The organism is Pantoea sp. SGAir0418, from assembly GCF_043529865.1.
Window position 1 is genome coordinate 1,320,442 of the sequence record NZ_CP027911.1, and the last position, 55,865, is coordinate 1,376,306.

The window sequence follows — 55,865 nt, forward strand, 5'->3', positions numbered from 1 at the left end:
GGGGGCAGTATTTACCTTTATCGCACTGGTGACCGGCTCGGCGTGGGGCAAGCCGATGTGGGGCACCTGGTGGATTTGGGATGCGCGTCTGACTTCTGAACTGGTGCTGCTGTTCCTCTATATGGGCGTGATTGCGCTCTATCACTCTTTCGATGATCGCCGCACCGCCGGACGCGCGGCCGGCATCCTGATTCTGGTCGGCGTGGTTAACCTGCCGATTATTCACTTCTCCGTGCAGTGGTGGAACACGCTGCATCAGGGCTCGTCGGGCATTCTGCAACAGGCGATCGATCCCAGCATGCGCACGCCGCTGCGCTGGTCGATTCTCGGCTATCTGCTGGTGTTTGGTGCGCTCACCCTGATGCGTCTGCGCAACCTGATTCTGTTTACCGAGCGTCACCGCCCGTGGGCGATTGACGTGGCGCAGGGAGGACGCAAAGCATGACGCCTGCCTTCTCATCGTGGAGCGAGTTTTTCGCCATGGGCGGCTATGCCTTTTACGTCTGGCTGGCCGTGTGTTTTACGCTGATTCCGCTGATCGGTCTGGTGCTGCACACCGTGTTGTTCCGTCGCCGCCTGCTGGCAGAGATTCGCCAGCGTCAGTCCCGCGAGCGCCGCATCCGCGCGGCAAAAGCTAAACAAGCTGCCAGTGAAGCAGCAGGAGAATCCGTGTGAATATCCGTCGTCGTAACCGCCTGTATGTGGTGGTGGCGGTGCTGGTGGGCTTAGGCCTTGCCACGTCGCTGGTGATGTACGCGCTGCGTTCCAACATCGACCTGTTCTACACCCCGAGTGAAATTCTGTACGGCAAAGGTGAGGATCACCAGAAGCCGGAGGCCGGTCAGCGCCTGCGCGTCGGCGGCATGGTGATGCCCGGTAGCGTCAAACGCGATCCGAAAACGCTGGCGGTGTCGTTCAAACTGTATGATGCCAACGGCGTGGTCAGCGTCAGCTACGAAGGTATTCTGCCGGATCTGTTCCGCGAAGGGCAGGGCGTGGTGGCGCAGGGCGTGCTGGAGGACGGCAATCTGGTCAACGCCAAAGAGGTGCTGGCGAAGCACGATGAGAAGTACACGCCGCCGGAAATTCAGGACGCAATGAAGAAGAATCATAACGGACCGGCAGCGGCCTATCAGCAGGCGGGTACGCAATCATGATGCCGGAAATTGGCAGCTTTCTGCTGTGTCTGGCGCTGGGCTTAGCGCTGTTATTAAGTATTTATCCGCTGTGGGGCGCAGCGCGTCAGGATGGCCGGCTGATGGCGCTGGCGCGTCCGCTCACCTGGGGCATGTTCCTGTGCATCGCTGCCGCGTTCCTCGTGCTGGTGCACGCGTTTGTGGTCAACGATTTTACCGTCGGCTACGTTGCCACCAACTCCAATTCGCTGCTGCCGGTGTATTACCGCATCGCCGCCACCTGGGGCGCGCATGAAGGATCGCTGCTGCTGTGGGTGCTGCTGCTCAGCACCTGGACATTAGCGGTGGCGATTTTCAGCCGCGGCATGCCGCAGGATGCGCTGGCGCGCGTGCTGGCGGTGATGGGAATGATCAACCTCGGCTTCCTGTTGTTCATCATCCTCACCTCGAATCCGTTTACCCGCACGCTGCCGAACTTCCCGATTGATGGGCGCGACCTCAACCCGATGCTGCAGGATATCGGGCTGATCTTCCATCCGCCGCTGCTCTATATGGGCTATGTTGGCTTCTCGGTGGCGTTTGCCTTTGCCATTGCGTCGCTGATGGCAGGCCGGCTCGATACCGCCTGGGCGCGCTGGTCACGTCCGTGGACCACCGCGGCATGGGTATTTCTGACTATTGGTATCGTGCTCGGTTCCGCGTGGGCGTATTACGAACTCGGCTGGGGCGGCTGGTGGTTCTGGGATCCGGTCGAAAACGCGTCCTTTATGCCGTGGCTGGCCGGTACTGCGCTGATGCACTCATTGGCGGTGACAGAAAAACGCGGCAGCTTTAAGTCATGGACGGTGCTGCTGGCGATTACCGCGTTCTCATTAAGCCTGCTGGGTACCTTCCTGGTGCGTTCGGGTGTGCTGGTGTCGGTGCACTCGTTCGCCTCGGATCCGGCGCGCGGTATGTTTATCCTCGCCTTCCTGGTGATTGTCATCGGCAGTTCGCTGCTGCTGTACGCCCTGAAAGGGGGCCAGGTGCGCAGCCGCGTGCAGAGCGAAGCCTGGTCGCGCGAATCCTTCCTGCTCGGCAACAACGTGCTGCTGATTGCCGCAATGCTGGTGGTACTGCTCGGTACGCTGCTGCCGCTGGTGCATAAACAGCTCGGGCTGGGCAGCATTTCGGTTGGCGAGCCGTTCTTCAATACCATGTTCACCTGGCTGATGGCGCCGTTCGCGCTGATGCTCGGCATCGGGCCGCTGGTGCGCTGGCGCCGCGATGAGCCGCAAAAGCTGTGGAAGCGGCTCGGCGTGGGTCTGCTGGTGACGCTGATCCTGTCGATCGTGCTGCCGTGGCTGTTGCAGGATCGCATCGAAGCGATGACGGTGATTGGCCTGCTGATGGCCATCTGGGTGATCCTGCTGACGCTGATGGAGCTGCACGAACGCGCTACCCACCGGCACCGTTTCCTGGCGGGATTGCGCCATCTGTCGCGCAGCCACTGGGGCATGGTGCTGGGCCATCTTGGCGTGGCGGTGACGGTGGTGGGCATTGCCTTCAGCACCCAATACAGCGTTGAGCGTGACGTGCGCATGAAGGCCGGCGACAGCGTGGATATCCACAACTATCACTTTATTTTCCGCGACGTGCACAATCTGCAGGGCCCCAACTACAGCGGTGGCGTGGCGATTATCGATGTCACACGCAACGGTAAGCCAGAAGCGGTGCTGCATGCAGAGAAGCGCTTCTATACCGCAGCGCGCACCATGATGACGGAAGCGGCGATCAGCGGCGGCTTCACGCGCGATCTCTACGCGGCGCTGGGCGAAGAGCTGGATGACGGTTCCTGGGCGGTGCGTATTTATTACAAACCCTTTGTACGCTGGATCTGGTTCGGCGGCGTGTTTATGGCGGTGGGCGGCCTGCTGTGCTTGCTCGATCCGCGCTACCGCTCGCGCAAAAAAGCGCAGCGCGAGGAACTGGCATGAATAAAAAGATCCTGTTTATTCCTTTAGTCCTGTTTCTGCTGCTGGCGGCGGCGCTGCTGTGGCAGCTGACGCGCAACGCCAGCGGTGACGATCCTACGCGCCTCGAATCGGCGCTGATCGGTAAACCAGTGCCGGTGTTTAAACTCGAAGCGCTGGATCAGCCGGGCAAAATCTATAACCAGCAGGTGCTGACCGATGGCAAACCGCTGCTGCTGAATGTCTGGGCCACCTGGTGCCCGACCTGCCGCGCCGAGCATCAATATCTCAACACGCTGGCGGAGCAGGGCATCCGCGTGGTTGGCCTCAATTACAAAGACGACCGCAGCAAAGCCGTCACCTGGCTTAACACGCTCGGCAATCCGTATGCGCTGAGCCTGTATGACGGCGACGGCATGCTCGGTCTGGATCTCGGCGTCTACGGCGCGCCGGAGACCTTCCTGATTGATGGCCACGGCATTATCCGCTACCGCCACGCCGGCGACATGAACGACCGGGTGTGGAATGAAGAGGTGAAGCCGCTGTGGCAGAAATACAGCAGGGAGGCAGGCGTATGAAACAGCTGCTTATGCTGCTCGCGGGTCTGCTGCTGAGCACCAGCCTGTGGGCCGCGATCGATACTTATCAGTTCGATTCGGTCCAGCAGGAGGAGCAGTATCGCGAGCTCACCGCATCGCTGCGCTGCCCGAAGTGCCAGAACAACAGTATTGCCGACTCCAACGCGATGATTGCCGCCGACATGCGGCTGAAAGTGTATGAGCTGATGAAGCAGGGCCAGAGCCGCCAGCAGATCATTGGTTACATGGTGGCGCGTTATGGCAACTTCGTCACTTATGAACCGCCGGTGACGCCGTCGACGCTGATTCTGTGGGTCGGACCGGCGCTGTTTGTGGTGCTCGGCGGGCTGATTATTATTCTGCGCAGCCGACGCGGCAACGCGAGCAGCGAGCTGGATGACGATGAACAACAGCGCCTTGCGGCGATTCTGAAGCGTGACGGGAAGCCGTAATGACTGGATTCTGGATTACCCTGATTATTTTACTGGCGGCGGCGACGGCGCTGTTTGTCGGTGCCGGCTGGCGGCAGCGTCAGGCCAGCAGCGGCGATCGCGATCGTCTCAATACCGATTTTTATCAGCAGCGTCTGCGCGAGCTGGATCATGACGAAGCCGAGGGCGTGGTCAGTGAACGTCCGGAGATGGTGCGTGAACTGCAGCAAACGCTGCTGACCGACGTGCCGGGCGACGCGGCGGCACGCGCGCATCACAGCAGCCGCTGGGTACTGCTGCCGGGCGTGATCGTCCTGGTGCTGGTGTCGGTGGGCGTTTATCTGAAAACCGGTGGCCTTGCCCAGCTGGCGGGCTGGCAGAGCGTGCAGCAGGAGTACCCGGCGCTGCGCGCGCGGGTGATGGATCCCAACGCGCAGCCGCTGACCATGGAAGAGCTGGCGCGTCTGCAGCTCGGCCTGCGCACCTCGCTGCAAAACGATCCGCAAAACCTCAATGACTGGGCGATGCTGGGCCGCCTCGGCATGGTGCTGAACAACGCCACCGATGCCAGCCAGGCCTTTGAGCACGCTTTGCAGCTGGCGCCGGATAACCTTGAACTGCAGCAGGATTATGCCGAAGTGCTGACGCGCTCCAGCGATCCGCAGGATAACCGCCAGGCCAATATGCTGCTGAAAGACCTGCTGAAGCGCGACCACAGCAATGTGCGCACCCTCAGTCTGCTGGCGTTCAATGCCTTTGAACAGCAGCAGTATGGCGAAGCGATTGGCGCGTGGCAGGTGATGCTGAAGCTGCTGCCGGCCGGCGATCGACGCATTACCATGATAGAGCGCAGCATTGAACAAGCGAAAACCGACGCGGGACAGCAAAATAGCCAGCTGGCATTGACGGTGAGCTTAACGCCAGAGGCAGAAAAAATGTTACCGCCGGGCGGAGTGTTGTATATTTCTGTGTCTGACGGTGTTTCACCGGTGCCTGTGGCTGTAAAGCGTTTACCGCTCAGCCACTTCCCGCTATCGCTTACGCTGGATGACAGCAACGCCATGATGCCGGATCGCCTGCTTTCGGCGCAGCATCAGGTGCAGGTCAGGGTGCGCATTTCGCGCGATGGTAGTGCTAATCCGCAGTCCGGCGACTGGTTTGGTTTAAGCGCGGTCACCCCCTGGGATGGTCACCAGCCGATGGCTGTTGAGGTCAATCAGCAGCAGCCCTGAAGCGATACACCTTTTATCTGCACAGGGAGAGAAGAATGAATAATCGCCTGACCGGCCTGGCGCTGGCCAGTTTACTGCTGGTGGGATGTGCCAGTTCCAAACCGGCCGACGAGACGACGCCTGCGCAGCGCAGCGATCCGCTCGAAGGGTTCAACCGCACGATGTTTAACTTCAACTACAACGTGCTGGATCCCTATGTGGTGCGCCCGGTGGCGGTTGCCTGGCGTGATTACGTGCCGGTGCCGGCCCGTACCGGGCTGAGCAACTTCCTCGGTAACCTTGATGAACCGGCCAGCATGGTAAACTCGATTCTGGTCGGCGAGCCGCGTCAGGCGGGCATTCACTTTACCCGTTTCTTCCTGAATACCGTGCTCGGCCTCGGTGGTTTCATCGACGTCGCCGGCAAAGCCAATCCCCAGCTGGCGCGTGAAGTGCCGCACCACTTTGGCAGCACGCTGGGCCGTTATGGCGTTGGCTACGGTCCGTACGTGGTGCTGCCAGGTTACGGCAGCTTTACTGTGCGTCAGGATGGCGGCGACTACGTCGATACGCTTTATCCGGTACTGAGCTGGCTTACCTGGCCGATGTCGATCGGTAAATGGACGCTGGAAGGGGTGGAAACGCGCGCGCAGCTGCTTGATTCCGACGGCCTGCTCAGACAGCAGCAGGATCCGTACGCCTTTATCCGCAACGCCTATTTCCAGCGTAACGATTTCCTCGCCAGCGGCGGCAAGCTGAAGCCGGAGGAGAATCCGAACGCCAGCGCGATTCAGGACGATTTAAAAGATATCGACTCCCAGTAAACAACAACGGCGACCAACTGGTCGCCGTTTTTCTCTCTGCAGGCGACCCACGTGGGCCGCTGCACTGATTATCAGAACTTGTAGTTAAAGTTAGCGCCGTACAGCCAGGCCTTACCTTCGGAATTAAAGGTATAAGGACCTTCTTTCACCGTCACGTGCTGACCGTGCATATAGGAAACACCGACATCAACCGACGCGTCCGGCGTGAAGGCGTAAGACGCACCGGCGCTCAGCCACAGGCGATCCTGATCCGGAATCGAGATAGAGCGTTTATCCGCCGGCACCGGGCTGTCATCAAACGCGATACCGGTACGGAACGTCCAGTTATCGTCGTAGTTGTAGGTGGTACCTAACGCGATGCGATATGCATCACGGTAGCCTTCATCTTTATAGAACAGCGTCTGGCCGTTGCTGCCGGTGGCTTTCAGCTCCTGGAACTGGCTCCAGCTGGTATAGGCGAGGCTGTAGTGAACCGCCCACTGTGGCGCCACTTTATGCCAGCCGGACACTTCCCACATTTCCGGGAGGTTCAGCGTCAGCGAACCCGGAATGGTGGCGCCGCTGGTGCCATACGGCAGACCCAGCGCAATCGCCTGCGGCGTGCCGTTGAAGGCGCGCGGGATATTGCTCTTATAGTCGCCGTCGAAATCGATCTTCACTTTGGAACGATAGGTGAAGCCGAAGCGGTTGTTTTTATCCACTTCATACAGGATACCGGCGTTCCAGCCGTAGCCCCATTCGTCACCTTTCAGGTGCGCGACCTGGGTATCGGCCGGCAGACCGGCGCGGGCACCGGCTTCACCGGCGTAGCGCTCAATTTTCGCTTTGGCGTACACCGCGTCAAAGCCGACGCCGAAGCTGAAGTTATCATTTAACCGATAAGCGGTGCTGAGGTTGAAGTTGCCGGTCATCAGATCGGTTTTGCCACCGAAGCCGCCCGCGGTGTAGCCGTTATTAAATTCGGTGGCCAGACCGTAGTTTGAGGTGGCCGAGGCGCCAATCCACCACTGATCGTTAATCGGATGCACATAATGGATGTTCGGGATCCACTGGTTTGGCGCAATATTGCTGGCGTTGAGGCTGTTGCCGGTCGGGCTGTTACCGCTGATATCCACTTCCGGGTCGATATAGACGGCACCGATGGAGAAAGAAGGGCGGTCCATCAGGGCCATGGTGGCTGGGTTACGGCTGGCAGAGGCGGCGGTATCACCCATGGCGCCCTCACCGGAATAGGCGCGGCCCAGGCCGATTGCTGAGAATTCGTTAAGTTGAAAGCCTGCGGCGTAGACGTGAGAAGAGACGAGCGCCACTGCAGCTGCCACAGCTGACTTTGCAAACAGGTTCTTATGGTTCATGACCACAACCTCATCTGAATTATTATTAAACGTAGTTACGTCGCGTAACAAAGGACGGCGGATTGTAGGGACTGACGATACAGACACATATCAGACCAGTGCGACGAGTATAGGTCCGACCTGTGTATTTGTTGCAATATTGTTTTTAAAATATTTCTGCTTTGATCGATAAAATCAGATCTGCTTAACAAAATCCTTGCGGTTCTGCTCCAGCATAGCGAGTCAAATTTGTTTTGGATCAAATTTTAGTATGATATTCGTCACTTAGCGGGCGGAAGATAGCCGCGACGTGGCATCCGGCGTACACTTTGCAGCAGAAAATGATCCGATAGTGTTGATTTATCGTCAGGAGAAAAACATGACTGATGCCATTAGAAACTGTAGTGCGAACGAAACGGCAGCCTGCTGCTGCGTTGACGTGGGCACCGTGATGGACAATACCGATTGCAGCGCCAGCTGGTCAGGCGTGTTCGCTGACCGTCAGGCGGCAGAAGCAATGCTGGCCGAGCTGAGCGCCAAAGCGCGCCAGGTCGAGTCCGATCCGTGCGAGATTCATTCGCGCTTTACCGACGAAGCAGACGGCGTGCGCCTGGACGTCGATTTCACCTTTGCTTGCCAGGCCGAAACCCTGATTTTCCAGCTCGGCTTACGCTAATCCCGCCGCTGCCGACCCGCTTTTTCGGCAGCGTTGCCTCTTTTTCGTGTTACTCCTCGCACTTTTTTTCTTCTGTTATTGGCGACTTAGCAACACCTGGTTAACACTGATGATCAGGTCAGACCTGTTGGGCAATGATGCTCAGGTCGTAAATTACAGGTGAGTGCAATGAGCAAAGCGCAGCCGCTGCTGACGCGTCAGGGCGAACGTATCGCCATTACCCACGGATTACGCACCCCGTTTGCCCGCCAGGCAAGCGACTTTCACGGCATTCCGGCGCTGGAGCTGGGGCGCATGGTGGTCAGCGAATTAATGGCGCGCAGCGAATTGCCGGTGGAGGTGATCGATCAGCTGGTGTTCGGCCAGGTGGTGCAGATGCCGGAAGCCCCCAACATCGCGCGTGAAATCGTGCTAAGCAGCGGACTGAACGTGCACACCGATGCCTACAGCGTGAGCCGCGCCTGCGCCACCAGCTTTCAGGCGGTGGCCAACGTGGCGGAAAGCCTGATGGCCGGGACCATTGATGCAGGTATTGCCGGTGGCGCTGACTCCTCCTCGGTGCTGCCGATTGGCGTCAGCAAAACGCTGGCGCGCGCGCTGGTTGATCTCAACAAAGCCCGCACCCTGAGCAAAAAATTACACATCTTACGCCGCCTGCGCCCACGCGATCTGTTGCCGGTGCCGCCGGCAGTGGCGGAATACTCCACCGGTTTACGCATGGGCGACACCGCCGAGCAGATGGCCAAAACGCACGGTATTACGCGTGAGCAGCAGGACGCGCTGGCGCTGCGCTCGCACCAGCGTGCAGCGCAGGCCTGGCAATCCGGCGTGCTGGCACAGGAAGTGATGCCGGCATTTGTGCCGCCGTGGAAAGCACCGATAGAGCAGGACAACAACATTCGCTTTAACGCCAGTGCGGCGGATTATGCAAAGCTGCGTCCGGCGTTTGACCGTCGCCACGGCTCGGTCACCGCGGCCAACAGCACGCCGCTGACCGATGGCGCGGCGGCGCTGATTCTGATGCGCGAAGGGCGCGCGCGTGAGCTGGGCATTACACCGCTCGGTTACCTGCGCAGCTATGCGTTTGCCGCGATTGATGTCTGGCAGGACATGTTGCTCGGACCGGCTTACGCATCACCGCTGGCGCTTGATCGCGCCGGCATTACCCTCGGCGATCTGACGCTGATCGACATGCATGAAGCCTTTGCCGCGCAGACGCTGGCCAACCTCAGGCTGTTTAACGATGAACGCTTTGCGCGCGAGGTGCTGAAGCGCGATCGCGCGCTGGGCGAAGTCGACGAGACGCGTTTCAACGTGCTGGGCGGTTCCATCGCCTACGGTCATCCGTTCGCCGCCACCGGCGCGCGCATGATCACGCAAACGCTGCATGAGCTGCGGCGGCGCGGCGGCGGCTTAGGGCTGGTGACCGCCTGTGCCGCTGGCGGATTAGGCAGCGCGATGGTTCTGGAGGCCGAATAATGAGCGAATCTGCATTCCATTTACAGATGCGTCCGGATCACGTTGCGGTGATCACCATTGATGTTCCGGGCGAAAAGATGAACACCCTGAAAGCGGAGTTTGTGCCGCAAATCCGCGCGGTGCTGGCAGAGGCGCGCAGCAATGCGCAGCTGGCGGGCATCGTGCTGATTTCGGGCAAACGCGACAACTTCGTCGCCGGTGCGGACATCAGCATGATCGCCAGTTGTGAAACGGCGCAGCAGGCTGAAGCGCTGGCGCGGCAGGGACAGGAAGTGATGGCGGAGATCGCCGCGCTGCCGTTCCCGGTGGTCGCCGCCATTCATGGAGCCTGTCTTGGCGGCGGGCTGGAGCTGGCGCTGGCCTGCGATGCGCGCATCTGCTCGCTGGATGAGAAAACCCGTCTTGGCCTGCCGGAGGTGCAGCTCGGCCTGTTGCCCGGTTCCGGCGGCACCCAGCGGTTGCCGCGTCTGATTGGTGTGCAGCAGGCGCTGCCGCTGATCCTCAGCGGCAAACAGCTGCGCGCTAAGCAGGCGCTAAAGCTTGGCCTGGTGGATGATGCGGTGCCGCAGGCGATACTGCTGGCAACCGCCGTGGCACGTGTACATAAAGGAAAGCACGCCGCACGCAGCCTGTCGCGCCGCGATCGCCTGCTGCAGGGGCCGCTGGCGCGTCCGCTGCTGTTTGCGCTGGCCAAACGCCAGACCGACAGTAAAACCCACGGTAACTATCCGGCCACCGACCGTATTTTGCAGGTGGTGCGCATCGGGCTGGAGCAGGGCAGCGCCGCCGGTCACGCTGCCGAAGCGCGCGCGTTTGGCGAACTGGCGATGACGCCGCAGTCGGCCGCACTGCGCAGCCTGTTTTTTACGTCCACCGCTCTGAAGAAAGAGCCGATGGCAGATGCGCCGCCGCGCCCGCTGCAGCAGATTGGCGTGCTGGGCGGCGGGCTGATGGGCGGTGGGATTGCCAGCGTCACCGCGCTGAAAGCCGGTCTGCCGGCGCGAATTCGCGATATCAACCTTAACGGCGTTAACCACGCGCTGCAGTACAGCTGGGATTTGCTGAGCAAAAAGGTGAAACGGCGCCAGCTCAAGCCGGCGGAACGCCAGCAGCAGATGGCGCGCATCAGCGGCGGCACCGATTATCAGGGCTTCCGCCAGCGCGATCTGGTGATCGAAGCGGTGTTTGAGGATCTGGCGCTGAAGCAGCAAATGGTGGCCGAGATTGAAGAACACTGTCAACCGCACACCATCTTTGCGTCTAACACTTCGTCGCTGCCGATTGCGCAGATCGCCGCCGGCGCGCAGCGCCCGGAGAATGTTATCGGCCTGCACTTCTTCAGTCCGGTAGACAAGATGCCGCTGGTCGAGGTGATTCCGCATAGCGGCACTTCAGCACAGACGCTGGCCACCACGGTGGATCTGGCGCGTCGTCAGGGCAAAACCGCCGTGGTGGTGGCTGACCGTCCCGGCTTTTATGTTAACCGCATTCTCGCGCCCTATATAAATGAAGCCATGCGCTGTCTGCTGGAGGGCGAGCCCATTGAACACATTGATAGCGCACTGGTGAAATTTGGTTTCCCGGTCGGCCCGCTGCAGCTGCTGGATGAAGTCGGTATTGATGTCGGCAGCAAAATCAGCCCGATTCTTGAACAGGCCTACGGTTCACGCTTCAGCGCGCCGCAGGCGGTGAGCGCTATCCTGGCCGACGATCGCAAAGGGCGCAAAAACCAGAAAGGTTTTTATGATTATCAGCGCACGCGCTGGCCGCGCAAACGTCAGGCCGATGCCAGTCTGTACCGCCTGCTGCAGTTAAAACCCCAGGCGAAACAGAGCGAGCAGCAGATCGCCACGCGCTGTGTGATGCTGATGCTCAACGAGGCGGTACGTTGTCTCGACGAAGCGGTGATCCGCAGCGCCCGAGATGGCGACATCGCGGCAGTGTTTGGCATCGGGTTTCCGCCGTTTCTAGGCGGGCCGTTCCGCTATATTGACCAGCGTGATGCGGGCGAGATCGTCAATACATTACGCACATTAATGCAGCAATACGGTGAGCGTTTCGCGCCGTGTGAGGCGCTGGTGGCTATGTCAGAAGGGCAAACGAATTTTTACACTTCTGCACAATCGTGAATAGCCGCACGGATTCAGCGGGTTAGAATCGGGGCCGCGCAGTGCCTGGCGCGGCACCATTCTGAGATGTGCTTATTTAATAAACAACCGGTTGACTATACTCAAGCCATTGGGGTAAAACACAGCGTTCATTCGCAGAATGAAGCGTCTGGTGCTGTGGTACCCGGCGATATCGACAAACAACAGCGGTGCTTTATGCAAGTTTTTATCATGCGTCACGGCGACGCAGCTCTGGAAGCAGCGAGTGATGCGGTTCGTCCTCTTACCCTGTGTGGCTGCGACGAATCACGTCAGATGGCGAGCTGGCTGAATGTTCAGACGCCGGGAATCGATAAGGTGCTGGTCAGCCCTTATCTGCGCGCCGGGCAAACGCTCGCCACGGTACGTGAAGCGCTGAAACTGCCGGAAGGGCAGGAAGTGCTGCCAGAACTGACGCCAGGCGGCGATCCGGGCATGGTCGCCTGTCATTTACAGGCGCTGGCAGTGCAGGGTGCGCACGCGGTGCTGGTGATTTCGCATCTGCCGCTGGTCGGCTATCTGGTTTCCGAACTCTGCCCGCAGGAAGCGCCACCGATGTTCGCCACCTCCGCCATTGCCTGCGTGGAGTTTGATGCCGACGCCTGTGAAGGCAAGCTGGCGTGGCAGGTGAGTCCGGCCAAATTAGCCAAAGCCATGTAATTCCCCGTCATACTTCAGGCCGCAGCTGCGTTAGCTGCGTCAATTCACCCCAGTCACTTACTGATGTAAGCTCCTGGGGATTCATTTCCTTGCCGCCTTGCTGCAACCTGAATTATTTTGGGGAATGATGTGCGCTCAAACCGCAACTGCGTTGGCTGAGTCATTTCATCCCAGGCACTTCTTCGCATAAGCTCCCGGGGATTCATTCCCTTGCCGCCTTGCTGCAACCTGAATTATTTTGGGGAATAATAGAGATCACTTTATTTCCCACTCGCAGTCCCTTTGCCGGTCAGGGTAATTCCGGCGGTTGCCACTCTTCGACTTCAATCAATACCAGCAGCGCGGCGTCGCCGCCAAACAGTTTGGGTGCCTGGTGAAACGCCATCACGTGCGGATGCTGTGCCAGCCACAGCGGGGTTTGCTGCTTGAGAATGTGCTTGCCGTGGCCGGTCATCACGCTGGCACAGAAAATATGCTCGCGGCGGCAGGCGGCAATCAGCGCGCCGAGTTCCTGTTTCGCCTGAAGCTGGGTTAACCCGTGCAGATCGAGAAAAATCTCTGGCGTGTAATCGCCACGCCGTAATTTTTTCAGCTCGTAATGGCTGACGTCGGCGCGCACGTAGCGCGTCGGCCCGTCGCTGGAGAGCAGGGGCTGAAACTCATCGGAGAAATAATGGCTGTTATCGGCCTGCTCAGACAGCAGCCGCTTCAGCGGCACTTCACGGCTTTTCACTGCCGGTTTGTGCACGATCGTATCCTGTTTCAGCTGGCGCGTACCGCTCATTAGCTGGCGGAACAGCGCCTGGTCGTCCTGGCTTAGCGGCGTCTTTTTACTCATGTCTCAGTGAATCATCAGAAATGGCGGGTGTCTGGCCGTTACCTTACCGCTAAGCGTCAACAAATGTCAGCTTTTTCACCTCGCTGCGCTGAATTCTGCCCGGCTTCATGGCACACTATCGGCCGATTGATTTTATGGCCTGCGGAGGGCTACGTGGACAAGATTTTCGTCGATGAGGCAGTGAACGAACTGCACACCATTCAGGATATGCTGCGCTGGGCAGTAAGCCGCTTTTCGGCGGCGGGCATCTGGTACGGCCACGGCACGGACAATCCCTGGGACGAAGCGGTTCAACTGGTGCTGCCGACGCTGTGGCTGCCGCTGGATATTCCGGAAGACATGCGCCACGCGCGTCTGACCGCCAGCGAACGTCACCGCATCGTGGAACGCGTAATCCGTCGCGTTAACGAGCGCATTCCGGTGGCCTACCTCACCAACAAAGCCTGGTTCTGCGGCCATGAATTCTACGTCGATGAGCGTGTGCTGGTGCCGCGTTCACCGATTGGCGAGCTGATCGAAAACCGCTTTGCCGGCCTGATCGACGGTGCGCCACGCCACATTCTCGACATGTGCACCGGCAGCGGCTGTATCGCCATCGCCTGTGCGTACGCCTTCCCGGAAGCGGAAGTGGATGCCGTGGATATCTCCACCGACGCGCTGGCCGTGGCTGAACAGAATATTGAAGAGCACGGCCTGCTGCATCACGTCACGCCGATTCGCGCCGATCTGTTCCGCAATCTGCCGCAGGTTAAATATGATCTGATCGTCACCAATCCGCCGTACGTCGATGCCGAAGACATGGACGACCTGCCGAACGAATATCGCCACGAGCCGGAGCTCGGCCTGGCCGCGGGCAGTGACGGCCTGAAGCTGGTGCGCCGCATCCTGGCCTGCGCGCCGGACTACCTCAGCGAGCAGGGCGTGCTGATTTGCGAAGTCGGTAACAGCATGGTGCACATGATGGAGCAGTATCCGGACGTGCCTTTTACCTGGCTGGAGTTTGATAACGGCGGTGACGGCGTGTTCATGCTGACGCGCGACCAAATCGTCGCGGCGCAGTCGCACTTCTCATTCTATAAAGACTAAAAATCGGGGCGAGCGCTCGCCCGCAACATCGCAACAAGGAACCCCCATGGCCGGAAACAGCATCGGACAACTTTTTCGCGTTACCACCTTTGGCGAGTCGCACGGTATTGCGCTTGGCTGCATTGTTGATGGCGTGCCGCCCGGCATCCCGCTGACCGAAGCCGATATTCAGCACGATCTCGATCGTCGTCGTCCCGGCACTTCGCGCTATACCACCCAGCGCCGCGAGCCGGATCAGGTGAAGATTTTGTCCGGCGTGTTTGAAGGCGTCACCACCGGCACCTCCATCGGTCTGCTGATTGAAAACACCGACCAGCGTTCGCAGGATTACAGCGCGATTAAAGATCTGTTCCGTCCCGGCCATGCGGATTATACCTACGAACAAAAATATGGCCTGCGCGACTATCGCGGCGGCGGCCGCTCCTCGGCCCGCGAAACCGCCATGCGCGTGGCGGCCGGTGCCATTGCTAAAAAGTATCTGCAGATGAAGCACGGCATCGTGGTGCGCGGCTATCTGGCGCAGATTGGCGACATCGCTTGCGAACTGAAAGACTGGAGTATCGTGGAAGATAACCCGTTTTTCTGCCCCGATGCCGACCAACTCGATGCGCTGGACGAACTGATGCGCGCGCTGAAAAAAGAGGGCGACTCCATCGGTGCCAAAGTCACGGTGATGGCCGAAAACGTGCCGCCGGGCCTCGGTGAGCCGGTGTTCGATCGCCTTGACGCCGACCTGGCCCACGCGCTGATGAGCATCAACGCGGTGAAAGGGGTGGAGATCGGTGATGGTTTCGCGGTAATCAACCAGCGCGGCAGTCAGCACCGTGATGAAATCCGCAGCAACGGTTTTCAAAGCAACCATGCCGGCGGCATTCTCGGCGGGATCAGCAGCGGCCAGACCATCAGCGCCAACCTGGCGATGAAGCCCACTTCCAGCATCACCGTGCCGGGCAACACCATCACCCGCGACGGCGCGGAAGTGGAGATGATCACCAAAGGCCGTCACGATCCCTGTGTCGGCATCCGCGCGGTACCGATCGCGGAAGCGATGATGGCGATTGTGCTGATGGATCACCTGCTGCGCCAGCGTGGGCAGAACGCTGACGTCAACAGCAGCGTCCCGCGCTGGTAAGCCGCATGATACGTCGCCTGCTTCTCTCCCTTGCCGCGCTGCTGTGCAGTGCGGCCAGCCTGGCTGCCACGCCGTGGCAGCAAATCCATCAACCGATTGCCGGCAGCCCGCAGTCCATCGGCAGCTTTGCCAACGGCTGTATCGTCGGGGCGCAGCAGCTGCCGCTCAACTCGCCCAACTATCAGGTGATGCGTCAGGATCAGCGCCGCTATTACGGCCACCCGGACCTGATCGCCTTTATCCAGCGCCTCAGCACCCAGGCGCATCAGCTGCAGCTGGGCCAGGTGCTGATTGGTGATATGGGCATGGCCGCCGGCGGACGCTTTAGCAGCGGCCACGCCAGCCATCAGACCGGTCTCGACGTGGATATCTGGCTGCAGCTGCCGCAGAGCCGCTGGACGGCACAGCAGCTGCTCAAGCCGCAGCCGCTCGATCTGGTTGGGCCGGACGACCGCCAGGTGATTGCGCGTCACTGGCAGCCGGAGATCGACAGCCTGATCAAGCTGGCGGCGAAAGATGACGACGTCACGCGTATCTTCGTCAATCCGGCGATTAAAAAGCAGCTTTGTGCCGATGCCGGTAGCGATCGTGCGTGGCTCCACAAAGTGCGACCGTGGTTCGCCCACCGGGCACACATGCACGTGCGCCTGCGCTGTCCGCCGGGCAGCCTGGAGTGTGAAGATCAGGTGCCACCGCCGCCGGGCGATGGCTGCGGCGCAGAGCTGGAAAGCTGGTTCCTGCCGAAGAAGCCGGGCACTACGCCGCCGGTGAAGAAGTCGCCGCCGCCGTTGCCGCCTTCCTGCCAGGCGTTACTTGATAAGCATCTACTGTAGGAACCTGAGATGGATCTGTTTGTTGTCAGCCCGATGGTACTTGGCGTGCTGTTTCTGGTCGCGGTGCTGGCGGCCTTTATTGATTCCATCGCCGGCGGTGGCGGTCTGCTGACCGTGCCGTCGCTGCTGGCGGCCGGTCTTTCGCCGGCGCAGGCGCTGGCGACCAACAAGCTGCAATCGGTCGGCGGCTCCTTCTCGGCCAGCCTCTATTTTGTGCGGCGCGGCGCGGTGAAACTGCGCGAGCAGCGGCTGAATATCGCCATGACCTTTCTCGGCGCGATTGGTGGAACGCTGCTGATTCAGCATATTCAGGCTGAGATACTGCGCCAGATTCTGCCGCTGCTGCTGATCAGCATCGGGCTGTGGTTCCTGCTGATGCCGCGTCTTGGCGAGGCCGATCGCGAGCAGCGCCTGCACGGCCTGGCGTTTGCGCTGGTGGGCGGCGGCTGCGTCGGCTTTTACGATGGCTTCTTCGGCCCGGGTGCCGGCTCGTTCTATGCGCTGGCCTTCGTCACGCTTTGCGGCTTCAATCTGGCCAAAGCCACCGCCCACGCCAAAATCCTAAATTTCACCTCCAACTTCGCCAGTCTGCTGTTCTTTATGTTCGGCGGCAAGGTGGTGTGGGGCACCGGCGTGATTATGCTGCTGGGGGCGTTTATTGGCGCACGCCTCGGCGCCAGGCTGGTGCTGAGCCGCGGTCAGAAGCTGATTCGCCCGATGGTGGTGACGGTGTCTGCCGTGATGAGCGCTAAGCTGTTGTGGGACAGCCACGGCAGTGTCATTCTCGCCTGGTTTGCCGCACTGTAATCCGCACTCGTCAAAACCGGCCGCCAGTGCGACAATGGCGGCGGTTTGTTTAAAGATTAAAATATTATGAGTAAAGAGCACCATTATCAGCAGCTGGTGGAGATTTTTGACGGCTGCTTTGCTGAGGATTTTCAGACGCGTCTAATTAAAGGCGATGATGAACCTATTTATCTTCCAGCGGATGACACCTCACCGTGGCACCGCGTGGTGTTTGCCCATGGCTTTTACGCCAGCGCGCTGCACGAAATTTCGCACTGGTGCATTGCCGGTGAAGCGCGGCGCAAGCTGGTGGATTTTGGTTACTGGTACTGCCCGGACGGGCGCGATGCGCAAACGCAGGGCCAGTTTGAAGCGGTGGAGATTAAGCCGCAGGCGCTGGAGTGGCTGTTCTGTGTGGCAGCCGGCTTTCCCTTCAACGTCAGCTGTGACAATCTCGACGGCGATTGTGAACCGGATCGCATCGCGTTTCAGCGCAAGGTGCATGCGCAGGTGATGCATTATCTGCAGCACGGCATTCCGGCGCGTCCGGCGCGCTTTATTGATGCGTTAGCCAGCTATTATGGTACGCCTGCACTGACGGCGGCACAGTTTCCGTGGCCGGAAGATCTGTGAGCCGCACTCCGATAAATGAAGGATGATGAGAAGATGATCGTAGAATTCGAGTCCCGCATTCTGGCGCTGATTGACGATATGGTCGAACACGCCAGCGACGACGAACTGTTTGCCAGCGGTTATCTGCGTGGCCATCTGACGCTGGCAGTAGCGGAAATTGAGCAGAGCGGCGAACACACGCCGGAAGCCTTGCAGATTCAGGTTACCAACAGCCTGCAAAACGCCATCGCCGCCGGTGAGCTGTCACCGCGCGACCAGGCGCTGGTGGTGGGCATGTGGGATAACCTGTTTACCCAGGCGCGCCTCACTGCCTGACTGGCCGGGGCGATCGCTCGCCCCGCGCTTTAGCGTCCTGCCTTTTTCCCTTTCAGCAATTTGCGCACCCAGTAACGGTTGGGATGCAGCGCCGCCAGCGTGCTGCTGTCCAGCGGCTGCGGCTCGCCGCTCATTTGCGCCGCCAGCACTTCTGCCGCCAGCGGTGCGCTGCACAGTCCGCGCGACCCCAGTGCGCCAAGCACGAACAGGCTGGGATGCACCGGCGCTTCCGCAATCTGCTCGCCGCGCGCGCGCTGCGCCGGTAAATCCGCATACTCACTGAGCGTCGCCGCGTAATCCGGCACGCTGCCGCTCATCGGCAGGTGATCGCGCGTGGCGCAGCGCACGCCGCTGCGCGCTTCATCAGCGCTGACGTCAACCTGCGTCGGCCAGCTGACCTGCGGCAGACAGTTAATCAGCCGCTGGCGATTCTCCTGCTGATCGTCGGCGCGGAAAGCGGTTGTCGTTTCACCGCGATGGTAGCTGGCACCGATGCAGTGCGTGGCAAAGTTCGGGCTGACCGGGGTGAGATAGCCGTCGTAACACAGCACGGTGCGCAGCGGGTTCAGCGCCGCGTTGGTCGGCACATGGCTGACCTGACCGGCCACCGCATACACCGGCAAATCGCGGCTTTGCCCGATCGCCTGCAGCGCATGGCCGTTGGCCAGCACCACCTGCTGATGGCTTACCGCAGGCTGTTGGGCGAACTGCAGCGTCCAGCCTGCCTGCTGGCGGACCAGTTGCGTCACGCGATGCAGCCAGTGCATGCGCAGCCCCTGAGTCTGGGCATACTCCAGCAGATTGCTGGTGAGCTGTGACGGCGACAGCCAGCCGCCCTGTGGATAGAAAATGCCGCCGCAGTCGAGATCGACGCCGGCCAGCTGCTGCGCCTGCTGCGGGCTGACGCCGTGCGCCAGCTCGTGCGGCAGATCCATGCTCAGCATCTGCGCAATCTTCTCCGCGCTTTTGGCATCCCAGCCGAGCTGCAGCACGCCGCTCCACTGATGTTCGAACATCACCGGCAGCGCATCGTACAGGCGGCGGGCAAAGCTGAATGCCGCCGGGAAAAACGTGGCGAGCGCCGGATCGTGCTGGTTAAGCAGCGGATAAAGCGCGCCCTGACGGTTACCCGATGCGCCGAGCGCCGGGGCGGCATCGGCGCAGTACAGCGTAACCTGCCAGCCACGGCGCAGCAGCGCCAGTGCCAGCACCGCGCTGGCCACGCCGCCGCCAATCAGTGCCACCTCGCGGCTGGCGGCCTGCGGACGCGCATACCACGGCTGAGCCGGTAGCTGCCCGGGGGCGCTGTCCAGCACGCCGGTCAGCATTTCACGCTTGTGGCCGAAGCCTTTACGCTTCGCCACGCTGAACCCGGCCTGCTGTAAGCCCCGCCGCACAAAGCCCGCCGAGGTAAAGGTGGCGAAGGTGCCGCCGGGACGCGCCAGCCGCGCCATGGCGGCGAACAGCGAAGGCGTCCACATCTCCGGGTTTTTCGCCGGCGCGAAGCCATCTAAAAACCACGCGTCAACCTGGCCGTTGAGGCTGTCATCAAAAGTATCAATCAGCGCGTTAATATCACCCAGCCACAGATCCAGCGTCACCTCGCCGCCATTGAACAGCAGGCGCTGACAGCCGGGCAGGGCCAGCGGCCACTGCTGCTGTAGCTGTCCGGCCCACGGGGCCAGTTCCGGCCAGTGCGCGTGCGCGCTCACCAGATCGGCGTGGGTCAGCGGGTATTTTTCGCAGCTGATGAAGTGCAGGCGGCGCAAGCCGGCTTGCGGATGGGCGGCGCGGAAGCGATCGAACGCCTGCCACAGGGTAAGAAAGTTAAGTCCGGTGCCAAAACCGCTCTCGGCAACGATGAACAGATCGCGCGGATGTGCGGCAAATCGCTGCGGAAGATGGTTACCGTCGAGGAACACATAGCGCGTCTCCTCCAGTCCGTTGTCGTTGGAGAAATAGACGTCGTCGAACGCTCGGGAAACAGGTGTACCCTGATCGTTCCAGTTTAATTGCGCGTGTTCAACCGGGGATAACTTCACGGGAAAGGCTCATTTTTCAGGCAGTGGCGCGATTTTAGCGAGTGGCGTCACATGACGCAAATTTACAAAAGGAAATGGCTGATCGGACTTGTTCGGCGTACAACTGTAAGCTAGAGTGCACGTCAATCCAAAAGAAGTGGAATGAGGACTATTGAATGAAACGTGCAGTGATTACTGGCCTGGGTATCGTTTCCAGTATTGGTAATAACCAGCAGGAAGTGCTGGCTTCCCTGCGTGAAGGCCGTTCCGGAATCACTTTCTCCGAAGAGATGAAAGATGCCGGCATGCGCAGCCATGTATGGGGTAACGTCAAACTGGACACTAACGGGCTCATCGATCGCAAAATCGTGCGTTTCATGAGTGATGCCTCAATCTATGCCTATCTGTCGATGGCAGAAGCAATCAAAGATTCCGGCCTGACGGATGAGCAGTACCAGAACAACCCGCGTGTTGGTCTGATTGCTGGTTCCGGTGGCGGTTCCCCGCGTTATCAGGTGTTCGGTGCCGACGCAATGCGTGGCCCGCGCGGCCTGAAAGGCGTTGGCCCGTACGTGGTGACCAAAGCGATGGCGTCCGGCGTCTCTGCCTGCCTGGCCACGCCGTTCAAAATCCACGGCGTTAACTACTCCATCAGCTCGGCGTGCGCGACGTCAGCACACTGCATCGGTAACGCGGTGGAGCAGATTCAGCTGGGCAAACAGGATGTGGTATTTGCTGGCGGCGGCGAAGAGCTGAGCTGGGAAATGGCCTGTGAGTTCGACGCCATGGGCGCGCTCTCGACGAAGTACAACGAAACCCCGGAAAAAGCGTCGCGTACTTACGATGCCAGCCGTGACGGTTTCGTGATCGCCGGCGGCGGCGGTATGGTGGTAGTGGAAGAGCTGGAGCATGCGCTGGCGCGTGGTGCCCACATCTACGCTGAGATCGTCGGCTACGGCGCAACCTCTGACGGCGCTGACATGGTGGCACCGTCAGGCGAAGGCGCGGTGCGTTGCATGAAGATGGCGATGCAGGGTCTGGATACGCCAATCGACTACCTCAACACTCACGGCACGTCAACGCCAGTCGGCGACGTGAAAGAGCTGGGCGCGATTCGCGAAGTGTTTGGCGACAACACGCCATACATCTCTGCGACCAAAGCCATGACCGGTCACTCGCTGGGTGCGGCAGGTGTGCAGGAAGCGATTTACACCCTGCTGATGCTGGAGCACAGCTTCATCGCGCCAAGCATCAACGTGGAACAGCTGGATGACGCAGCGAAAGGCATGAACATCGTGACGCAGCCAACCGAAAAAGCGCTGACCACGGTGATGTCTAACAGCTTCGGCTTCGGTGGCACCAACGCCACGCTGACCCTGCGTAAATATCAGGCGTAACGCTGACGCTGATGCTCAAAGGCCGGTTAATCCGGCCTTTGTTGTTTTTGTCGCTGACGGATTTACCTTGCCAGCAGCGCGACCAGCTTCGCGCAGGCGCGGTCAATTTCGCCGGGCGTCAACGCCGCAAAGCCGAGTATCCAGCCCTGCTGACGCGATGCGCCGGCGTAGAGTGGCGAAAGCGGCGGCAGCAGCAGACCGTCTGCCTGCGCCTGTTGCGTAAGTCGCGCCTCATCTCCCTGTAATAACTCAACCGTCAATTGCAACCCGCCTGTCGCCGGCAGCGGCCGCAGCCACGGCTGCAGGTGCTGTTCGATTCGTGTCAGCAGCCGATCGCGCCGGCTATGATAGAGCTGACGCATCAGCCGCAGGTGGCTGGCGAAATAGCCTTGCTGGATAAATTCGGCGGTGATCGCCTGCGGCAGCAGGGCGCTGTGGCCGTCCAGTACGCTGCGCGCGCGACCCAGCGCCTTCACCAGCGCTGCGGGCACCACCATCCACGCCAGCCGCAGCGATGGAAACAGCGTTTTGGAAAAAGTCCCCAGGCTGATGACCCGACTATCGGCTTCCATCCCCTGCAACGCCGGCGCCGGACGACCGTCATAGTGAAATTCACTGTCGTAGTCATCCTCGATCAGCCAGCTGTCGTGCTGACGCGCCCACGCCAGCCACTGCAGCCGCCGCGCGAGGCTCATCGGGGTGCCGGTCGGATACTGGTGGCCGGGCGTCAGATACACCAGCTGTGCCCGACCGCTGAGCGGCAGCGCGCCCTGATCGTCCAGCGGCATGGCGCGGCAGCGGGCACCGGCAGCGAGAAAGGCGTTGCGCGCACCACGGTAACCCGGCTCTTCCAGCCACACTTCATCCTCCGCATCCAGAAACATCAGCGCCAGCAGCTGCAGCGCCTGCTGTGAACTGGTGAGCATGATGACCTGCTCAGCCGTACAGCGCACGCCGCGCGACAGCGCCAGATAATCCGCCACCGCCTGGCGCAGCGGCGCATAACCGAGCGGATCGCCATAGCCCATCACCTGACTGCCCAGCGCGCGCTGTACGCTGTGACTCAGCCGCTGCCACTGACGGTGCGGAAATGCGCGCAGTTCCGGTGATCCGGCGGCAAAGGCAAAGGGAAAAGGGGGATCCTGGCAGCCACCGGTCGCCAGCACCTGCGTGCCGCGCTGCGAAAAGCGCGGTGCGCGCTGCGCTGTCGCCTTTTCCGCCGGTGGCGGCAGGGCGATGGCGACGAAGGTGCCGCGTCCGCTGTGCCGCTGCACGTAGCCTTCGCTCTCCAGCTGGCTGTAAGCGGCCTCGACCGTTACGCGTGACAGCGCCAGATCGGCAGCCAGCTGGCGGCTGGAGGGCAGCTTCTGCCCGAAGCGCAAATGGCCGCTGACAATGGCCTGGCGCAGCGTAGCGCACAGCCGCTGACGTAAGCCGCCCTGCGTCTGATGACGAAACAGCGGCAAAAAGGCGTGGTGCATAATGGTCTTATTGTTCCGGTCAATGTGGTATCAGGATGCAGACCACTTTGCCGTACACTGCAGGGACATCACAACAGGAGAATGCCATGTCAGCCGTTTTGTTTTATCCGCCCGCCAGCCCGCAGCACAGCGTGGCTTATTTGCAGCACAAACTCAGCTATTACACCGATGCCTGGGATCTGGCGGCGGATTTGGCGCAGGGCGTCACGCAGATTGTGGTGATTGATGCCCGCAGCCGCGACGCGTATCAGGCCGGACATATCTGCGGCGCGCTGTCGTTGCCGCATCGTGAGATGGATGCGGCCAGCACCGCGCGGCTCGATCGTCACCGCGTCTACGTGACGTACTGCGACGGCATCGGCTGCAACGGTTCGACCAAAGCGGCGCTAAAGCTGGCTGAGCTGGGGTTTCAGGTTAAAGAGCTGATTGGCGGACTGGATTTCTGGAAGCGCGACGGCCACCCGATGGCGTGGGGCGCGGCGGCAGGCGAGTGGCCCGCCGCGGCACCCGCGGCGGAGTGCGGCTGCTGAGTGCGATGGCTTAACTACAGCAGCAGCCAGAGCAAAAAGAAGAACAGCGCCAGGCCGAGCACCAGCGTCAGCGCCGGGCGCTGTGCCAGTGGACGCGGCAGAATTTCAACAAACGGTGCCCAGATCGGCTGCGGACGCAACTCGCTGTCGGCCAGCGGCGTTTCGCTGTTGCGCTCGGCGCGGCGGCTGAACAGCAGCATCAGCAGATCCTGACTCTGCGCCGGCGTCAGCAACGTCTGCGGCGTGGCCTGGAAGCGCTGCAGGCTGTAATCCTCGAGCATACGCTGCTCGTCGTGGCTTAGCGGCTGTTTGAGCGAGCTTTCCAGCAGCTGCAGCGTCGGCGCGCTGTGCTGGCTCAGCGTCTGGCGCACCTGTAAAAACTGCGTCAGCAGCGGGAAGTGGCGCGACGGAACCGGGTCGCCGCTCTTCAGATTGACCAGTTTCAGCGTGTCGGCCAGCACTTTTACCGGCGATTCCCCGGTCGCGGCGGCAAGACGCGTGACCTGCTGGTTAAGCGCCTGCTGTTCGGCCGGTAACAGGGTGCGATCGGTGGTGCGCGTCTGCTGCGGCTGCGGGATGGCCATCTGGCCGTTCTGCAGCATGGTCAGCACCTGACGCAGCTGATCCTGGCTCAGCGCGCTTAACACCGTCTGGTTAAATTGCTGGCGGATAAAGTCGCTCACCGCCTGGCGATTGTTGCCCTGCGGCAGTTTTTCCAGCAGCTGCTGCAACAGCTGACGCGTGGCGTGGCTGTTCTGCACCTGGGTCAGACGGCTGTTGAGATGCTGCTCCGCCGCCGGGAAGTGGCGCGACTGCAGCTCGGCGTCATTTTTTACGCCCACTTCATGACGGATGCCAGCCCACAGTTCGGGCGCTTTCAGCGTGCTGAGTGACATGATACGGACGATCAGGCGTTCCAGCGTGGTGCGCTGGGCCGGGGAGAGCGGCTGTTCACCTGCCGCAGCGCCGGGGCGGCCTGCGCCGTTAGCCGGGTTAACAGATGAACGATCGCCCGCGGGCACACCGGGACCGCTGAGAGGTTGCATGGCGGAATCCTTGAAAAACGAGTCAGATCCGGGTGCGCCGGAAAAACGATGGCACATGATAGCAAAAGCCCCCGGGAAATCCACGGGGGCGGCAGGGAGAAAAACAATAAGACACGGATTTATTCTGCGGCGGCCAGCTTCATGCGCTTGCGACGCCAGCGCTTCCACAGCGGCGGCACCACCAGCACGGCGACAGCCAGCACCAGCAGCACTTTACAGATCAGGCTTTCCCACAGAATTGGCAGGTTGCCGTTGCTGATTGACAGCGCGCGGCGCAGGTTCTGCTCCAGCATTTCGCCCAGCACAAAGCCGAGAATCAGCGGCGACATCGGGAAATCCATCTTGCGCAGGATGTAGCCGAAAATGCCCAGCCCGACCATCAGCAGCAGGTCAAAGGTGGTGCTGTGCACCGCATACACGCCCACCGCCGAAATCGCGGCAATTGCCGGTACCAGGAACCACAGCGGAATGGTCAGCATGCGCGCAAAGATGTTGATCATCGGGATGTTCATGATCAGCAGCATCACGTTACCGATCAGCAGCGCGGCGATCAGGCCCCATACGATGTCCGGCTGTTCGGTAAACATCGCCGGACCGGGCGTGATGTTATACAGCGTCAGCGCGCCGACCATCACCGCCGTGGTGCCGGAGCCGGGAATACCCAGCGTCAGCATCGGGATAAACGATCCGCAGGCTGAGGCGTTGTTCGCCGCTTCCGGCGCTGCCACGCCGCGAATGTCGCCCTTGCCAAACTGATCGCTGCCGCTGATTTTCTTCTCACTCATATAGGCAATGGCGCTGGCGATGGTGGCACCGGCACCTGGCAGCACGCCGACAAAGAAGCCAATGAACGAGGAGCGCAGCGTTGCGCCGGTAGCCTGCGCCGCCTCTTTCATGTTGAACAGCATGCGGCCGCTGGCGCGCACCATTTTCTGGCCGCTGCTGGTGGATTCCAGCATCAGCAGAATTTCGCTCACCGAGAACAGGCCGATGACCACCACCACAAACTGAATGCCGTCCGAGAGATGCACGCTGTCGAAGGTAAAGCGATAGACGCCGGTGTTGGCATCAACGCCCACCGTCGCCATGCCGAGGCCGATCAGCGCAGCAAGAAACGACTTCAGCGGGTTGTGGCTCATCATGCTGCCGAGACAGGCAATCGCGAACACCATCAGCGCGAAGTACTCTGCCGGACCAAACGCCAGCGACCAGTTGGCGAGGATTGGCGCAAACAGAATGATGCCGATGATGGCGATGGTTGAGCCGATGAATGAGCTGACCGCCGAGATCGACAGCGCCACGCCGGCTTTGCCCTGCTGCGCCATCGGATAGCCATCCAGCGCGGTCATGATCGCGCCGGCATCCCCCGGCACGTTGAGCAGAATCGACGAGATGCGCCCGCCATATTCGCAGCCGATGTACACCGTTGCCAGCAGGATCAGCGCGGATTCCGCCGGTAAGTGCAGCGCAAACGCCAGCGGCATCAGGATCGCGACGCCGTTAATCGGGCCAAGCCCCGGTAGCAGGCCGACGATGGTGCCGATAAAGCAGCCAATCAGGGCGATCATCAGGTTTTCCGGCGTCATGGCGACGGCGAAACCCTGCATCAGAAAAGACCAGGTATCCATAATTGACTCCTGTTAACTGAACCAGCTGCCGACCGGCAGCGTAACGTCCAGCAGACGATCGAAGGCGTAAAACAGCGCCACACCCATTACCACACCGGAGAGGACGGCTGCCCACCAGCGTGCGCCAAACAGCATGCCGATGCCGAAGGTCAGCAGCGTGGTACACAGGGCAAAACCCAGCTTCTCAAACAGCCAGCCGTACACCATCAGCATCACGCACAGCGCCAGCAGCTTTTTCAGCGTTGCCGCCACCGGCCACTGTACGGCGTCCGGCTTGCGCAGCAGCATCATCACCGCGCAGATCGCCATCAGACCGAGCAGCAGCAGCGGGAAAGGGCGCGGGCCAACCGGCTCGTAGCTGTACTCGCTTTGAATCTGCCAGGCGATAACCATCCCGACGATGCAGAGCACCAGCCACACCGCCGCAAAGATACGATCGCTCATCTGTGCCTCCGTTATTTCGCCAGGCCGAACGATTTCGCCTGTTCACGGTAATCTGCCACCTGTTTCTTGACGTAGGCGTCCAGCTCGCTACCAAACAGGTTGAACTCAAACAGGCCGCGCAGATCGCGCTGCTGCTGAAACTCTTTGGTGGTCACCAGTTTTTTAAACGTCTGTTCCCACCACTGATAATCGGCATCGCTGACTTTGGGGCCGAGGTAATAGCCGCGAATAATCGGCCACTCAACGTTAAAGCCTTGCTCTTTGGCGGTCGGGATGTCAGCCAGTTCGCCCGGCAGGCGTTTGTCGCTCATTACCGCCAGTACGCGCATCTTGCCGCCCTGCAGGTGCGGCACCATTTCACTCATGTCGCCTGATACCACCTGGATGTGGTTGCCGAGCAGCGCGGTAACCGGCTCGCCGCCGCCTTCAAACGCCACATAGCGCATTTTGCGCGGATCGATACCGGCTTCCCGTGCCAGCAGCGCGGTTTTCATCCAGTCCTGGCTGCCGATGGAGGCACCAGCGCCGACCACCACTTTAGTCGGATCCTGTTTCATCGCCTCCAGCAGTTCGCCCAGCGTTTTCCACGGCGCGTCAGCGCGCACGGCGACCATGCCGTAGTCCGTACCAATGGCCGCCAGCCACTTCACGTCATCCACTGAGTAACGACCAAACTTGCCCTGTGACAGGTTCAGCAGCGACCCGCCGGAGAAGGCCACCAGCGTGCCTGCTTCGGCGGGCCGCTGCGCAATGATGGCGTTATATGCCACGGCACCGACGCCGCCCGGCATGTAGGTGACGCGCATCGGCGTGGTGATCTGCCCGGTTTCCTGCAGGGAAACCTGGATCAGTTTACAGGTCAGATCAAAACCGCCGCCGGGTTTGGCCGGGGCGATACATTCGGTCCGCTCGGGTGCCGCAGCCTGTGCCGCAGAAAGAGAGAAAGCCAGCAGGGTCGTGGCGAAGGCGGTGCGCATTGTTTTTTTCATCTGTCGCTCCATTGTTTCTTCCAGAGTGTGATTGCCACCGAACATTCGGGGTTGCTGAATTGTTAAAACAGCAACCTTTCATTTACCTTTCAGCCATCGGCAAAACTAACAGGATGTGATATGCGTCTCTTACTGGTGGAAGATACCGTCGAGCTGGCCAACTGGCTGCAGAAAGCGCTGACGCAAAAAGGCTTCGCCGTGGACTGGGTGGCCGACGGCGTGGCGGCGGATCATGTGCTGCAAAGCGAAGATTATGCGCTGGTGGTGCTGGATGTGTCGCTGCCGCGGCTCGATGGCCTGGCGGTGCTGGCGCGCCTGCGCAAGCGCGGGCAACGCGTGCCGGTGCTGCTGCTCACCGCACAGAGCGCGCTGCAACAGCGCGTGCAGGGGCTGAATGCGGGCGCCGATGATTACCTCACCAAGCCGTTTGAGCTGGACGAGCTGGACGCGCGGCTGCGCGCGCTGCTGCGCCGCAGTCAGGGCCAGGCCACGCAGACGCAAAGCCTCGGCCAGCTGGAGCGCGATGCGGAAGGCTATTTCCTGCTGAATCACAAACCGCTGCCGCTGACACCGCGCGAGGCCAGCGTGCTGTCGACGCTGATGCAGCGCCCGGGAAGGCCGGTGTCGCGCCAGCATCTGTACGAGCAGACCTTCACGCTGGCGGATGAGGCCAGCCCGGAGAGCATTGAGCTGTATGTGCATCGGGTGCGTAAAAAGCTGGCGGGCAGCGACGTGGCGATCGTCACATTGCGCGGCCTCGGCTACAGCCTGGAGTGCCAGCCGTGCGACTGATCCACTCGCTGCGCGGTGAACTGCTGGCGTGGCTGGGCGCGCCGCTGCTGCTGTTGTGGGGATTGTCGGTCTATACCCATTATCAGAGCGCGCTGCAGGCGGCGAATCAGGCTTACGATCGCTCGCTGCTGGCCTCGGCGCGCACCGTGGCCGAGCGGCTGGTGGTGCGTCATCAACGGCTGGAGGTGGATGTACCCTGGGTGGTGCTGGATAGCTTTGAGCGCAACATGAACGATCAGCTGTTCTATCAGGTGATTTCGCCCGAAGGTCGCACGCTGTCCGGCTACCCGGATTTACCGCTGGTGCCGGGCAACGCGCCGCTGTCCGATGTCTATCCGGCGCTGGTGCACTTCTACGATGCGCACTACCGCAAGCAGCCGATTCGCGTAGCCGCGCTGTGGCAGCCGGTGAACGAGGAAGGGGTGCAGGGCATGGCGCTGGTACTGGTGGCGGAAACGCTCAATTCGCGTCACGCCTTTGCCGACAGTCTGCTGCGCACCGCGCTGATCAGCCAGAGTTTTCTGGTGCTGATCACGCTGCTGCTGGCCGGGCTGCTGCTGCGGAAAGTGCTACGCCCGCTGCGCCGGCTGTCACGCATGATGCTGCGCCGCGCGCCGGGCGAACTGACACCGCTGCCGTCGCTGCTGCCGTGGTCAGAACTGCAGCCGCTGATCATCGCCTTCAACCGCCATCTGGAGCGGCTGCGCGGACTGCTGGCTCGGCAGGAGCGATTTAGCGCCGATGTGTCGCACCAGCTGCGCACCCCGCTCACTATTCTGAAAACCCAGGTCGGCGTCGCGCTCAGCAGCGACGATCCGCAACAGTGGCGCGAAAGCCTGCAGGGCATGCGTCATACGCTGGACGACACCGTCCAGCTCACCGATCGCCTGCTGCAGCTGGCGCAAATCAAGGCGCGCCACGGCGAAGATAAGCCCTTCAGCAAGGTCAATCTCAGCGATATCGTGCAGCAGGCCTGTTTGAGCGGCTATGCGGCGGCGCGGCGTAAACAGATCGATCTGGGTTTTGAAGAGCAGGCGGCGAGCCAGGTGCAGGGCGATGCGCTGCTGCTGGCCGAGCTGTGCGCCAATCTGCTGGACAACGCTATCAAATACACGCCACACGGCGGCACGGTGACCGCGCGGCTGCGGCAAAAGGTGCTGGAGATTGAAGACAGCGGGCCGGGCATCGCGGCGGATCAGCAGCGGCAGGCGCTGCAGCCGTTTGGCCGGCTCGATCACGCCAGCCAGCCCGGGGCGGGCATTGGACTGGCGTTGGTGCAGGATATCTGCGCCTGGCACGGCGCGCAGCTGCAGCTGGACCGCAGCCCGCAGCTGGGCGGCCTGCGGGTGACGGTTAGCTTTCGCTGATCGGCGGAGCCATCACGCGTGCTTTACGCAGCGGGGTTTTCAGCCGCTGCGCCAGGATCACCCCGACCAGCGTCAGACCGCCGCCAATCCAGTGATAAGCATGCAACTGTTCGTGCAGGAACAGCACGGCAATGAGGGCGGTAAACACCGGCACCACGTTCATGAAAATACTGGTGGTGCTGGCGCCGAGGCGCTGCACGCCAAGGATCCACAGGAACGGCGCCACAATCGAAGCAAACAGCCCGGCGAACAGCACCAGCGGAATATTGTCGGCATTCAGCGCCACCTCCGGCGCGTGCCAGAAGCCGGGCAGCAGCAACAGCACGCCGAAGAAGATTTGCACGTACAGGCTTTGCCACGTTGGCAGCGGGATTGCCCAGCGCTTCGTCAGTACGCCGTACAGCGCGTAGGAAGTTGAGGCCGCCAGCATCATCAGCTCGCCGTTGCCGAGGCGCTGGCTCAGCAGCTGTGCCGGGTTGCCGGCGCTCACCAGCCACACCAGCCCGGCAAACGACAGCAGGCCGCCAATCAGGATGCCGCGCGTCGGCGCAAGGCGCAGTACCACCAGGCTGAGCAGGATGGTCAGCAGCGGAATGGTGGCGCCAAGAATCCCCATCATCACCGCCGAAACGCTGTGTGCCGCATAATAGGCGAGGCTCTGGTACAGCACCATGCCGAGCAGGCCCAGCACCAGTAAGCGCCACAGCTGGGTTTTGATGGTGTGACGATGGCGCCATACGCCCGGCAGGCAGAAGGGCGTAAGCACCAGCAGCGCCAGCAACCAGCGGTAAAAAGAGATGGCAGCAGGATCGATGCTGCCGGCAGACAGCTTGCTGACGATGGTGTTGATCGACCAGATCAGCACCGCCACCAGCGGTAACAATAAGTTCATAGTACGGCTCCGAATGTGAATCGCGACTAGCTTACGTTTGACCGGTTTAAAGCAGATAGTTAAAATCGGACAAAATTCGTTAGTGACCGGACAGAATGAATCTTCAGGTTGAGTATCAGCCACCGCGCGACGCGCCGCTGCTGCGTTTTTTCATGCGCTATGAGCAAACCAACGCCAAAACCGAATACCTGCCGCACCAGCACGACTGGGGCCAGGCGATTTTCGTCACCAGCCACGTGCTGGAGATGGAAGTGGAGGGCGAGCGGCTGCTGACGCCAGCCGAGATGCCGATCTGGATCCCGCCGGGCCAGCGCCACAGCAGCTACAACCATTGTCAGGCGCAGTTTCGCACCTTCAACCTTGCCGCTGATTTATGCGCCGGCATGCCGGAGAAAGCCTGCCTGCTGAGCGTGGACGCCATCGTGCACGCCATCATGAATGATTTTGCCCGCCGCGCGCTGGAGCAGCCGCAGAGCGACGCCGACTGGCGGCTGTGCGAAGTGCTGATTGATCGGCTGCGTCTCGCGCCGGTGAACACCAGCTATCTGCCGATGTCCGACGATAAATTCCTCGCGCCGATTCTGCGCGCGCTGGAAGAGAACCCGGGTGATAACACCACGCTGGCACAATGGGCGAAGCGCGTGTTTACCACCGAGCGTACGCTGGCGCGGCGCTGTCAGCAGCAGTTGCAGATGTCATTCAGCGAGTGGCGCCAGCGTTTACGCTTTTTGCGCGCGATTGCGCTGCTGGAGCAGGGCTGCAGCGTGCAGGGCATCGCCCACGAGCTGGGTTACAGTTCCGCCTCCGCGCTGATCGTGATGTTTCAGCAGCAGGCCGGCACCACGCCGGATCGCTATCGCAGTCGGTTAGGTTAATCCCCGGCTTTGTGCCATGATATGCCCCGTTTATTTCAAGCAGACAGGACCGCCGCCGTGAAAATTCTCGTCGATGAAAATATGCCCTACGCCCGTGAACTGTTCAGCCGCACCGGAGAGGTGGTGGCGGTGCCGGGCCGCCCGCTGCCGGCAGCCGAACTGCAGGATGCCAGCGCGCTGATGGTGCGCTCCGTCACCAAAGTGGATGCCGCACTGCTGGCCGGCACGCCGGTGAAGTTTGTCGGCACCGCCACTGCCGGCACCGATCATGTTGATGATGCCTCGCTGGCGGCGGCCGGGATCGGCTTCTCGGCCGCGCCGGGCTGTAACGCGATTGCGGTGGTGGAATATGTGTTCTCCGCGCTGCTGCTGCTGGCCGAACGCGACGGCTTTGATCTGCGCGATCGCACCGTGGGTATCGTCGGCGTCGGTAACGTGGGCGGACGGCTGGCTAAACGCCTCGCCGCGTGGGGAGTAAAAACCCTGCTGTGCGATCCGCCGCGCGCCGATCGCGGCGATGACGAAGATTTCCACTCGCTCGACGCGCTGGTGGCACAGGCCGATATCCTGACCTTTCACACGCCGCTGTTTAAAGACGGCCGCTACAAAAGCTGGCATCTGGCGGATGCCGCGCTGCTGATGGCGCTGCGCCCCAACACCATTCTGATCAATGCCTGTCGTGGCCCGGTGGTGGATAACGCCGCGCTGCTGGAGGTGCTGAAACTGCGTAACGATCTCAGCGTGGTGCTGGACGTGTGGGAACCGGAGCCGGATCTCAACCTCGATCTGCTGGACAAGGTCGATATCGCCACTGCGCATATCGCCGGTTATACCCTTGAAGGGAAGGCGCGCGGCACCACCCAGGTGTTTGAGGCGTGGAGCGAATTTATCGGTCAGCCGCAGCAGGTGGCGCTGGACACGCTGCTGCCGCGCCCTGAATTTGACACCATTACGCTGCACGGCAGGCTCGATCAGCCGACGCTGAAACGCCTGGTACATCTGGTGTATGATGTGCGCCGCGACGATGCGCCGCTGCGCAAAGTGGCCGCGCAGCCGGGCGAATTTGATCGCCTGCGCAAGCAGTATGTCGAGCGCCGCGAGTGGTCTTCGCTGCAGGTGATCTGTGATGACGCGGAGAGCGCGGCGCTGCTCAATCAGCTTGGCTTCAGCGCCACGCTGCAGGCGAATCACTAATCTCTGATTTTTCTGAATTAATGGGCGATGCATGTCATCGCCTCTCTTTTTTATGTCATTGTCTGGAGTAAACCAACATGTCTGACGGCTGGAATATTGCGCTACTGGGCGCGACAGGCGCAGTAGGGAACGCTGTACTGGAACTGCTGGCGGAACGCCAGTTCCCGGTTGGTGAGTTATATCTGCTGGCGAGTGAAAACAGCGCCGGCGAAAGCGTGCGCTTTGACGGTCGCTCGCTGCGCGTGCAGGACGCGGCGGAATTTGACTGGTCGCAGGCGCAGCTGGCGTTCTTTACCGCCGGTCGCGAGGCGTCGGCGCGTTATGCCGAAGAAGCCGCCAGCCAGGGTTGCCTGGTAATCGACAGCAGCGACCTGTTCGCGCTGGAGCCGGACGTGCCGCTGGTGGTGCCTGATGTCAATCCACAGGTGCTGGCGGATTACCGCAATCGCAACATCATTACCGTGGCCGACGCGCTGGTGAGCCAGCTGTTGAGCGCCATCAAACCGCTGGTGGATGCCGCTGGTTTAGGCCGTCTGCAGGTGACCAACCTGGTGTCGGTCTCCAGCCACGGTAAAGCAGCAGTTGATGGACTGGCCGGTGAGAGCGCGCGGCTGCTGAACGGCGTACCGGCCGATGAGCACTATTTTGGCCGCCAGCTGGCGTTCAACCTGCTGCCGCAGCAGGCGGACAGTGCCGGCAGCGTGGCGAGCGAGCGCCGACTGGTCGATCAGATGCGTAAAGTGCTGCAGGACGAAGGATTACCGATTGCGGTGAGCAGCGTGCAGGCGCCGGTGTTCTACGGCAACGCGCAGATCGTCTATATCGAAAACCTGCGGCCGCTGTCGGCGGAGGAAGCGCGTGACGAACTGGCGCGCGCCGACGATATCAGCCTGAGCGATGACGGTGATTACCCGACGCCGGTCAGCGACGCCTCCGACAGTGAAGCCCTGAGCATCGGCAGCGTGCGCAATGACTACGGCATCCCGGAGCTGCTGCAGTTCTGGTCGGTGGCCGACAACATCCGCTTCGGTGGCGCGCTGATGGCGGTGAAAACCGCAGAGAAGCTGGTGCAGGAGTATCTGTATTAATGCTGGAAGACGCGACCCCGTTTAAGCTGGCGCTCGGCATTGAGTATGACGGCAGCCGTTACTACGGCTGGCAGCGCCAGAATGAAGTACGCAGCGTGCAGGAAAAGCTGGAAAAAGCGCTGGCGAAAGTGGCCAATCACCCGGTGAACGTGTTCTGCGCCGGACGCACCGACGCGGGCGTGCACGGCACCGGCCAGGTGGTGCATTTTGAGACCACCTCCTCGCGTGCCGACAGCGCCTGGACGCTGGGCGTGAACGCCAACCTGCCGGACGATATTGCGGTGCGCTGGGTGAAAGCGGTGCCGGAAACCTTTCACGCGCGCTTCAGCGCCACCGCGCGCCGTTATCGCTACGTGATCTACAACCAGCGGCTGCGTCCGGCAATTCTCGGCAACGGCATTACCCATTTTTACCATCCGCTGGATGCGGAAAAGATGCACCGCGCCGCCCAGGCTTTACTGGGCGAGAACGATTTTACTTCGTTCCGTGCGGTGCAGTGCCAGTCGCGCACGCCGTGGCGCAACGTGATGCATCTCAACGTCACGCGCCTGGGGCCGTACGTAATTGTGGATATCAAAGCCAACGCCTTCGTGCATCACATGGTGCGCAATATCGTCGGCAGTCTGCTGGAGATTGGCTGCGGCAATCAGCCGGAAACGTGGATGGCCACGCTGCTGGCGGCAAAAGATCGCACGCTGGCGGCGGCAACGGCGAAAGCCGAAGGGCTGTATCTGGTGGCGGTGGATTACCCTGCTCAGTTTGCGTTACCTCAGCCTGCGCTGGGACCGTTGTTCCTCGCGGATTCATTTTAATCGGAAAGTGTCAGGGAGTTAGCTGTTATGGAGTTTATCCACTTTATCGTCGATTTCATTCTGCACATTGACGTGCATCTGGCCGAGCTGGTGGCGCAGTACGGCATCTGGATTTACGCCATTTTGTTCCTGATTCTGTTCTGTGAAACCGGGCTGGTGGTTACGCCGTTCCTGCCGGGTGATTCGCTGCTGTTCGTCGCCGGTGCGCTGGCGGCGCTGCCGGGCAACGACCTCAACGTGCACCTGATGGTGACGCTGCTGGTGATTGCCGCCATTCTCGGCGACGCGGTTAACTACACCATTGGCCGGCTGTTTGGCGAGAAGCTGTTCAGTAACCCGAACTCGAAAATTTTCCGCCGCAGCTACCTCGACAAAACCCACGCGTTTTACGATCGCCACGGCGGCAAAACCATTATACTTGCGCGCTTTGTGCCAATCGTGCGAACCTTTGCCCCCTTTGTGGCGGGAATGGGACACATGTCTTATCGCCACTTCGCGCTCTTTAACGTGACAGGCGCGCTGCTGTGGGTGCTGCTATTCTCCTATGCCGGTTACCTGTTTGGTGACCTGCCGGTGGTGCAGGAAAACCTTAAGTTGCTGATTGTTGGCATCATCATTGTCTCGGTACTGCCAGGCGTGATTGAAGTGTGGCGTCACCGCCGCCAGGCGCGTCAGCACAAGTCGCAGTAAGCCTGTTACCAGATTTTTATCCACAGCGTGAACGGGTTGTGGTTTAATGAGCGACATTTACGGCCTGCTGAAGGTGATTTCAGCAGTAACGACAAGACTGGACCAGGTCAGCATTAAACAGAAAGGTCATCAATGAGCTGGATTGAACGCATACTGAATAAAAGCACTACCACGCCTTCGCGCAAAGCCAGCATCCCGGAAGGGGTGTGGACCAAATGCGATAGCTGTGGTCAGGTGCTGTACCGCGCCGAGCTGGAGCGCAACCTTGAAGTCTGCCCGAAGTGCGACCACCACATGCGTATGCACGCGCGCGAGCGTCTGCATAGCCTGATGGATGAAGGTTCGATGACAGAGCTGGGTAGCGAGCTGGAACCGAAAGACCTGCTCAAGTTCCGCGACTCGAAGAAGTACAAAGATCGTCTGGTTGCGGCACAGAAAGAGACCGGCGAGAAAGATGCGCTGGTGGTAATGAAAGGCCAGCTGCACGGTATGCCGGTGGTGGCTGCCGCGTTTGAGTTCTCCTTTATGGGCGGCTCAATGGGCTCGGTGGTCGGCGCCCGTTTCGTGCGTGCGGTTGAGCAGGCGCTGGAAGACAACTGCCCGCTGATCTGCTTCTCCGCCTCTGGTGGTGCGCGTATGCAGGAAGCGCTGCAGTCGCTGATGCAGATGGCGAAAACCAGTGCGGCGCTGGCAAAAATGCAGGAGCGCGGTCTGCCGTATATTTCGGTACTGACTGACCCGACCATGGGTGGCGTCTCCGCCAGCTTCGCGATGTTGGGCGATTTGAACGTCGCAGAGCCAAAAGCGCTGATCGGCTTTGCCGGCCCACGCGTGATTGAACAGACGGTACGTGAAAAGCTGCCGCCGGGCTTCCAGCGCAGTGAGTTCCTGATCGAAAAAGGCGCGATCGACATGATCATCCGTCGTCCGGAAATGCGCTTTAAGCTGGCCAGCCTGCTGGCGAAAATGATGAACCTGCCGGCACCGCTGCAGGATGGTGATCGCCCGACTGCGGCTGAGCCGGAGAGCAACGAAGCCTGACAGGCAACCGAAAGGCGCAGAGTGATGCGCCTTTTTATTCATGCACCACATCGTAAAGAGCTAACAGGGCACATGGACACTCTTCACCTCCCGCAAGCCACGTCGCCTCTGGCCACGTGGCTTCATTATCTTGAGCATCTGCATTCTCAGGCTATCGATCTGGGCCTGGACCGTATTCAGCGCGTCGCCGCACGCCTCGACCTGCTAAAACCCGCTCCGTTTGTCTTCACCGTCGCCGGCACCAACGGCAAAGGCACCACCTGCCGTACGCTGGAAACCCTGCTGATGGCCGCAGGCTATCGCGTTGGCGTCTACAGCTCGCCGCATCTGGTGCGTTACACCGAACGCGTGCGCGTGCAGGGTGCTGAGCTGGATGAAGCCCGGCACAGCGCCAGCTTTGCCGCCATTGAGGCCGGACGCGGCGATATTTCGCTCACCTACTTTGAGTTTGGCACGCTGTCCGCGCTCAATCTGTTCCGTGAAGCGCAGCTGGATGTCGTGATTCTGGAAGTGGGGCTGGGCGGCCGGCTGGATGCGACAAACATTGTCGACGCCGACGTGGCGGTGATCACCAGCATTGCGCTGGACCACACCGACTGGCTGGGGCCGGATCGCGCCAGCATCGGCCGCGAGAAGGCCGGCGTATTCCGCGGCGGTAAACCGGCGGTGGTCGGCGAGGCCGATATGCCTGACACCATTGCCCAGGTGGCCGCGGAGAAGGGTGCGCAGCTGTTACAAATTAACCGCGACTGGCAGTGGCAGCGCGAGGGCGACAGCTGGACGCTGCAGGATGCCCGGGGTGAACTGCGCGATCTGCCGCTGCCCCAGGTGCCGCTCCCTAACGCGGCCACCGCCATTGCGGCGCTGCGCGCTTCCGGCCTGACGGTGAGCGAGGCGCTGATTCGTCAGCATCTGCCGCTGGCGATTCTGCCGGGACGTTTCCAGACGGTCAGCACCGCGCCGCGCGTGATCCTTGATGTGGCACACAATCCGCATGCGGCTTATTATCTGGCTTCACGTCTCGCTGAGCTGCCGGCACACGGCACAGTGCATGCGGTGGTTGGCATGCTGCACGACAAGGATATCGCCGGGACGCTGGCCGCGCTGGCACCGCAGGTCAACCGCTGGTACTGCGCGCCGCTCGACGGCCCGCGCGGGGCGTCCGCTGATGAGCTGATGGCGCATCTGCAGGGCGGCAGCGCCTGGCAGAGCGTTGAAGCCGCGTGGCAGGCGGCGCGGCAGCAGGCTCAGCCCGACGATGTGATTCTGGTGTGCGGCTCGTTCCACACCGTAGCGCAGGTGATGCAATCGATGGCAGCGGAGAACGGCAGTGGCAAGTAAGTTTCAGAATCGTTTAGTGGGTACGGTGATTCTGGTGGCGATTGGCGTCATCGTGTTACCGGGTCTGCTGGACGGTAAGAAAAAGCATTATAAAGAGGAGTTCGCGGCGATTCCGCTGGTGCCAAAGCCTGACGATCAGCAGGACAGCGAAATGGTGCCGCCGGTGACGCAGCCGCTGCCGTCGCAGCCGCCAGAAGGTGCGAGCGCGGCGCAGCAGGCGCCCGCCAGCAGCGCAACGCAAAACAGTGCCGCCAGCGGCAGCACGCAGCCAGCGCAAAACAGCCAGCCCAGCGTCGTGACGCCGCCGCCGGTGCACCAGCAGCAGAAACCGGCAGAGCAGGTGAAGCCGAAGCCGGTCGAGCAGCCGAAGCCTAAACCGGTGGAGCAGCCGAAACCGAAGCCGGCAGAACAACCGAAAGCGACAGAACAGCCAAAAACTTCAGAGCAGCCTAAAGCGGCGGAAACGCCGAAGCAGAGCGAGCCGGCCGCGCCAGCAGGACAGGCGTATGTGGTGCAGCTCGGCGCGCTGAAGAACGCCGCCAAAGTGAATGAGATCGTGGCGCAGCTGCGGCTCTCCGGCTATCGTGCCTTTACCGTGCCGTCGACGCCGGTGCAGGGGCAGATCACCCGCATTTACGTCGGGCCGGATGCGTCCAAAGCGAAACTGCAGGGCGCACTCGGCGAGCTGAAAGGCATCTCCGGCCTCGGCGGCGTTGTGAAGCCGTACAGCACACGCTGATCAACTGATAAGCCGCGCCGATAGCAGAAACAGGCGCGGCTTTTGGCGTGTTTTTTAGCGAAGCGTTACTGAAAATTTATGGAATATCAGCAGGTTAAATGGCTGACATCAACAAGGGCGAGGAAAGTTTTTTTCATCGCCCTTTTTCTCGGGACAGAACCGGAAAACCCTACGCAAACGTTTTCTTTTTCTGTTAGAATGCGCCCCGAACTGGATGCAGGGGTGCAAATGCACTGTACTGGAAGCGTTCATGATCTGGATTGATTACGTCATTATTGCGGTAGTTGGTTTTTCGGCTCTGGTCAGCCTGATTCGCGGGTTTGTCCGGGAAGCCTTATCTCTTGTTACCTGGGGATGCGCGTTTTTTGTCGCCAGTCATTACTACGCCTACCTTGCAGTCTGGTTTACAGGTTTTGACGACGAACTGGTTCGCAACGGCATCGCCATCGCGGTGTTATTCGTTGCCACCCTGATTGTGGGTGCCATCGTGAACTATGTGATCGGCTCGCTGGTTGAGAAAACCGGCTTGTCGGGAACCGACAGGGTGTTGGGGGTCTGTTTCGGGGCGTTGCGTGGCGTGCTGATTGTATCCGCCATTCTCTTCTTCCTTGATACATTCACCGGCTTTTCAAAAAGTCCGGACTGGCAACAGTCTCAACTCATTCCCCAGTTCAGTTACATCATCAGGTGGTTTTTCGATTACCTGAAAAGCACGTCGAGTTTTTTACCCCGGTAACACCGGGAGTGCGGCTAATGAGGAAATGACAACATGTGCGGTATTGTTGGTATCACCGGTTTTATGCCAGTAAACCAGTCGATCTATGACGCGTTAACGGTGCTGCAGCACCGCGGGCAGGATGCCGCCGGCATTTGTACCATCGATGCGCTGAACTGCTTCCGTCTGCGTAAGGCCAATGGCCTGGTCAGCGACGTGTTTGAAGCGCGCCACATGCAGCGTTTGCAGGGAAATATGGGTATCGGCCACGTGCGTTATCCGACTGCCGGCAGCTCCAGCGCCTCTGAAGCGCAGCCCTTCTACGTGAACTCGCCGTACGGCATCACGCTGGCTCACAACGGTAACCTGACCAACGCCCATGAACTGCGCAAGCAGCTGTTCGAAGTTGGTCGCCGTCATGTGAATACCACCTCAGATTCCGAAATCCTGCTGAACATCTTTGCTCAGGAGCTGGATCGTTTTCAGCACTATCCGCTGGAAGCTGACAACATTTTTGCTGCCGTGGCGGCGGTGCATCAGCAGGTGCGCGGTGCTTACGCCGTGGTGGCGATGATTATCGGTCACGGCATGGTTGCGTTCCGCGATCCTAACGGTATCCGTCCGCTGGTACTGGGCAAGCGTGAGCTGGCCGATGGCCGCACCGAATACATGGTGGCCTCAGAGAGCGTGGCGCTGGATACGCTGGGCTTCGAGTTTATTCGTGACGTTGCGCCAGGCGAAGCGGTGTACATCACCGAGCAGGGTCAGCTCTCGACGCGCCAGTGCGCAGAGAACCCGAAAAGCAATCCGTGCCTGTTCGAATACGTTTACTTTGCGCGTCCGGACTCGTTCCTCGACAAGATCTCCGTCTACAGCGCACGTGTGCGCATGGGCACCAAGCTGGGCGAGAAAATTGCCCGCGAGTGGGAAGATCTTGATATTGACGTGGTGATCCCGATTCCGGAAACCTCGACCGATACCGCGCTGGAGATTGCCCGTATTCTTGATAAGCCGTACCGCCAGGGTTTTGTGAAAAACCGCTACGTGGGCCGTACCTTTATTATGCCGGGCCAGCAGCTGCGCCGCAGTGCGGTACGCCGTAAGCTCAACGCCAACCGCGCTGAGTTCCGCGATAAAAACGTGCTGCTGGTGGATGACTCGATTGTGCGCGGCACCACCTCTGAGCAGATTATCGAGATGGCGCGTGAAGCGGGTGCGAAGCGCGTCTATCTGGCGTCGGCGGCACCGGAAATCCGCTTCCCTAACGTCTACGGCATCGATATGCCGAGCGCTACCGAGCTGATTGCGCACGGCCGTGAAGTGGAAGAGATTCGTCAGCTGATTAAAGCCGATGCGCTGATTTTCCAGGATCTGCAGGATCTGATCGACGCGGTGCGTGAAGAGAACCCGGATATTGCCCAGTTCGAATGCTCAGTGTTCAACGGCATCTACGTCACCAAAGACGTTGACCTGCAGTATCTGGAATATCTGCAGTCGCTGCGTAACGACGATGCCAAAGCGATTGCGCGTCAGAACGAAGTGGAGAACCTGGAACTGCATAACGAAGGTTAAGGTCAGTCTCAGGCAGACGAAACAGGGCGGGCGCAATCCCGCCCTGTTTGTTTTTGTATTTATGGCGGCGGAGCGGCTATTATTGGCGCACTCTTTTGCAGCAAGGCTGAATTATGAAACGACTCATCATTGGTATTTCCGGCGCCAGCGGCGCGATCTACGGCGTGCGTATGCTGCAGGTGCTGCAACCGTTAGCCGAAGTGGAAACCCATCTGGTGATGAGCCCGGCGGCGCGGCAGACGCTGGCGCTGGAGACCGATTACAGCCTGCGTGACGTGCAGGCGCTGGCCGATGTGGTGCACGATGTGCGCGATATCGCCGCCAGCATCTCGTCCGGCTCGTTCAAAACGCTGGGTATGGCCATTCTGCCGTGTTCCATGAAGACCCTGTCCGGCATTGTGCACAGCTATAGCGACAGTCTGCTGACGCGCGCCGCCGACGTGGTGCTGAAAGAGCAGCGCCGGCTGGTGCTGTGCGTGCGGGAAACCCCGCTGCATCTCGGTCATCTGCGCATGATGACCACCGCTGCCGAACTCGGCGCGCTGATTATGCCGCCGGTGCCGGCGTTTTATCACCGCCCGCAGCGCATCGACGATTTGATTGATCAGACGGTCAACCGCGTGCTGGATCAGTTTGATATCGAGCTGCCGGAAGATCTGTTTACCCGCTGGCAGGGTGCATGATGGTGCAATAATGCACTGAATGCGTGCAAAAGCGCGGGGCCGATCACTGTTCGTGCATCTTGTGCACCAAAAGTTAACAATCTCACTTTTTCTTCCTCACACCGCTGTTATATTTCCCTCACAAACTAAGTGCTTGCGTCCCAGATGGACGCGGTATTTAGTGCGCCTGCGCACAGTTTCGCCGATTTGCACAACTGGCATGAAACCTGCAAAACATTCAGCGCAAACACATCACGCACCACATAACAATAAGCACTTCACTTGAGGGTTACCTATGAAAAAGCGAGTTCTGGCTCTTTCTCTGATGCTGGCTATGTCCGGCGCTGCGAGCGTGTTCGCGGCGGTACCGCAGTCGCTGCGCATCGGGACCGATCCAACTTACCCGCCGTTTGAGTCCAAGAACGCGCAGGGCCAGCTGGTTGGCTTTGATATCGACCTGGCCAACGAGATCTGTAAGCGTATCAAGACCAAATGTACTTATGTGGAAAGTGATTTCGATGCGCTGATCCCGTCGCTGAAAGCGAAGAAGATCGACGCCATCATCTCTTCACTCTCGATCACCGAGAAACGTCAGGAAGAGATCGCCTTCTCGGAAAAACTGTATGCAGCGAACGCGCGTTTAGTGGCGCCGAAGGGGTCTAAACTGCAGCCGACCATTGAGTCGCTGAAGGGCAAGAACATCGGCCTGCTGCAGGGCACCACGCAGGAAACCTACGCCAATGAATACTGGCGTCCAAAAGGGGTGACCGTCACGCCGTATGCCAACCAGGATCTGGTGTATCAGGACCTGAATGCTGGTCGTATTGATGCGGCGTTCCAGGATGAAGTGCAGGCGAGCGAAGGCTTCCTTAAGCAGCCGGTCGGGAAAAACTACGCGTTCGCCGGTCCGGCGGTGAAAGATGACAAAATCTTTGGCGTCGGCACCGGTATGGGCCTGCGTAAAGATGACGCTGATTTGAAAGCTGCCATCGACAAAGCCTTTAACGACATGCGCAAAGACGGTACCTACGACAAGATTGCGAAGAAGTACTTTGATTTCAACGTTTACGGCGATTAAGACTCCTGTTCCTGAACGGGTGTATTGAGTCACGCTAACGTGGGTCATAACTATTCACTCCGGGCGCTTACTTATGTAAACTCCCGGAGTTCATACGCTTGCCACCATCCTTCCGTGATTCACATCCTGGTCAGGACTGTCCGTGTGTTGTTGGACAGCGTTTGTTTATTTCCCTCACGACAGGATCGAACCCATGTTGTATGGCTATTCTGAAGTAATTCTCAAAGGCACGCTGGTGACCCTTGAGCTGGCGCTCAGCTCGGTGGTACTGGCCGTGGTGCTGGGCCTGATAGGGGCCGGCGCCAAACTCTCCCGCAATCGCCCGCTGGCGATGATTTTTGAAGGCTACACCACGCTAATCCGTGGCGTGCCCGACCTGGTGCTGATGCTGCTGATCTTTTACGGTCTGCAGATTGCCCTCAACGCCGTAACCGATGCGCTCGGCATGGCACAGTTTGATATCGACCCGATGGTGGCCGGTATTATTACGCTCGGCTTCATCTACGGTGCTTACTTCACTGAAACTTTCCGTGGCGCGTTTCTCGCGGTGCCGAAAGGGCAGATTGAAGCCGCCACCGCCTTCGGCTTTACCGGCGCGCAAACTTTCCGTCGCATTCTGTTCCCGGCGATGATGCGCTTTGCGCTGCCCGGCATCGGCAACAACTGGCAGGTGATCCTCAAAGCCACCGCGCTGGTGTCGCTGCTCGGCCTTGAAGATGTGGTAAAAGCCACGCAGCTGGCCGGCAAAAGTACCTGGCAACCGTTCTACTTCGCGATTGTTGCCGGGGTGATTTATCTGGTGTTTACCACGTTGTCCAACGGTGTGCTGTGGTGGCTTGAACGCCGCTACTCGGTAGGGGTGAAAAGGGCAGAGTTATGATCGAGATTATTCAGGAGTACTGGAAACAACTGCTCTGGACCGACGGTTACCGTTTTACCGGCGTGGCCATCACGCTGTGGCTGCTGATTCTGTCCGTGGTGATTGGCGGCAGCCTTGCGGTGCTGCTGGCCATCGCGCGCGTCTCGCCCAATCGCTATATCTCCACGCCGGTTTGGCTGTTTACCTATGTGTTTCGCGGCACGCCGCTGTATGTGCAGCTGCTGGTATTCTATTCCGGCATGTACACGCTGGAGGTGGTGAAAGGCTCCGAGCTGCTGAACGCCTTCTTCCGCAGCGGCCTGAACTGTACGCTGCTGGCATTTACCCTGAACACCTGTGCTTATACCACCGAGATTTTTGCCGGTGCCATTCGCGCCGTGCCACACGGTGAAATCGAAGCCGCGCGCGCCTATGGTTTCTCGCCGTTTAAACTTTACCGCTGCATCATTCTGCCGTCGGCGCTGCGCACCGCGCTGCCCGCCTACAGCAATGAAGTGATTCTGATGCTGCACTCCACCGCGCTGGCGTTCACCGCCACCGTGCCGGATTTGCTAAAAATCGCGCGCGATATCAACTCGGCGACCTATCAGCCGTTCACCGCGTTCGGCATCGCTGCGGTGCTGTACCTGATTATCTCTTACGTGCTGATTAGCCTGTTCCGCCTTGCGGAGCGCCGCTTCCTCGCGCATGTGAAACCCTCTTCGTCGCACTGAGTATGACTATGGCTGAAAATAAATTAAGCGTTACCGAACTGCATAAGCGTTACGGTGAACATGAAGTTTTGAAGGGCGTGTCGCTGCAGGCCAACGCCGGCGATGTGATCAGCATTATTGGCTCGTCCGGTTCCGGGAAAAGTACCTTTTTACGCTGCATCAACTTCCTCGAAAAGCCGAGTGAAGGCACCATCGCGGTTAACAACGAGGCGATAAACCTGGTGCGCGACACCGATGGTCAGCTGAAAGTGGCCAACAAGGAGCAGCTGCGTTCGCTGCGTACCCGGCTGACCATGGTGTTCCAGCACTTCAATTTGTGGAGCCACATGACGGTGCTGGATAACGTCACTGAAGCACCGATTCAGGTGCTGGGGCTGAGCAAAGCCGAAGCGCGTGAGCGGGCAATTAAATACCTCGATAAAGTCGGTATTGATGCGCGCGCGCGTGCCAAATACCCGGTGCATCTGTCAGGCGGCCAGCAGCAGCGTGTTTCGATTGCCCGCGCGCTGGCGATGGAGCCGGAAGTGTTGCTGTTTGACGAACCGACCTCAGCGCTCGATCCGGAGCTGGTAGGCGAAGTGCTGCGCATCATGCAGAAGCTGGCCGAAGAGGGCAAAACCATGGTGGTAGTGACGCACGAGATGGAGTTCGCCCGTCACGTATCCAACCACGTGATTTTTCTGCATCAGGGCAAAATCGAAGAGCAGGGCGCGCCAGACGAACTGTTCGGCAACCCGAAAAGCCCGCGCCTGCAGCAGTTTTTGAAGGGATCGTTGAAATAGGTTTCTGAACCGTAGCGGCGCAATGTACTGCGCGTTCCCGGCGATGTGGCGGTCAAACCCGCGCGATACATCGCGCCGTGACGAATCACAGAAATATTTAATTAACCATGCAGCAGTTTCAGCGCGGTATCTTCATCCGTTACCAGCCCGGAGATCCAGCCGCCGTGCAGCGCGGCGTGAATCGCTGCGTATTTGCGCGTGCTGCCGGCAAAGCCGATGATATTGCGCTGCGTCTGGCTCTCCAGCAGCACGCTGGTCAGCAGCTCGTCGGTTTCGCCGTACACCCGCTCTCCCTGCTGATTGAAAAAATGCCCCAGCATTTCACCCACCACGCCGCGCGCGTTGAGCGCTTCTACCTGCGCATCGGTGATAAAGCCTTCGGCATTGAGCGGGCAGCCCGGCATCACTTCGCCAATGCCGACAAACGCCACGTTCGCCTGCTGCGCACGCTGGGTGACGCGCTGATAGACCTGATGCTGCACCCACATCGTCTTATCCTGCGGCGTGTCAGCATACAGCGGCGCCGGAATGAAGAAATATTTGCCCTGCATCTTCTCCGCCATTTTCAGCGGTACGTCGTAGCGGGTACCGGAATCGTCACGCGCAATCGCGCCGATCATCGACACACACTGATGCTGTGGCCGTTCAACCCACGGCAGCGCATCAATCATCGAGCGCAGCGTTTTGCCGGAACCGATGCCAAACACCTGCGGGGTCTCTTCGTTGATAAACTGCGCCATCACCGCCGCACCTTCCACCGCCAGCATTTGCTGAATCGCCTCATCATCCAGCCCGGCTGACGGCACCACGCGGCACAGCGTCAGGCCAAACTTTTGTTCGATCTCGCGCGCCAGATGCAGGCAGTGCGTGACCGGATGGTCGATCTTCACGCTGACCATGCCCATTTCACGCGCGCTGGAGACCAGCCGCTGCGCCACCTGCCGCGATAAGCCCAGCGCGCGCGCAATCTCCTGCTGCGTGACGCCTGCCACGTAATACATCCACGCTGCCCGCGCTGCCAGCTCCTGCTTCTTCTCTTCTCTGCTCATCGCCCTGTTCCGTCAAACTCCGATGCGCCAGTTTATCGCGTCTTGCTCCTGAAGCGTTAACTGAGCAAAAGCCCTAAAAAAGAGCAAAAGTATTAAATGTGATGGATCTCGCAGAACGATCGCCCCGGCGGCGACTATGCTACGCCTCATCGGGCAAATGCCCTCCATTGTGGCAAATGTTTATTTCGAGGCGACTATGACGACGAAATCAGTGTGGATGCATATCGGCGCAGGCTCTTTTCACCGCGCGCATCAGGCGTGGTATCTGCACCAGCTGCGCCAGCAGGGCGATGACAGCTGGAGCATCGCGCTCGGCAACATCCGCGGCGATGCGGTAGCGCTGCTCAACCAGCTGCAGGCGCAAAACGGCGAGTACGTGCTGGAAACCGTGACGCCGGAGGGCGAGCGCGCGTATGAAACCATTACTTCGCTGCGCACCATCCTGCCGTGGGACGCGGAGATCAGTGCGCTGGTGGCACAGGGCGCCAGCGCTGAGACAAAAGTGATCGGTTTTACCGTGACCGAAGCCGGTTATTACCTGACGCCGGCGCATGAGCTCGATCTCAGCCAGGCGGATATTCAGGCCGATCTCCGTGGTGAGGCGCGCACTATTTACGGCGCGCTGACCCGCATTCTGCGCCAGCGCGTGGCCAGCGGCGGTGCGCCGGTCACGCTGCTCAACTGCGACAACCTGCGTCACAACGGCGAACGTTTCCGTCACGGCATGCTGGCGTTTCTTGCTGCGCAGGGCGACCACGCGCTGGCCAGCTGGGTGCGCGATAACACCACTTCGCCAAACACCATGGTGGATCGCATCACGCCGCGCCCCACGCCGGATGTCGCCGAACGCGTCAAAGTGGCCACCGGTAGAGACGATGGCGCGGCGGTGATGGCGGAATCGTTTATCCAGTGGGTGATTGAGGATGATTTCATCGCCGGACGCCCGGCGCTGGAAAAGGTGGGCGTGGAGCTTGTGGCGTCGGTGCTGCCGTGGGAAGAGGCGAAAATCCGCATCCTCAACGCCACGCACGCGGCGATTGCCTGGGCTGGCACGCTCACCGGCCATGACTACATTGATGACAGCACGCGTCAGCCTGCGATTTATCAGCTGGCGTACGACTACATCACGCAGGACGTGATCCCGTCACTGTCGCCCAGCCCGCTCGATCTGGCGGATTACCGCGACGTGGTGCTGGCGCGCTTTAGCAATCCCTATATCAAAGATACCAACCAGCGCGTTGGTGCCGATGGGCTATCGAAAATCCCCGGCATGGTGACGCCGACGCTGCGCGAATGCTATCAGCGCGGCGCAGAACCGACCTCTACCGCCGTGCTGCCGGCGCTGTTCTACCTGTTCCTGCAACGCTGGGCCAGCAACCAGCTGCCGTATGCGTATCAGGATGGCGTGCTCAATGCTGACGCGCTGCGCCAGCAGCTGAGCGGCGAGAATGCGCTACAAACCTTCCTCAGCGACCGCGCGCTGTTTGCCGAACTGGCCGATGACCGCGCTTTTCATGCGCTGGTGACGCGCAGCGTAGACGCCATCGAGCAGCAGCTGCTGCAGCCGGCGACGGTGTAAGGAGCGCACATCATGTATCTCGGCATTGATATTGGCACCTCAGAACTCAAAGCGCTGATCGTTAACCCGCAGGGCGAGATTGTGGCGTCGAATCACGCCACGCTCAGCGTGCAGCGCCCGCATCCGCACTGGGCGGAGCAGGATCCCGAGCGCTGGTGGCAGGCCTGTGGTCAGGCGATCGCCGGGCTGCGCCAGCAGGCGCCGGACGCGTGGGTCGCAATTCGCGCCATCGGTCTCTCCGGTCAGATGCACGGCGCCGTGCTGCTGGATGCCGCCGGTGAGGTGCTGCGGCCGTGCATATTGTGGAACGACACGCGCAGCGCGGCGCAGTGTGATGCGCTGCGCCAGCAGCATCCGCAGATGATGGAAATCGCCGCCAACCTGATTATGCCCGGCTTTACCGCGCCGAAACTGCACTGGGTGGCGGAACATGAGCCCGAAATCTTTCGCCGCATCGACAAGGTGCTGCTGCCGAAAGATTACCTGCGCTGGCGTCTGACCGGGCGCTTTGTCAGCGAGCCGTCGGACGCCGCCGGTACGCTGTGGCTCGACGTGGCGCAGCGCGACTGGTCTGACGCACTGCTGGCGATTAGCGGGCTGACGCGCGCGCAGATGCCCGAACTGGTTGAGGGCAGCGCGGTCAGCGCCACGCTGCGCGCCGATCTGGCCAGCGAATGGGGCTTAGCCGCCACGGTGAGCGTGGCCGGTGGCGGCGGTGATAATGCCGCGTCGGCGGTGGGCGTCGGTGCGGTTAATGCAGGCGATGCCTTTATCTCGCTCGGCACGTCGGGCGTGATTTTTGTGGTTAACGATCGGCTGCGTGCCGATCCGCAATCCGGCGTGCACGCTTTCTGCCATGCGCTGCCGGGACGCTGGCACCAGATGAGCGTGATGCTCAGCGCCGCCAGCTGTCTGCGCTGGCTGTGCAATCTGCTGTCGGTCACCGAAAGCCAGCTGATGGACGAGATGGCACAGCTCAGCGCGGAACAGCTGCGTCAGGCACCGCTGTTTCTGCCGTATCTCTCTGGCGAACGCACGCCGCATAACGATCCGCAGGCGACCGGGGCATTTTTCCATTTACGCCACGAAACGCCGCGCGCGTTGCTCGGCTATGCGGTGATTGAGGGCGTGGCGTTTGGCCTGGCGGATGGCCTGGCAGTGCTGGGCGATACGCAGCAGCAGATTCAGCAGTGCAGCCTGACCGGCGGCGGTGCGCGCAGCACGCTGTGGGCGCAGCTGATTGCCGACGTGCTGCAGCTGCCGATAGTGACCCATCCGGCCAGCGCCTCCGGCGCGCTGGGTGCGGCGCGACTGGCGTGGCTGGCCGATGGCGGCAGCGAAGCCGACGTGTGCCTGAAGCCGCCGGTGCAGGCGCGCTATCAGCCCGATGCGGCGCGCGGGGCCGTGCTGCAGCAGCGGCTGCGCCTGTTCCGTGAACTCTATGTACAACAACAGCAGGCGCGCGCGTTGCTGCCTGCCTGATCGGATTAGCGAACGGAAGGAAGATTGTCATGCAATCGAACGCATACTGGTTTGGCTTACCGAAAAAGATGTTCTGGGGCTTTCTGGCCATCGCCATTTTCATGGCCGGCGACGGCTTCGAAATGGCGTTTCTCTCGCGCCACATCACTGACATGGGCTTTTCGCCGGCCCAGTCGGCGGTGGTGTTTACGTTTTACGGCCTGGCCGCCGCGCTGGCGGCGTGGGCCTCCGGCGTGGTGGCGGAGCTGATTACGCCGCAGCGCGCCATGATGATTGGCTTTGTGCTGTGGATCGTCATGCATGCGCTGTTTATGTCGCTGGGGCTTGGGCTGCGTAACTATCCGCTGATGGTTCTGTTCTACGGCATTCGCGGCCTGGCCTATCCGCTGTTTATCTACTCGTTCATGATGATGCTGGTGCAGGTGCTGCCGCGTGACAAACTGGCCGCCGCTACCGGCTGGTTCTGGGCGATGTACTCCGTGGGAATTGGCGTGGTGGGCAGCTATCTGCCGAGCCTGACCATCCCGATGCTGGGCGAAACCGGCACCTTATGGCTGGCGATTGTCTGGGTGGCGTGCGGCGGCGTGCTGGCCTACTTCAGCCTGCGCAACGTGCCGGTGGACCGTTCCCGCGTTAATCTGCCGCTGCGCGATAAGATGACGGAGATGTCGCGTGCCGTAACCATTCTGTTCACCAACCAGCATGTGTTTTATGCCTGCCTGATCCGCATCATCAATACGCTGTCGCTGTTCGGTTTTGCCATCATCATGCCGCTGCTGTTTGTCGATCGGCTCGGCTTTACCATCTCCGAATGGCTGCAGATTTGGGCGGTGTTCTTCTTCGTCACCATCTTTACCAATATTTTCTGGGGCATTACCGGGGAGAAGCTGGGCTGGATCCGTCAGGTGCGCTGGTTCGGCTGTCTCGGTATGGCGATCTCCAGCCTGGCGTTTTACTACCTGCCGCTGTATGCCGGGCATAACTTCTGGGTGGCGCTGATTCCGGCGATCATGCTGGGGATCTTTGTCGCTGCCTTTGTGCCGATGACCGCGGTGTTCCCGACGCTGGAACCGCATCATAAGGGCGCAGCGGTATCGATTTACAATCTGTCGGCCGGGCTGAGTAACTTTGTTGCCCCGGCGATTGCCTCGCTGCTGCTGCCGTTCTTCGATATCGTCGGGGTGGTGTGGGCCTATACCGCGCTCTACCTGTTCGCCGGCGTGCTGACCTTTATTATCCGTGTGCCGCAGCCGGGACACACGCGGGAAGCGTCAGCAGTGAAGTCGTCGGTGGTGCAGCAGCGTAGCTAAAGCTGAGCCTGTCGCACCGGCAGCCGCCGCTGCCGGTGCTGACCCGGCGCTATTCCAGCTTCTGTTTCACTTTCTTCACGTCGTCAGCGCTGACCGGTGCGGCGGCATTTCCCCAGCTGTTGCGGATGTAGCTCACCACTGCGGCGATCTCCTCATCACCCAGCGTGCCGGCAAAGGCCGGCATTGCCGGTGCCGTCGGGCGGGCATCGGTATCGACACCGCGACTGCCGGCGGCGACCACCCGAATCAGCGAGGTGGCATCCTCCTGATTGAGCAACGGATTGTCCGCCAGCTGCGGGAAGATATTCTTCTCACCGCGACCGCCCGGGCTGTGGCAGGCTGAACACTTCGCCGCATAGATTTGCGCGCCCAGCTTCATGCGATCGTCCGTCGCGGCAAGTGCGGCGGGCGCTTGCTCATCACGCGATTCACCGCTTTTCAGGTACACCGCCACCGCCTGCAGATCTTCATCGCGCCAGTGCTGCGTGGAGTGACGCACCGCGTCGGCCATCGGACCGGAAGCGATATCGAAACGGTTCACGCCGGTACGCAGGTAGCTGACGATATCCTGCTGGCTCCATTTGCCCAGTCCGCTGTGCGGGTTCGCGGTGATGTCCGGCGCCATCCAGCCTTCGACCACTTCACCACGCAGGAACGCGCCATTTTTATCGCCGCCGAGCAGGTTTTTCGGCGTGTGGCAGGTGCCGCAGTGGCCCGCGCCCTGCACCAGATACGCACCGCGATTCCACTGGGCGGATTGACGGGCGTCCGGCTGGAACGCGCCCTGGTCAAAGTTGATCCAGTTCCACACCATCAGGCTGGTGCGGATGTTGAAAGGGAAGGGCAGCTGATTGGTCTCGACCGGGTTGTGTATCGGCTGCAGCGTCTGCATCCATGCCCACAAATCCTGCAGATCCTTATCCGACATTTTGGTGTACGCGGTGAACGGCATCGCGCCGTACAGCCGCTTGCCGCCGTGGCCGATACCCTCGGTCATGGCGCGGCGGAAATCTTCATAGCGCCAGTTGCCGATGCCGGTTTCGCGGTCCGGCGTGATGTTAGCGCCGACCAGTGTACCAAACGGCGTCTGCAACCTGACGCCCCCGGCAAACGGCTGTTGCGGGTCGGCGGTGTGGCAGGCGGTGCAGTCCGCCAGCGTGGCGATATAGCTGCCGCGCGCGTACTGATCGTATTCCGGCTGGGCGTGAGACACAAAGCTGGTAAGCAGCAGCGCGGCAGCGCACAGAGAGAGGCGTGTTTTCATGCGGTAATCATCTCCCCGGGACGTTGCAGATAGTAGTGACGAATCGCATGCGCCGCTTTGAATGCCAGCGCGCCGACGGTGCCGGTCGGGTTATAGCCCGGGTTTTGTGGAAAGGCTGACGCGCCCACCACGAACAGGTTCGGTACATCCCACACCTGCAGATGTTTATTGACCGAGCTGGTTGAGGGATCGCTGCCCATGATAAAGCCGCCAACCACGTGCGACGACTGATACGGCACGCTGCTCCAGTGGCCGGTCATCGGTTTGACAATCATCTCGCGCGGGTTCATCGATTTAGCGATTTCCGCCACTTTACCCGTGCAGTACTGCGCCATTTTCAGATCGTTCGCCGCAAAGTCGAAGGTAATGCGCAGCAGCGGTCTGCCATGCGGATCTTTGTAGTTGGGATCGAGCGACAGATAGTTGGTGCGCGTGGTATAGCTGCTGGCCTCGCAGCCAATCGACATGGTGCTGAGGTAGTTGTCTTTCAGCGCGCGCTTCCACTTCGAGCCCCATTTGGGCGTGTTGGGCGGCAGCGGCCGGTAGCCAATCGGTGCCGAGCCGATGGGCGTCACGCGGATGCTGCCGCCGCCAAAGAAGCCCAGACCGCTGTGGTCAAAATTATCGTTATTGAATTCATCAATGCCCATGCCCACCGCGCCGGCACCGATAAACGGGTTAAAGTTTTTGTTGTCAAAAAACAGCGTGACGCCGTTGGCGGTCTGGTAGGCGTAATTGCGGCCGGTGGTGCCTTTGTTGGTGACCGGATCATAGGCCTGGCCAATGCCGGAGAGCAGCATCAGGCGCACGTTTTCAAAGGTAAAGGCGGCGACGATCACCAGATCGGCCGGCTGTTCCCACTTATCGCCGGAGGAGTCAATGTAGGTGACGCCGGTGGCCTGTTTGCCGCTGGCATCGGTCAGTACTTCCAGCACTTCGCAGTTGGTATACGCGGTAAAGTTCTCTTTGCGCATCAGCGCCGGCAGCACAGTGGTGATGGCGCTGGCTTTCGAGTAGTTGGCGCAGCCGTAATTGGTGCAGAAGCCGCAGAAGGTGCAGGGACCCATGGTGACGCCATAGGGATTGGTGTACGCCTCGGAAACCAGCGAGGAGGGCACCGGAAACGGCTGGTAGCCGAGATTTTTTGCTGCTTCGGCAAACAGCGTCGGACCATAGGGCTGGCGCAGCGGCGGCGTCGGATAGTCGGCCGAACGGGCACCTTCGAACGGATTGCCGCCCGCCCGTTTCTCTCCCTGAATATTGCCGGCGTAACCCGAGGTGCCGGCCACGCGCTCAAACTTCATGTAGTGCGGCTCCATCTCTTCCCAGCTGGTGCCCCAGTCCTGCAGCACCAGCTCATCCGGAATGGCACTGGCACCGTAGCGTTCGGTCAGGTGGCTTTTCAGGCGAAACTCTTCCGGCTGAAAGCGAAAGGTAATGCCAGCCCAGTGATTGCCCGCGCCGCCGGTGCCGTTGCCCGGATGGAACGAGCCCCAGGTGCGCATCGGCAGGGCGGTTTGCGACGGATTGTTGCGCATGGTGCAGGTGTTCTGCCGCGTACGCAGCATCAGCTCTTCGCGCATCACGTAGCGCAGCTCGTCGGTGACCGTGCCAATATTGAAGTCGCGCGCGGTGTCGCGCCACGGGCCGCGCTCAATGCCGATCACTTCCAGGCCTTCGTCGGCCAGTTCATTGGCGATAATCGATCCGGCCCAGCCGAGACCAATCACCACCACATCGGTTTTCGGTAATTTCTTCATCATCTATCCCCGTGCTTTCCATTGCGCAATGCTGATCGGCTCTAAGCCCAGATTTTCGTTATGGCGCTCAATGTATTCGCGATAGTCGTAGCGCGCGCCGGGAAAGCCCAGCATCTTCCACGACACCATGTCTTTGTTGCCGCCGTAGATCGGATCGGCAAAGAAGCCTTCCATGGTGTTGTTCAGCACCTCAAGAAACAGCGACTGCGCATCAAAGCCGCTGAAATGCACCTTTCCGGCCTCCATGTCTGCCAGCAGCGCGTCCTGCTGCGCTGGCGTCAGATCGACAAAGTTCTTTTGCGAGGTTTGCTGCACGTAGCGGTTGAGCGCCGCCAGCCCCTGGCGATAGCGCTGCTGCGGCACCAGCGGCGACTGGTCGCCCTGCTCGGTGGTGCCCTTCTGAAACGGGCCCTGCATGTAGAGGCGTTCGAAGGTGCCATAAAAGCCGTGCAGCTGGCGGTCGATAAAGACAGCGCAGCCGGCTTCTTTGCCGCCCACGCTCAGCTCGTCCGCCGGGATAATGCGGTCAACCATGGCTTCTACGGTGCGCGCTTCTTCCTCGGTGAAGAACAGCCAGCCCTGAGCCTGGAACTGTTCTGGTGGGTTATCGGCGAAGGGTGTCCAGCCGGGAGCGCCCTTGAGGGAGACGGCATCGGCGGCGCGGGTGACGCCAGCGGCAACGCCCAGCGTCGACCAGGTCAGGACCTGGCGTCGTGTGACACCGGGCAGGGTTTTGGCTCGTTTTTTCATTATCGCTTCCAGACAGAGTAACAAGATAAGGCGTAACCGGCCGGCGTGCGCGGCGGCACAGCGGCCCGGAATCTTCAGTTTTTGTAAATTTTTATGGCGAATGTTAACTGTAGACGGGCTGCGTGGTGGCGACCAATAACCGTACAAAAAAGTGCACTATTTGATAATCCGCCGGTTATTTCCTGAACTAAGCGCCACGTTAAATCTGCAGGCTTCGCTTGAACTCAGCGCGCTGGCTGCCAGGCTTAACCGTTTCAACCACGAAATAACCAGGAGGAAATATGTCGCGCTTTGCAGAGAAAGTGGTGGTGATTACCGGAGCCGGATCCGGCATTGGTGCCGCAGCGGCACAGCGTTTCGCCAGTGAAGGCGCACAGGTGGTGCTGGTGGGCAGAACCCGTGACAAGCTGGAACAGGTGCTGAGCACGCTGAGCGGAGAAAATCATCTGGCGGCTCCCTGCGATGTCGGCGATGCGGATCAGGTTAAACAGCTGGCAGAGCAGGTGCAGCAGCAGTATGGGCGCGTGGATGTGCTGGTGAATAACGCCGGCAGCATCGTGCAGGGCAAAATTCACGAAGTGTCGATAGCGGACTGGAAGTCGCTGATGAGTACTGACCTCGACGGTGTATTTTACTGCACCCACTTCTTTATGCCCGCGTTGCTTAACAGTAAAGGCAACGTGGTGAATACCTCGTCGGTATCCGGACTGGGCGGCGACTGGGGCATGAGTGTCTACAACGCCGCCAAGGGCGCGGTGACCAATTTTACCCGCGCGCTGGCGATGGATTATGGCACCGATGGCGTGCGTGTTAACGCCGTTTGCCCGGGTTTTACCTTTACCGATCTCACCGAAGAGATGAAAAACGATGAGGCGCTGCTTGCACGCTTCTATGACCGTATTCCGCTGGGCCGCGCCGGTGAACCGGAAGATATCGCCAGCGCGATTGCTTTCATCGCCAGCGACGATGCGCGTTATATCACCGGCGTTAACCTGCCGGTCGATGGCGGTCTGACGGCGTCGAACGGCCAGCCGAAACAGGCGTAAGAGATAACAGGCGGAGCATCAGGTGTAATGTCACCGTCAATCCGCCTGTTAGTCGGTCATGGCTCACCCGCTTCGCCATCGTGACACGCTGACACATAGCTGGCCGTATAACCGCCATTCTCTAACGCCACGATTCTGGCAAAGCCAGACGCGCCAAAATGCATGCCGGCAATCACCGTATTTTCCGCTGCCACCTGCTGCAAAATACGCCGGCGCGTTTCTCTGGCCATGACGGGATCGATATCGAAGGCGATGGAAACCTGCGGGCAGGCCAGCTGAACAGGCGGGTAATGCACAATATCACCCCAAATCAATAAACGCTCGCCGTCTGAATCAATGCGAAACCCGCAATGCCCCGGAGTATGACCGGGCAACGCCAGCGCACGGATTCCCGGGCTGATCTCCTCATCCGCCATCAGCTGCAGCCGCGGGCCATAAGCCTGCAGCGTGCGCCGCACCAGCGCCGCGTTTAACTGCGCGCGTTCACTCAGCTGGCTGATCGCCGCATCATCCTGCCAGAAGGCGGCTTCGCTGTGGCTGAGGCAGAGCCGGGCATGGCGAAAGACCGGCTGACCCGAGCTGTCCAGCAAGCCGCCAATATGATCGGGGTGCGCATGGGTTAATAACAGGGTATCGATGTCGTCCGGCGTTACCCCGGCCAGCTGCAGATGAGGCAGTAATTTGCCGCTCTGCGCATCGCGTTTTCCCATGCCGGTATCCACCAGCATCACGCGTCCCTGACCGCGAATCAGAAAACAATACACATGGATTTCACCGGGCTGTGTAATTCCTGCCTCTGATTGCA

55 protein-coding genes (2 of these 55 only partly in view) are annotated in these 55,865 nt (G+C 60.4%); 41 read left to right on the top strand and 14 right to left on the bottom strand.

Annotated features, from left to right (window positions below; genetic code table 11):
* The 8 genes in view from C1N84_RS05980 to mlaA are tightly spaced (at most 35 nt apart) and all read left to right on the top strand, a layout consistent with a single transcriptional unit that may run on beyond the window.
* A protein-coding gene (locus C1N84_RS05980; protein ID WP_058782040.1) for a heme ABC transporter permease crosses the window boundary here: on the top strand, positions 1–445 show its 3' portion. The gene continues 296 nt to the left of window position 1, outside the view; only the last 445 of its 741 coding nucleotides appear in the window; its start codon lies off the left edge, out of view; its stop codon occupies positions 443–445.
* Positions 442–675: a heme exporter protein CcmD gene (gene ccmD, locus C1N84_RS05985; protein ID WP_031280028.1), complete on the top strand. Its 234-nt coding sequence runs from the start codon at positions 442–444 to the stop codon at positions 673–675. The genes C1N84_RS05980 and ccmD overlap by 4 nt, the downstream gene beginning before the upstream one ends.
* Complete coding sequence (gene ccmE, locus C1N84_RS05990; protein ID WP_021509145.1) at positions 672–1,157, top strand: cytochrome c maturation protein CcmE; 486 nt, start codon at positions 672–674, stop codon at positions 1,155–1,157. The genes ccmD and ccmE overlap by 4 nt, the downstream gene beginning before the upstream one ends.
* A complete protein-coding gene (locus C1N84_RS05995; RefSeq protein ID WP_058769877.1) occupies positions 1,154–3,112 on the top strand; it encodes a heme lyase CcmF/NrfE family subunit in 1,959 nt (652 codons plus the stop codon). Before ccmE ends, C1N84_RS05995 begins: the two co-directional genes overlap by 4 nt.
* Positions 3,109–3,666: a DsbE family thiol:disulfide interchange protein gene (locus C1N84_RS06000; protein WP_058782039.1), complete on the top strand. Its 558-nt coding sequence runs from the start codon at positions 3,109–3,111 to the stop codon at positions 3,664–3,666. Before C1N84_RS05995 ends, C1N84_RS06000 begins: the two co-directional genes overlap by 4 nt.
* Complete coding sequence (locus C1N84_RS06005) at positions 3,663–4,118, top strand: cytochrome c-type biogenesis protein (protein ID WP_238561751.1); 456 nt, start codon at positions 3,663–3,665, stop codon at positions 4,116–4,118. The genes C1N84_RS06000 and C1N84_RS06005 overlap by 4 nt, the downstream gene beginning before the upstream one ends.
* Entirely contained in the window at positions 4,118–5,329 is a 1,212-nt protein-coding gene (gene ccmI, locus C1N84_RS06010; protein WP_238561752.1) for a c-type cytochrome biogenesis protein CcmI, read from the top strand. The genes C1N84_RS06005 and ccmI overlap by 1 nt, the downstream gene beginning before the upstream one ends.
* 35 nt (positions 5,330–5,364) lie before the next feature.
* Positions 5,365–6,132: a phospholipid-binding lipoprotein MlaA gene (gene mlaA, locus C1N84_RS06015; RefSeq protein WP_021509150.1), complete on the top strand. Its 768-nt coding sequence runs from the start codon at positions 5,365–5,367 to the stop codon at positions 6,130–6,132.
* A gap of 71 nt (positions 6,133–6,203) precedes the next feature.
* Here mlaA and fadL read toward each other — a convergent pair whose 3' ends face one another.
* Positions 6,204–7,487 carry a long-chain fatty acid transporter FadL gene (fadL, locus tag C1N84_RS06020; RefSeq protein WP_021509151.1) on the bottom strand — a complete coding sequence of 428 codons (1,284 nt, stop codon included), beginning with the start codon at positions 7,485–7,487 and terminating at the stop codon, positions 6,204–6,206.
* Between the two features lie 358 nt (positions 7,488–7,845).
* On the opposite strand from fadL, the gene C1N84_RS06025 reads away from it, so the two are divergent.
* The 4 genes from C1N84_RS06025 (at position 7,846) to sixA (ending at position 12,428) form a co-directional block, all read left to right on the top strand.
* Positions 7,846–8,142: a YfcZ/YiiS family protein gene (locus tag C1N84_RS06025; protein ID WP_021509152.1), complete on the top strand. Its 297-nt coding sequence runs from the start codon at positions 7,846–7,848 to the stop codon at positions 8,140–8,142.
* A 168-nt stretch (positions 8,143–8,310) separates the two neighbouring features.
* Complete coding sequence (gene fadI, locus C1N84_RS06030; RefSeq protein ID WP_264442475.1) at positions 8,311–9,621, top strand: acetyl-CoA C-acyltransferase FadI; 1,311 nt, start codon at positions 8,311–8,313, stop codon at positions 9,619–9,621.
* Positions 9,621–11,750: a fatty acid oxidation complex subunit alpha FadJ gene (fadJ, locus tag C1N84_RS06035; RefSeq protein WP_264442478.1), complete on the top strand. Its 2,130-nt coding sequence runs from the start codon at positions 9,621–9,623 to the stop codon at positions 11,748–11,750. The genes fadI and fadJ overlap by 1 nt, the downstream gene beginning before the upstream one ends.
* A gap of 195 nt (positions 11,751–11,945) precedes the next feature.
* Complete coding sequence (gene sixA, locus C1N84_RS06040; protein ID WP_264442480.1) at positions 11,946–12,428, top strand: phosphohistidine phosphatase SixA; 483 nt, start codon at positions 11,946–11,948, stop codon at positions 12,426–12,428.
* A gap of 289 nt (positions 12,429–12,717) precedes the next feature.
* Here the strand turns inward: sixA and smrB are convergent, their stop codons facing one another.
* Positions 12,718–13,266, bottom strand: coding sequence for an endonuclease SmrB (gene smrB / locus C1N84_RS06045; RefSeq protein WP_021509156.1), 549 nt, complete (start codon positions 13,264–13,266; stop codon positions 12,718–12,720).
* A gap of 153 nt (positions 13,267–13,419) precedes the next feature.
* Here smrB and prmB point away from each other — a divergent pair, with 153 nt between their 5' ends.
* The 6 genes from prmB to C1N84_RS06075 all read left to right on the top strand — a co-directional run bounded on the left by prmB (position 13,420) and on the right by C1N84_RS06075 (position 18,051).
* Positions 13,420–14,352: a 50S ribosomal protein L3 N(5)-glutamine methyltransferase gene (gene prmB, locus C1N84_RS06050; RefSeq protein WP_021509157.1), complete on the top strand. Its 933-nt coding sequence runs from the start codon at positions 13,420–13,422 to the stop codon at positions 14,350–14,352.
* Between the two features lie 46 nt (positions 14,353–14,398).
* Positions 14,399–15,484: a chorismate synthase gene (aroC, locus tag C1N84_RS06055; RefSeq protein WP_058758410.1), complete on the top strand. Its 1,086-nt coding sequence runs from the start codon at positions 14,399–14,401 to the stop codon at positions 15,482–15,484.
* Between the two features lie 5 nt (positions 15,485–15,489).
* Complete coding sequence (gene mepA, locus C1N84_RS06060; RefSeq protein WP_394541789.1) at positions 15,490–16,317, top strand: penicillin-insensitive murein endopeptidase; 828 nt, start codon at positions 15,490–15,492, stop codon at positions 16,315–16,317.
* A gap of 9 nt (positions 16,318–16,326) precedes the next feature.
* Positions 16,327–17,124 carry a sulfite exporter TauE/SafE family protein gene (locus tag C1N84_RS06065; protein WP_152390613.1) on the top strand — a complete coding sequence of 266 codons (798 nt, stop codon included), beginning with the start codon at positions 16,327–16,329 and terminating at the stop codon, positions 17,122–17,124.
* A gap of 66 nt (positions 17,125–17,190) precedes the next feature.
* On the top strand, positions 17,191–17,736 hold the full coding sequence (locus C1N84_RS06070) for an elongation factor P hydroxylase (protein WP_058758412.1): 546 nt from the start codon (positions 17,191–17,193) through the stop codon (positions 17,734–17,736).
* 33 nt (positions 17,737–17,769) lie between these two features.
* Positions 17,770–18,051 carry a YfcL family protein gene (locus tag C1N84_RS06075; protein WP_010617478.1) on the top strand — a complete coding sequence of 94 codons (282 nt, stop codon included), beginning with the start codon at positions 17,770–17,772 and terminating at the stop codon, positions 18,049–18,051.
* A gap of 29 nt (positions 18,052–18,080) precedes the next feature.
* Here the strand turns inward: C1N84_RS06075 and mnmC are convergent, their stop codons facing one another.
* Positions 18,081–20,093, bottom strand: coding sequence for a bifunctional tRNA (5-methylaminomethyl-2-thiouridine)(34)-methyltransferase MnmD/FAD-dependent 5-carboxymethylaminomethyl-2-thiouridine(34) oxidoreductase MnmC (gene mnmC / locus C1N84_RS06080; protein ID WP_264442491.1), 2,013 nt, complete (start codon positions 20,091–20,093; stop codon positions 18,081–18,083).
* 155 nt (positions 20,094–20,248) lie between these two features.
* On the opposite strand from mnmC, the gene fabB reads away from it, so the two are divergent.
* Positions 20,249–21,469 (top strand): beta-ketoacyl-ACP synthase I, encoded by a 1,221-nt coding sequence (gene fabB, locus C1N84_RS06085; protein WP_021509164.1) that lies wholly within the window; start codon positions 20,249–20,251, stop codon positions 21,467–21,469.
* A gap of 62 nt (positions 21,470–21,531) precedes the next feature.
* On the opposite strand, the gene C1N84_RS06090 is transcribed toward fabB, so the two are convergent.
* Positions 21,532–22,950: a MocR-like pyridoxine biosynthesis transcription factor PdxR gene (locus C1N84_RS06090; RefSeq protein ID WP_264442494.1), complete on the bottom strand. Its 1,419-nt coding sequence runs from the start codon at positions 22,948–22,950 to the stop codon at positions 21,532–21,534.
* Positions 22,951–23,036: 86 nt separating this feature from the next.
* On the opposite strand from C1N84_RS06090, the gene C1N84_RS06095 reads away from it, so the two are divergent.
* Entirely contained in the window at positions 23,037–23,480 is a 444-nt protein-coding gene (locus C1N84_RS06095; RefSeq protein WP_058769886.1) for a rhodanese-like domain-containing protein, read from the top strand.
* Between the two features lie 14 nt (positions 23,481–23,494).
* Here the strand turns inward: C1N84_RS06095 and flk are convergent, their stop codons facing one another.
* The 4 genes from flk to C1N84_RS06115 all read right to left on the bottom strand — a co-directional run bounded on the left by flk (position 23,495) and on the right by C1N84_RS06115 (position 27,587).
* Entirely contained in the window at positions 23,495–24,526 is a 1,032-nt protein-coding gene (flk, locus tag C1N84_RS06100) for a flagella biosynthesis regulator Flk (RefSeq protein WP_059009109.1), read from the bottom strand.
* 119 nt (positions 24,527–24,645) lie between these two features.
* On the bottom strand, positions 24,646–26,154 hold the full coding sequence (locus C1N84_RS06105; RefSeq protein ID WP_058782030.1) for a tripartite tricarboxylate transporter permease: 1,509 nt from the start codon (positions 26,152–26,154) through the stop codon (positions 24,646–24,648).
* Between the two features lie 12 nt (positions 26,155–26,166).
* On the bottom strand, positions 26,167–26,598 hold the full coding sequence (locus tag C1N84_RS06110) for a tripartite tricarboxylate transporter TctB family protein (RefSeq protein WP_058769887.1): 432 nt from the start codon (positions 26,596–26,598) through the stop codon (positions 26,167–26,169).
* A gap of 11 nt (positions 26,599–26,609) precedes the next feature.
* Positions 26,610–27,587, bottom strand: coding sequence for a Bug family tripartite tricarboxylate transporter substrate binding protein (locus tag C1N84_RS06115; protein ID WP_058769888.1), 978 nt, complete (start codon positions 27,585–27,587; stop codon positions 26,610–26,612).
* Between the two features lie 120 nt (positions 27,588–27,707).
* Here C1N84_RS06115 and tctD point away from each other — a divergent pair, with 120 nt between their 5' ends.
* Both tctD and C1N84_RS06125 read left to right on the top strand, forming a co-directional pair.
* Complete coding sequence (tctD, locus tag C1N84_RS06120; RefSeq protein WP_104093057.1) at positions 27,708–28,379, top strand: transcriptional regulator TctD; 672 nt, start codon at positions 27,708–27,710, stop codon at positions 28,377–28,379.
* Positions 28,370–29,746 (top strand): sensor histidine kinase, encoded by a 1,377-nt coding sequence (locus C1N84_RS06125; RefSeq protein ID WP_264442503.1) that lies wholly within the window; start codon positions 28,370–28,372, stop codon positions 29,744–29,746. The genes tctD and C1N84_RS06125 overlap by 10 nt, the downstream gene beginning before the upstream one ends.
* Here C1N84_RS06125 and C1N84_RS06130 read toward each other — a convergent pair.
* The gene (locus C1N84_RS06130; RefSeq protein ID WP_059009116.1) at positions 29,733–30,638 is read right to left on the bottom strand and encodes a DMT family transporter; all 906 of its coding nucleotides are present in this window, start codon (positions 30,636–30,638) and stop codon (positions 29,733–29,735) included. The two genes, C1N84_RS06125 and C1N84_RS06130, sit on opposite strands and share 14 nt — an antisense overlap.
* Before the next feature lie 95 nt (positions 30,639–30,733).
* On the opposite strand from C1N84_RS06130, the gene C1N84_RS06135 reads away from it, so the two are divergent.
* From C1N84_RS06135 to hisP, 15 genes are all read left to right on the top strand, one after another.
* Positions 30,734–31,513: an AraC family transcriptional regulator gene (locus C1N84_RS06135; RefSeq protein WP_021509174.1), complete on the top strand. Its 780-nt coding sequence runs from the start codon at positions 30,734–30,736 to the stop codon at positions 31,511–31,513.
* A gap of 57 nt (positions 31,514–31,570) precedes the next feature.
* On the top strand, positions 31,571–32,707 hold the full coding sequence (pdxB, locus tag C1N84_RS06140; RefSeq protein ID WP_264442507.1) for a 4-phosphoerythronate dehydrogenase PdxB: 1,137 nt from the start codon (positions 31,571–31,573) through the stop codon (positions 32,705–32,707).
* Between the two features lie 77 nt (positions 32,708–32,784).
* The gene (locus C1N84_RS06145; RefSeq protein ID WP_394541792.1) at positions 32,785–33,795 is read left to right on the top strand and encodes an aspartate-semialdehyde dehydrogenase; all 1,011 of its coding nucleotides are present in this window, start codon (positions 32,785–32,787) and stop codon (positions 33,793–33,795) included.
* Complete coding sequence (gene truA, locus C1N84_RS06150; protein WP_264442512.1) at positions 33,795–34,607, top strand: tRNA pseudouridine(38-40) synthase TruA; 813 nt, start codon at positions 33,795–33,797, stop codon at positions 34,605–34,607. The genes C1N84_RS06145 and truA overlap by 1 nt, the downstream gene beginning before the upstream one ends.
* A 27-nt stretch (positions 34,608–34,634) precedes the next feature.
* Complete coding sequence (locus C1N84_RS06155; protein WP_010617492.1) at positions 34,635–35,297, top strand: DedA family protein; 663 nt, start codon at positions 34,635–34,637, stop codon at positions 35,295–35,297.
* 132 nt (positions 35,298–35,429) lie between these two features.
* Positions 35,430–36,338: an acetyl-CoA carboxylase, carboxyltransferase subunit beta gene (accD, locus tag C1N84_RS06160; protein WP_021509178.1), complete on the top strand. Its 909-nt coding sequence runs from the start codon at positions 35,430–35,432 to the stop codon at positions 36,336–36,338.
* A gap of 72 nt (positions 36,339–36,410) precedes the next feature.
* Entirely contained in the window at positions 36,411–37,679 is a 1,269-nt protein-coding gene (gene folC, locus C1N84_RS06165) for a bifunctional tetrahydrofolate synthase/dihydrofolate synthase (RefSeq protein WP_104093062.1), read from the top strand.
* Entirely contained in the window at positions 37,669–38,418 is a 750-nt protein-coding gene (dedD, locus tag C1N84_RS06170; protein WP_021509180.1) for a cell division protein DedD, read from the top strand. The genes folC and dedD overlap by 11 nt, the downstream gene beginning before the upstream one ends.
* Before the next feature lie 250 nt (positions 38,419–38,668).
* Positions 38,669–39,154, top strand: a complete 486-nt coding sequence (gene cvpA / locus C1N84_RS06175; protein WP_021509181.1) for a colicin V production protein — start codon at positions 38,669–38,671, stop codon at positions 39,152–39,154.
* Positions 39,155–39,187: 33 nt separating this feature from the next.
* Positions 39,188–40,705 (top strand): amidophosphoribosyltransferase, encoded by a 1,518-nt coding sequence (gene purF / locus C1N84_RS06180; RefSeq protein WP_021509182.1) that lies wholly within the window; start codon positions 39,188–39,190, stop codon positions 40,703–40,705.
* Between the two features lie 113 nt (positions 40,706–40,818).
* The gene (locus C1N84_RS06185; protein WP_058769895.1) at positions 40,819–41,388 is read left to right on the top strand and encodes a UbiX family flavin prenyltransferase; all 570 of its coding nucleotides are present in this window, start codon (positions 40,819–40,821) and stop codon (positions 41,386–41,388) included.
* Between the two features lie 274 nt (positions 41,389–41,662).
* On the top strand, positions 41,663–42,445 hold the full coding sequence (gene argT / locus C1N84_RS06190; RefSeq protein WP_031280032.1) for a lysine/arginine/ornithine ABC transporter substrate-binding protein ArgT: 783 nt from the start codon (positions 41,663–41,665) through the stop codon (positions 42,443–42,445).
* A 193-nt stretch (positions 42,446–42,638) separates the two neighbouring features.
* Positions 42,639–43,325 (top strand): histidine ABC transporter permease HisQ, encoded by a 687-nt coding sequence (locus C1N84_RS06195; RefSeq protein ID WP_058785603.1) that lies wholly within the window; start codon positions 42,639–42,641, stop codon positions 43,323–43,325.
* Positions 43,322–44,038 (top strand): ABC transporter permease, encoded by a 717-nt coding sequence (locus tag C1N84_RS06200; RefSeq protein ID WP_021509186.1) that lies wholly within the window; start codon positions 43,322–43,324, stop codon positions 44,036–44,038. The genes C1N84_RS06195 and C1N84_RS06200 overlap by 4 nt, the downstream gene beginning before the upstream one ends.
* A gap of 8 nt (positions 44,039–44,046) precedes the next feature.
* On the top strand, positions 44,047–44,820 hold the full coding sequence (gene hisP / locus C1N84_RS06205) for a histidine ABC transporter ATP-binding protein HisP (RefSeq protein WP_058769896.1): 774 nt from the start codon (positions 44,047–44,049) through the stop codon (positions 44,818–44,820).
* A gap of 101 nt (positions 44,821–44,921) precedes the next feature.
* Here the strand turns inward: hisP and C1N84_RS06210 are convergent, their stop codons facing one another.
* On the bottom strand, positions 44,922–45,869 hold the full coding sequence (locus tag C1N84_RS06210) for a sugar-binding transcriptional regulator (RefSeq protein ID WP_264442531.1): 948 nt from the start codon (positions 45,867–45,869) through the stop codon (positions 44,922–44,924).
* A gap of 196 nt (positions 45,870–46,065) precedes the next feature.
* Here C1N84_RS06210 and dalD point away from each other — a divergent pair, with 196 nt between their 5' ends.
* The 3 genes from dalD to C1N84_RS06225 are packed head-to-tail and all read left to right on the top strand — an operon-like array spanning position 46,066 to position 50,240.
* Positions 46,066–47,448 carry a D-arabinitol 4-dehydrogenase gene (dalD, locus tag C1N84_RS06215; protein ID WP_264442533.1) on the top strand — a complete coding sequence of 461 codons (1,383 nt, stop codon included), beginning with the start codon at positions 46,066–46,068 and terminating at the stop codon, positions 47,446–47,448.
* Positions 47,449–47,460: 12 nt separating this feature from the next.
* Positions 47,461–48,930 (top strand): xylulokinase, encoded by a 1,470-nt coding sequence (xylB, locus tag C1N84_RS06220; protein ID WP_264442536.1) that lies wholly within the window; start codon positions 47,461–47,463, stop codon positions 48,928–48,930.
* 29 nt (positions 48,931–48,959) lie between these two features.
* Entirely contained in the window at positions 48,960–50,240 is a 1,281-nt protein-coding gene (locus C1N84_RS06225; protein WP_021509191.1) for an MFS transporter, read from the top strand.
* Positions 50,241–50,289: 49 nt separating this feature from the next.
* Here the strand turns inward: C1N84_RS06225 and C1N84_RS06230 are convergent, their stop codons facing one another.
* From C1N84_RS06230 to C1N84_RS06240, 3 genes are read right to left on the bottom strand one after another with little or no spacing between them, the layout of a single operon-like run.
* Entirely contained in the window at positions 50,290–51,504 is a 1,215-nt protein-coding gene (locus tag C1N84_RS06230) for a cytochrome c (protein WP_104093066.1), read from the bottom strand.
* Positions 51,501–53,267, bottom strand: a complete 1,767-nt coding sequence (locus C1N84_RS06235; RefSeq protein ID WP_238561769.1) for a GMC family oxidoreductase — start codon at positions 53,265–53,267, stop codon at positions 51,501–51,503. The genes C1N84_RS06230 and C1N84_RS06235 overlap by 4 nt, the downstream gene beginning before the upstream one ends.
* Complete coding sequence (locus C1N84_RS06240; RefSeq protein ID WP_211725178.1) at positions 53,268–54,014, bottom strand: gluconate 2-dehydrogenase subunit 3 family protein; 747 nt, start codon at positions 54,012–54,014, stop codon at positions 53,268–53,270.
* Positions 54,015–54,295: 281 nt separating this feature from the next.
* On the opposite strand from C1N84_RS06240, the gene C1N84_RS06245 reads away from it, so the two are divergent.
* Positions 54,296–55,060, top strand: a complete 765-nt coding sequence (locus C1N84_RS06245) for a meso-2,3-butanediol dehydrogenase (RefSeq protein ID WP_125309507.1) — start codon at positions 54,296–54,298, stop codon at positions 55,058–55,060.
* Positions 55,061–55,116: 56 nt separating this feature from the next.
* Here the strand turns inward: C1N84_RS06245 and C1N84_RS06250 are convergent, their stop codons facing one another.
* Positions 55,117–55,865 carry the 3' portion of an MBL fold metallo-hydrolase gene (locus C1N84_RS06250; RefSeq protein ID WP_058769904.1) on the bottom strand. Its footprint extends 121 nt past the window's final position, so only the last 749 of its 870 coding nucleotides appear in the window; its start codon lies off the right edge, out of view; its stop codon occupies positions 55,117–55,119.

Excerpts from the sequence above, each read along its gene's own strand:
- C1N84_RS06245 (WP_125309507.1), top strand. The coding sequence starts at position 54,296 with ATGTCGCGCTTTGCAGAGAAAGTGGTGGTGATTACCGGAGCCGGATCC.
- dalD (WP_264442533.1), top strand. The coding sequence starts at position 46,066 with ATGACGACGAAATCAGTGTGGATGCATATCGGCGCAGGCTCTTTTCAC.
- C1N84_RS06065 (WP_152390613.1), top strand. The coding sequence starts at position 16,327 with ATGGATCTGTTTGTTGTCAGCCCGATGGTACTTGGCGTGCTGTTTCTG.
- xylB (WP_264442536.1), top strand. The coding sequence starts at position 47,461 with ATGTATCTCGGCATTGATATTGGCACCTCAGAACTCAAAGCGCTGATC.
- accD (WP_021509178.1), top strand. The coding sequence starts at position 35,430 with ATGAGCTGGATTGAACGCATACTGAATAAAAGCACTACCACGCCTTCG.
- C1N84_RS05995 (WP_058769877.1), top strand. The coding sequence starts at position 1,154 with ATGATGCCGGAAATTGGCAGCTTTCTGCTGTGTCTGGCGCTGGGCTTA.
- fadJ (WP_264442478.1), top strand. The coding sequence starts at position 9,621 with ATGAGCGAATCTGCATTCCATTTACAGATGCGTCCGGATCACGTTGCG.
- hisP (WP_058769896.1), top strand. The coding sequence starts at position 44,047 with ATGGCTGAAAATAAATTAAGCGTTACCGAACTGCATAAGCGTTACGGT.
- argT (WP_031280032.1), top strand. The coding sequence starts at position 41,663 with ATGAAAAAGCGAGTTCTGGCTCTTTCTCTGATGCTGGCTATGTCCGGC.
- truA (WP_264442512.1), top strand. The coding sequence starts at position 33,795 with ATGCTGGAAGACGCGACCCCGTTTAAGCTGGCGCTCGGCATTGAGTAT.
- mepA (WP_394541789.1), top strand. The coding sequence starts at position 15,490 with ATGATACGTCGCCTGCTTCTCTCCCTTGCCGCGCTGCTGTGCAGTGCG.
- C1N84_RS06195 (WP_058785603.1), top strand. The coding sequence starts at position 42,639 with ATGTTGTATGGCTATTCTGAAGTAATTCTCAAAGGCACGCTGGTGACC.
- C1N84_RS06025 (WP_021509152.1), top strand. The coding sequence starts at position 7,846 with ATGACTGATGCCATTAGAAACTGTAGTGCGAACGAAACGGCAGCCTGC.
- C1N84_RS06240 (WP_211725178.1), bottom strand. The coding sequence starts at position 54,014 with ATGAAAAAACGAGCCAAAACCCTGCCCGGTGTCACACGACGCCAGGTC.
- C1N84_RS06070 (WP_058758412.1), top strand. The coding sequence starts at position 17,191 with ATGAGTAAAGAGCACCATTATCAGCAGCTGGTGGAGATTTTTGACGGC.
- mlaA (WP_021509150.1), top strand. The coding sequence starts at position 5,365 with ATGAATAATCGCCTGACCGGCCTGGCGCTGGCCAGTTTACTGCTGGTG.
- C1N84_RS06200 (WP_021509186.1), top strand. The coding sequence starts at position 43,322 with ATGATCGAGATTATTCAGGAGTACTGGAAACAACTGCTCTGGACCGAC.
- flk (WP_059009109.1), bottom strand. The coding sequence starts at position 24,526 with ATGCAACCTCTCAGCGGTCCCGGTGTGCCCGCGGGCGATCGTTCATCT.
- C1N84_RS06235 (WP_238561769.1), bottom strand. The coding sequence starts at position 53,267 with ATGATGAAGAAATTACCGAAAACCGATGTGGTGGTGATTGGTCTCGGC.
- cvpA (WP_021509181.1), top strand. The coding sequence starts at position 38,669 with ATGATCTGGATTGATTACGTCATTATTGCGGTAGTTGGTTTTTCGGCT.
- sixA (WP_264442480.1), top strand. The coding sequence starts at position 11,946 with ATGCAAGTTTTTATCATGCGTCACGGCGACGCAGCTCTGGAAGCAGCG.
- C1N84_RS06005 (WP_238561751.1), top strand. The coding sequence starts at position 3,663 with ATGAAACAGCTGCTTATGCTGCTCGCGGGTCTGCTGCTGAGCACCAGC.
- C1N84_RS06110 (WP_058769887.1), bottom strand. The coding sequence starts at position 26,598 with ATGAGCGATCGTATCTTTGCGGCGGTGTGGCTGGTGCTCTGCATCGTC.
- aroC (WP_058758410.1), top strand. The coding sequence starts at position 14,399 with ATGGCCGGAAACAGCATCGGACAACTTTTTCGCGTTACCACCTTTGGC.
- folC (WP_104093062.1), top strand. The coding sequence starts at position 36,411 with ATGGACACTCTTCACCTCCCGCAAGCCACGTCGCCTCTGGCCACGTGG.
- C1N84_RS06145 (WP_394541792.1), top strand. The coding sequence starts at position 32,785 with ATGTCTGACGGCTGGAATATTGCGCTACTGGGCGCGACAGGCGCAGTA.
- smrB (WP_021509156.1), bottom strand. The coding sequence starts at position 13,266 with ATGAGTAAAAAGACGCCGCTAAGCCAGGACGACCAGGCGCTGTTCCGC.
- tctD (WP_104093057.1), top strand. The coding sequence starts at position 27,708 with ATGCGTCTCTTACTGGTGGAAGATACCGTCGAGCTGGCCAACTGGCTG.
- C1N84_RS06090 (WP_264442494.1), bottom strand. The coding sequence starts at position 22,950 with ATGCACCACGCCTTTTTGCCGCTGTTTCGTCATCAGACGCAGGGCGGC.
- C1N84_RS06105 (WP_058782030.1), bottom strand. The coding sequence starts at position 26,154 with ATGGATACCTGGTCTTTTCTGATGCAGGGTTTCGCCGTCGCCATGACG.
- C1N84_RS06075 (WP_010617478.1), top strand. The coding sequence starts at position 17,770 with ATGATCGTAGAATTCGAGTCCCGCATTCTGGCGCTGATTGACGATATG.
- fadI (WP_264442475.1), top strand. The coding sequence starts at position 8,311 with ATGAGCAAAGCGCAGCCGCTGCTGACGCGTCAGGGCGAACGTATCGCC.
- C1N84_RS06115 (WP_058769888.1), bottom strand. The coding sequence starts at position 27,587 with ATGAAAAAAACAATGCGCACCGCCTTCGCCACGACCCTGCTGGCTTTC.
- ccmI (WP_238561752.1), top strand. The coding sequence starts at position 4,118 with ATGACTGGATTCTGGATTACCCTGATTATTTTACTGGCGGCGGCGACG.
- purF (WP_021509182.1), top strand. The coding sequence starts at position 39,188 with ATGTGCGGTATTGTTGGTATCACCGGTTTTATGCCAGTAAACCAGTCG.
- fabB (WP_021509164.1), top strand. The coding sequence starts at position 20,249 with ATGAAACGTGCAGTGATTACTGGCCTGGGTATCGTTTCCAGTATTGGT.
- C1N84_RS06210 (WP_264442531.1), bottom strand. The coding sequence starts at position 45,869 with ATGAGCAGAGAAGAGAAGAAGCAGGAGCTGGCAGCGCGGGCAGCGTGG.
- fadL (WP_021509151.1), bottom strand. The coding sequence starts at position 7,487 with ATGAACCATAAGAACCTGTTTGCAAAGTCAGCTGTGGCAGCTGCAGTG.
- C1N84_RS06225 (WP_021509191.1), top strand. The coding sequence starts at position 48,960 with ATGCAATCGAACGCATACTGGTTTGGCTTACCGAAAAAGATGTTCTGG.
- C1N84_RS06230 (WP_104093066.1), bottom strand. The coding sequence starts at position 51,504 with ATGAAAACACGCCTCTCTCTGTGCGCTGCCGCGCTGCTGCTTACCAGC.
- C1N84_RS06095 (WP_058769886.1), top strand. The coding sequence starts at position 23,037 with ATGTCAGCCGTTTTGTTTTATCCGCCCGCCAGCCCGCAGCACAGCGTG.
- C1N84_RS06155 (WP_010617492.1), top strand. The coding sequence starts at position 34,635 with ATGGAGTTTATCCACTTTATCGTCGATTTCATTCTGCACATTGACGTG.
- C1N84_RS06000 (WP_058782039.1), top strand. The coding sequence starts at position 3,109 with ATGAATAAAAAGATCCTGTTTATTCCTTTAGTCCTGTTTCTGCTGCTG.
- C1N84_RS06185 (WP_058769895.1), top strand. The coding sequence starts at position 40,819 with ATGAAACGACTCATCATTGGTATTTCCGGCGCCAGCGGCGCGATCTAC.
- C1N84_RS06130 (WP_059009116.1), bottom strand. The coding sequence starts at position 30,638 with ATGAACTTATTGTTACCGCTGGTGGCGGTGCTGATCTGGTCGATCAAC.
- C1N84_RS06135 (WP_021509174.1), top strand. The coding sequence starts at position 30,734 with ATGAATCTTCAGGTTGAGTATCAGCCACCGCGCGACGCGCCGCTGCTG.
- ccmD (WP_031280028.1), top strand. The coding sequence starts at position 442 with ATGACGCCTGCCTTCTCATCGTGGAGCGAGTTTTTCGCCATGGGCGGC.